53 protein-coding genes and 1 other annotated feature (2 of these 54 cut by a window edge) are annotated in these 57,671 nt (G+C 53.4%); of the genes, 39 read left to right on the forward strand and 14 right to left on the reverse strand.

What is annotated here, in order from left to right:
- The 8 genes from lepA to MJ923_RS03015 form a co-directional block, all read left to right on the forward strand.
- On the forward strand, positions 1-1,527 hold the 3' portion of the coding sequence (gene lepA, locus MJ923_RS02980) for a translation elongation factor 4 (protein WP_126166012.1). The gene continues 264 nt to the left of window position 1, outside the view; the window shows 1,527 of its 1,791 coding nt (coding positions 265-1,791); the start codon falls outside the window, past its left edge; the stop codon is at positions 1,525-1,527.
- 210 nt (positions 1,528-1,737) lie between these two features.
- Complete coding sequence (gene lepB, locus MJ923_RS02985; protein ID WP_240589842.1) at positions 1,738-2,655, forward strand: signal peptidase I; 918 nt, start codon at positions 1,738-1,740, stop codon at positions 2,653-2,655.
- A 2-nt stretch (positions 2,656-2,657) separates the two neighbouring features.
- Positions 2,658-3,335 carry a ribonuclease III gene (gene rnc / locus MJ923_RS02990; RefSeq protein WP_240589843.1) on the forward strand — a complete coding sequence of 226 codons (678 nt, stop codon included), beginning with the start codon at positions 2,658-2,660 and terminating at the stop codon, positions 3,333-3,335.
- Positions 3,335-4,333, forward strand: a complete 999-nt coding sequence (gene era, locus MJ923_RS02995) for a GTPase Era (protein WP_240589844.1) — start codon at positions 3,335-3,337, stop codon at positions 4,331-4,333. Before rnc ends, era begins: the two co-directional genes overlap by 1 nt.
- 13 nt (positions 4,334-4,346) lie before the next feature.
- Entirely contained in the window at positions 4,347-5,024 is a 678-nt protein-coding gene (gene recO / locus MJ923_RS03000) for a DNA repair protein RecO (protein WP_240589845.1), read from the forward strand.
- A gap of 144 nt (positions 5,025-5,168) precedes the next feature.
- Complete coding sequence (gene pdxJ / locus MJ923_RS03005; protein WP_240589846.1) at positions 5,169-5,906, forward strand: pyridoxine 5'-phosphate synthase; 738 nt, start codon at positions 5,169-5,171, stop codon at positions 5,904-5,906.
- A complete protein-coding gene (gene acpS / locus MJ923_RS03010; protein WP_126166018.1) occupies positions 5,906-6,283 on the forward strand; it encodes a holo-ACP synthase in 378 nt (125 codons plus the stop codon). Before pdxJ ends, acpS begins: the two co-directional genes overlap by 1 nt.
- A gap of 167 nt (positions 6,284-6,450) precedes the next feature.
- Entirely contained in the window at positions 6,451-6,978 is a 528-nt protein-coding gene (locus MJ923_RS03015; protein WP_240589847.1) for an Mpo1 family 2-hydroxy fatty acid dioxygenase, read from the forward strand.
- Positions 6,979-7,043: 65 nt separating this feature from the next.
- Here the strand turns inward: MJ923_RS03015 and MJ923_RS03020 are convergent, their stop codons facing one another.
- Both MJ923_RS03020 and MJ923_RS03025 read right to left on the reverse strand, forming a co-directional pair.
- Positions 7,044-8,333, reverse strand: coding sequence for an HlyC/CorC family transporter (locus tag MJ923_RS03020; RefSeq protein ID WP_126166020.1), 1,290 nt, complete (start codon positions 8,331-8,333; stop codon positions 7,044-7,046).
- Positions 8,334-8,428: 95 nt separating this feature from the next.
- The gene (locus MJ923_RS03025; protein WP_240589848.1) at positions 8,429-9,217 is read right to left on the reverse strand and encodes a cytochrome C assembly family protein; all 789 of its coding nucleotides are present in this window, start codon (positions 9,215-9,217) and stop codon (positions 8,429-8,431) included.
- A 254-nt stretch (positions 9,218-9,471) separates the two neighbouring features.
- Between MJ923_RS03025 and ffh the strand changes: the two genes are divergently transcribed.
- From ffh to MJ923_RS03075, 10 genes are all read left to right on the forward strand, one after another.
- A complete protein-coding gene (gene ffh, locus MJ923_RS03030; RefSeq protein ID WP_240589849.1) occupies positions 9,472-10,845 on the forward strand; it encodes a signal recognition particle protein in 1,374 nt (457 codons plus the stop codon).
- 156 nt (positions 10,846-11,001) lie between these two features.
- The gene (gene rpsP / locus MJ923_RS03035; protein WP_011759006.1) at positions 11,002-11,253 is read left to right on the forward strand and encodes a 30S ribosomal protein S16; all 252 of its coding nucleotides are present in this window, start codon (positions 11,002-11,004) and stop codon (positions 11,251-11,253) included.
- Positions 11,254-11,273: 20 nt separating this feature from the next.
- A complete protein-coding gene (rimM, locus tag MJ923_RS03040; RefSeq protein ID WP_126166023.1) occupies positions 11,274-11,804 on the forward strand; it encodes a ribosome maturation factor RimM in 531 nt (176 codons plus the stop codon).
- A 15-nt stretch (positions 11,805-11,819) separates the two neighbouring features.
- Positions 11,820-12,566 (forward strand): tRNA (guanosine(37)-N1)-methyltransferase TrmD, encoded by a 747-nt coding sequence (gene trmD / locus MJ923_RS03045; protein ID WP_240589850.1) that lies wholly within the window; start codon positions 11,820-11,822, stop codon positions 12,564-12,566.
- Between the two features lie 33 nt (positions 12,567-12,599).
- Positions 12,600-12,953, forward strand: a complete 354-nt coding sequence (rplS, locus tag MJ923_RS03050; protein WP_126166025.1) for a 50S ribosomal protein L19 — start codon at positions 12,600-12,602, stop codon at positions 12,951-12,953.
- Positions 12,954-13,249: 296 nt separating this feature from the next.
- The gene (locus MJ923_RS03055) at positions 13,250-14,341 is read left to right on the forward strand and encodes a 3-deoxy-7-phosphoheptulonate synthase (protein WP_240589851.1); all 1,092 of its coding nucleotides are present in this window, start codon (positions 13,250-13,252) and stop codon (positions 14,339-14,341) included.
- Positions 14,342-14,354: 13 nt separating this feature from the next.
- Positions 14,355-15,494, forward strand: coding sequence for a bifunctional chorismate mutase/prephenate dehydrogenase (gene tyrA / locus MJ923_RS03060; RefSeq protein WP_240589852.1), 1,140 nt, complete (start codon positions 14,355-14,357; stop codon positions 15,492-15,494).
- 179 nt (positions 15,495-15,673) lie between these two features.
- Positions 15,674-17,338 carry a hydroxylamine reductase gene (hcp, locus tag MJ923_RS03065; RefSeq protein ID WP_240589853.1) on the forward strand — a complete coding sequence of 555 codons (1,665 nt, stop codon included), beginning with the start codon at positions 15,674-15,676 and terminating at the stop codon, positions 17,336-17,338.
- 51 nt (positions 17,339-17,389) lie between these two features.
- Entirely contained in the window at positions 17,390-18,478 is a 1,089-nt protein-coding gene (locus MJ923_RS03070) for an FAD-binding oxidoreductase (RefSeq protein ID WP_240589854.1), read from the forward strand.
- A gap of 147 nt (positions 18,479-18,625) precedes the next feature.
- A complete protein-coding gene (locus MJ923_RS03075) occupies positions 18,626-19,000 on the forward strand; it encodes a hypothetical protein (RefSeq protein ID WP_240589855.1) in 375 nt (124 codons plus the stop codon).
- Positions 19,001-19,070: 70 nt separating this feature from the next.
- Here MJ923_RS03075 and MJ923_RS03080 read toward each other — a convergent pair whose 3' ends face one another.
- Together MJ923_RS03080 and hpf are read right to left on the reverse strand one after the other, a co-directional pair.
- Positions 19,071-21,047 (reverse strand): chorismate mutase, encoded by a 1,977-nt coding sequence (locus tag MJ923_RS03080; protein ID WP_240589856.1) that lies wholly within the window; start codon positions 21,045-21,047, stop codon positions 19,071-19,073.
- A 32-nt stretch (positions 21,048-21,079) separates the two neighbouring features.
- Positions 21,080-21,205 (reverse strand) — a sequence feature (Phe leader region).
- Positions 21,206-21,316: 111 nt separating this feature from the next.
- On the reverse strand, positions 21,317-21,670 hold the full coding sequence (gene hpf / locus MJ923_RS03085) for a ribosome hibernation-promoting factor, HPF/YfiA family (RefSeq protein ID WP_240589857.1): 354 nt from the start codon (positions 21,668-21,670) through the stop codon (positions 21,317-21,319).
- Positions 21,671-21,960: 290 nt separating this feature from the next.
- On the opposite strand from hpf, the gene MJ923_RS03090 reads away from it, so the two are divergent.
- Positions 21,961-22,629, forward strand: coding sequence for a cytochrome b/b6 domain-containing protein (locus MJ923_RS03090; protein ID WP_240589858.1), 669 nt, complete (start codon positions 21,961-21,963; stop codon positions 22,627-22,629).
- A 61-nt stretch (positions 22,630-22,690) separates the two neighbouring features.
- Here MJ923_RS03090 and MJ923_RS03095 read toward each other — a convergent pair whose 3' ends face one another.
- A complete protein-coding gene (locus tag MJ923_RS03095) occupies positions 22,691-23,134 on the reverse strand; it encodes a c-type cytochrome (protein ID WP_240589859.1) in 444 nt (147 codons plus the stop codon).
- A 187-nt stretch (positions 23,135-23,321) separates the two neighbouring features.
- Between MJ923_RS03095 and MJ923_RS03100 the strand changes: the two genes are divergently transcribed.
- Positions 23,322-23,618: a Trp family transcriptional regulator gene (locus MJ923_RS03100; RefSeq protein WP_240589860.1), complete on the forward strand. Its 297-nt coding sequence runs from the start codon at positions 23,322-23,324 to the stop codon at positions 23,616-23,618.
- A gap of 34 nt (positions 23,619-23,652) precedes the next feature.
- Here the strand turns inward: MJ923_RS03100 and MJ923_RS03105 are convergent, their stop codons facing one another.
- Together MJ923_RS03105 and slyD are read right to left on the reverse strand one after the other, a co-directional pair.
- On the reverse strand, positions 23,653-24,021 hold the full coding sequence (locus tag MJ923_RS03105) for a hypothetical protein (RefSeq protein ID WP_240589861.1): 369 nt from the start codon (positions 24,019-24,021) through the stop codon (positions 23,653-23,655).
- Between the two features lie 122 nt (positions 24,022-24,143).
- A complete protein-coding gene (gene slyD / locus MJ923_RS03110) occupies positions 24,144-24,758 on the reverse strand; it encodes a peptidylprolyl isomerase (protein WP_240589862.1) in 615 nt (204 codons plus the stop codon).
- A gap of 590 nt (positions 24,759-25,348) precedes the next feature.
- Here slyD and thrA point away from each other — a divergent pair.
- From thrA to MJ923_RS03140, 6 genes are all read left to right on the forward strand, one after another.
- Entirely contained in the window at positions 25,349-27,814 is a 2,466-nt protein-coding gene (gene thrA, locus MJ923_RS03115) for a bifunctional aspartate kinase/homoserine dehydrogenase I (RefSeq protein WP_240589863.1), read from the forward strand.
- On the forward strand, positions 27,811-28,755 hold the full coding sequence (thrB, locus tag MJ923_RS03120) for a homoserine kinase (protein ID WP_240589864.1): 945 nt from the start codon (positions 27,811-27,813) through the stop codon (positions 28,753-28,755). Before thrA ends, thrB begins: the two co-directional genes overlap by 4 nt.
- 9 nt (positions 28,756-28,764) lie before the next feature.
- Complete coding sequence (thrC, locus tag MJ923_RS03125; protein WP_240589865.1) at positions 28,765-30,051, forward strand: threonine synthase; 1,287 nt, start codon at positions 28,765-28,767, stop codon at positions 30,049-30,051.
- 142 nt (positions 30,052-30,193) lie between these two features.
- On the forward strand, positions 30,194-32,242 hold the full coding sequence (locus MJ923_RS03130) for a hybrid sensor histidine kinase/response regulator (RefSeq protein WP_240589866.1): 2,049 nt from the start codon (positions 30,194-30,196) through the stop codon (positions 32,240-32,242).
- Positions 32,242-33,336, forward strand: a complete 1,095-nt coding sequence (locus MJ923_RS03135; protein ID WP_240589867.1) for a response regulator transcription factor — start codon at positions 32,242-32,244, stop codon at positions 33,334-33,336. The genes MJ923_RS03130 and MJ923_RS03135 overlap by 1 nt, the downstream gene beginning before the upstream one ends.
- A gap of 117 nt (positions 33,337-33,453) precedes the next feature.
- Positions 33,454-33,993: a hemerythrin domain-containing protein gene (locus MJ923_RS03140; RefSeq protein WP_240589868.1), complete on the forward strand. Its 540-nt coding sequence runs from the start codon at positions 33,454-33,456 to the stop codon at positions 33,991-33,993.
- 88 nt (positions 33,994-34,081) lie between these two features.
- Here the strand turns inward: MJ923_RS03140 and MJ923_RS03145 are convergent, their stop codons facing one another.
- The 5 genes from MJ923_RS03145 to MJ923_RS03165 all read right to left on the reverse strand — a co-directional run bounded on the left by MJ923_RS03145 (position 34,082) and on the right by MJ923_RS03165 (position 40,979).
- Positions 34,082-34,267: a DUF3545 family protein gene (locus tag MJ923_RS03145; RefSeq protein WP_126166042.1), complete on the reverse strand. Its 186-nt coding sequence runs from the start codon at positions 34,265-34,267 to the stop codon at positions 34,082-34,084.
- Between the two features lie 202 nt (positions 34,268-34,469).
- The gene (pgi, locus tag MJ923_RS03150) at positions 34,470-36,107 is read right to left on the reverse strand and encodes a glucose-6-phosphate isomerase (RefSeq protein ID WP_240589869.1); all 1,638 of its coding nucleotides are present in this window, start codon (positions 36,105-36,107) and stop codon (positions 34,470-34,472) included.
- Positions 36,108-36,126: 19 nt separating this feature from the next.
- Entirely contained in the window at positions 36,127-37,080 is a 954-nt protein-coding gene (gene tal, locus MJ923_RS03155) for a transaldolase (protein ID WP_240589870.1), read from the reverse strand.
- A gap of 210 nt (positions 37,081-37,290) precedes the next feature.
- A complete protein-coding gene (locus tag MJ923_RS03160; RefSeq protein WP_240589871.1) occupies positions 37,291-38,394 on the reverse strand; it encodes an OmpA family protein in 1,104 nt (367 codons plus the stop codon).
- A gap of 218 nt (positions 38,395-38,612) precedes the next feature.
- Complete coding sequence (locus MJ923_RS03165) at positions 38,613-40,979, reverse strand: phosphoketolase family protein (protein ID WP_240589872.1); 2,367 nt, start codon at positions 40,977-40,979, stop codon at positions 38,613-38,615.
- Between the two features lie 430 nt (positions 40,980-41,409).
- Between MJ923_RS03165 and MJ923_RS03170 the strand changes: the two genes are divergently transcribed.
- Together MJ923_RS03170 and yaaA are read left to right on the forward strand one after the other, a co-directional pair.
- On the forward strand, positions 41,410-42,852 hold the full coding sequence (locus MJ923_RS03170; RefSeq protein ID WP_240589873.1) for an alanine/glycine:cation symporter family protein: 1,443 nt from the start codon (positions 41,410-41,412) through the stop codon (positions 42,850-42,852).
- Between the two features lie 98 nt (positions 42,853-42,950).
- Positions 42,951-43,724, forward strand: a complete 774-nt coding sequence (gene yaaA, locus MJ923_RS03175) for a peroxide stress protein YaaA (protein ID WP_126166048.1) — start codon at positions 42,951-42,953, stop codon at positions 43,722-43,724.
- Between the two features lie 97 nt (positions 43,725-43,821).
- On the opposite strand, the gene MJ923_RS03180 is transcribed toward yaaA, so the two are convergent.
- On the reverse strand, positions 43,822-45,225 hold the full coding sequence (locus MJ923_RS03180) for a M28 family metallopeptidase (RefSeq protein ID WP_240589874.1): 1,404 nt from the start codon (positions 45,223-45,225) through the stop codon (positions 43,822-43,824).
- 135 nt (positions 45,226-45,360) lie between these two features.
- Between MJ923_RS03180 and MJ923_RS03185 the strand changes: the two genes are divergently transcribed.
- Positions 45,361-45,657: an ArsR/SmtB family transcription factor gene (locus MJ923_RS03185; protein WP_126166050.1), complete on the forward strand. Its 297-nt coding sequence runs from the start codon at positions 45,361-45,363 to the stop codon at positions 45,655-45,657.
- Between the two features lie 54 nt (positions 45,658-45,711).
- Here the strand turns inward: MJ923_RS03185 and rpsT are convergent, their stop codons facing one another.
- Positions 45,712-45,978, reverse strand: coding sequence for a 30S ribosomal protein S20 (gene rpsT, locus MJ923_RS03190; RefSeq protein WP_126166051.1), 267 nt, complete (start codon positions 45,976-45,978; stop codon positions 45,712-45,714).
- Positions 45,979-46,231: 253 nt separating this feature from the next.
- Between rpsT and murJ the strand changes: the two genes are divergently transcribed.
- The 10 genes from murJ to MJ923_RS03240 form a co-directional block, all read left to right on the forward strand.
- Positions 46,232-47,797 (forward strand): murein biosynthesis integral membrane protein MurJ, encoded by a 1,566-nt coding sequence (murJ, locus tag MJ923_RS03195; RefSeq protein WP_240589875.1) that lies wholly within the window; start codon positions 46,232-46,234, stop codon positions 47,795-47,797.
- A gap of 58 nt (positions 47,798-47,855) precedes the next feature.
- Positions 47,856-48,791, forward strand: a complete 936-nt coding sequence (gene ribF / locus MJ923_RS03200; protein ID WP_240589876.1) for a bifunctional riboflavin kinase/FAD synthetase — start codon at positions 47,856-47,858, stop codon at positions 48,789-48,791.
- Positions 48,792-48,833: 42 nt separating this feature from the next.
- The gene (gene ileS / locus MJ923_RS03205; protein WP_240589877.1) at positions 48,834-51,656 is read left to right on the forward strand and encodes an isoleucine--tRNA ligase; all 2,823 of its coding nucleotides are present in this window, start codon (positions 48,834-48,836) and stop codon (positions 51,654-51,656) included.
- A gap of 8 nt (positions 51,657-51,664) precedes the next feature.
- Complete coding sequence (gene lspA, locus MJ923_RS03210) at positions 51,665-52,171, forward strand: signal peptidase II (RefSeq protein WP_011759041.1); 507 nt, start codon at positions 51,665-51,667, stop codon at positions 52,169-52,171.
- 3 nt (positions 52,172-52,174) lie between these two features.
- Positions 52,175-52,594: an FKBP-type peptidyl-prolyl cis-trans isomerase gene (gene fkpB, locus MJ923_RS03215; RefSeq protein ID WP_011759042.1), complete on the forward strand. Its 420-nt coding sequence runs from the start codon at positions 52,175-52,177 to the stop codon at positions 52,592-52,594.
- Positions 52,595-52,605: 11 nt separating this feature from the next.
- Positions 52,606-53,535: a 4-hydroxy-3-methylbut-2-enyl diphosphate reductase gene (gene ispH / locus MJ923_RS03220; RefSeq protein WP_126169390.1), complete on the forward strand. Its 930-nt coding sequence runs from the start codon at positions 52,606-52,608 to the stop codon at positions 53,533-53,535.
- A 229-nt stretch (positions 53,536-53,764) separates the two neighbouring features.
- Positions 53,765-54,319: a type IV pilus modification protein PilV gene (gene pilV, locus MJ923_RS03225; protein ID WP_126166056.1), complete on the forward strand. Its 555-nt coding sequence runs from the start codon at positions 53,765-53,767 to the stop codon at positions 54,317-54,319.
- A 10-nt stretch (positions 54,320-54,329) separates the two neighbouring features.
- Positions 54,330-55,304, forward strand: coding sequence for a PilW family protein (locus MJ923_RS03230; RefSeq protein ID WP_240589878.1), 975 nt, complete (start codon positions 54,330-54,332; stop codon positions 55,302-55,304).
- Positions 55,305-55,308: 4 nt separating this feature from the next.
- A complete protein-coding gene (locus tag MJ923_RS03235) occupies positions 55,309-55,740 on the forward strand; it encodes a pilus assembly PilX family protein (RefSeq protein ID WP_240589879.1) in 432 nt (143 codons plus the stop codon).
- A 2-nt stretch (positions 55,741-55,742) separates the two neighbouring features.
- Positions 55,743-57,671, forward strand: partial view of a pilus assembly protein gene (locus MJ923_RS03240; RefSeq protein ID WP_240589880.1) — the 5' portion only. Its footprint extends 1,629 nt past the window's final position; 1,929 of the gene's 3,558 nt are visible here — the first part of the coding sequence; the start codon lies at positions 55,743-55,745; the stop codon falls past the right edge of the window.

A 57,671-nucleotide genomic window follows, 5' to 3' on the forward strand; every position in this document is an offset into this window, starting at 1 on the left:
TCCCGTTCTCTGGCTGCCTGTGAAGGCGCACTGCTGGTGGTGGATGCCGGTCAGGGCGTAGAAGCACAGACCCTGGCCAACTGTTACACCGCGCTGGAAATGGATCTGGAAGTGGTGCCGGTACTGAACAAAATCGACCTGCCGCAGGCCGAGCCTGAGCGTGTTGCCGCTGAGATTGAAGACATCGTTGGTATCGAAGCCCAGGATGCGGTGCGCTGCTCCGCCAAAACCGGTGTAGGTATCGAAGATGTGCTTGAAACCATAGTGGCGCAGATCCCGCCGCCGGAAGGCGAGCAGGAAGGGCCGCTGCAGGCTCTTATTATCGACTCCTGGTTCGACAGCTACCTCGGCGTAGTGTCGCTGGTGCGTATCAAGAATGGCGTGCTCAAGAAGGGCGACAAGTTCAAGGTAATGAGCACCGGCCAGACTTACAACGCCGATCGCGTTGGTATCTTCACCCCGAAGATGAAAGACCAGGCTGAGCTGAAAACCGGTCAGGTAGGCTATGTTATCGCCGGCATCAAGGAAATTCACGGCGCCCCCGTGGGTGACACCCTGACCCTGGCCAAGCACGGCGCTGACAAGCCGCTGCCGGGCTTTAAGAAAGCGAAGCCTCAGGTGTATGCCGGTGTGTTTACCATCTCTACTGACGACTATGAAAGCTTCCGTGACGCGCTGAACAAACTCAGCCTCAACGATGCCTCATTGCAGTTTGAGCCAGAGACTTCTTCTGCGCTGGGCTTTGGTTTCCGTATCGGTTACCTGGGTCTGCTGCACATGGAAATCATCCAGGAGCGTCTGGAGCGTGAATACGATCTGGACCTCATCACCACGGCCCCAACCGTGGAATACGAAGTGGTACTGACCAACGGCGAAACCGTGTACGTGGATAATCCGTCAGATCTGCCGGCCATTAACCACATCGAAGAGATGCGTGAGCCTATCGTTCAGGCCAACATTCTGGTGCCCAAAGAATATCTGGGTAACGTTATCACCCTGTGTGTGGAGAAGCGCGGTGTTCAGAAGAACATGGTGTACCACGGCAATCAGGTGGCACTGACTTACGATATTCCTGCCGCCGAAGTGGTGATGGACTTCTTCGACCGTCTGAAGTCAACCAGCCGCGGTTATGCTTCGCTGGAATATAACTTCATTCGCTTCGAGCCTGCTGACATGGTGCGTCTGGACGTGCTGATCAATGGCGATCGTGTTGACGCGCTGGCGATGATCATCCACCGCTCCAACATCCGCCACAAGGGTATTGCCCTGGTGGAGAAGATGAAAGAGCTGATCCCAAGGCAGATGTTCGATATCGCGATTCAGGCCGCTGTGGGTAACCAGGTGGTAGCCCGTTCTACCGTGAAGGCGCTGCGTAAAGACGTAACCGCCAAGTGTTACGGCGGTGACGTGTCACGTAAGAAGAAACTGCTGCAGAAGCAGAAAGAAGGTAAGAAGCGGATGAAGCAGCTGGGCAACGTGGAAGTGCCGCAGGAAGCCTTCCTCGCAGTGCTCAAGCTTAACGATTGATCACATTCTTTTGCTTGCACCCCTAAGCCCTGCTTAGTAAAACATCGATAAGGCGCCGCAGTTTGCGGCGCTTTGGTTAGCAAATCCCGGCACAGGAATTGAAAGTTCAGTGGGTATGCTCACCAAAGCGACTGGCTCTTCATCACAGGCGATAACGCCCTGTTGGAGAGTTAAGCCAATCACTTTTAACGCCAAGGAGTAACCCCGTTAATGGCTGCGTATTTTTCTCAAATTCTGGTGATAATCACCCTGGTTTCAGGCTTGATTTGGTTGTTCGACGTCCTGTTCCAGGCCCCCAAGCGCAAGGCTGCGCTGGCACTCGCTCAGTCGTCTAATGCCTCGCTCACCGAGGAGGCCACTGAGGCCATCACCAAAGAGCCTTACATTGTTGAGACGGCCCATTCGGTTTTCCCTGTGATTGCCTTTGTGCTGGTGCTGCGCTCTTTCCTGTATGAGCCATTTCAGATCCCGTCTGGCTCCATGATGCCAACCTTGCTGGTGGGCGATTTTATTCTGGTGGAGAAGTTCAGCTACGGCATTCGCGAGCCAATGTGGCGTAACAAGGTGATTGAAACCGGCAGCCCTGAGCGCGGCGATATCATAGTGTTCAAGTACCCAGAAGACCCGGTTAAGGACTATATTAAGCGTGTGGTGGGCCTGCCGGGAGACCGCGTGTTTTATCAAAATAAAGAGCTCTACATTCAGCGTGCCTGCATTGAAGGTGAGGTGTGCGACAGCGTGCCTGCCAAGGTCACCCGCGTCGCCGATGGCGACAGTGAGTTTATGCAGGATGGGGTGCGCCTCAAGCAGTTCAAAGAAACCCTGGGCAAAGTTGAGCACAATATTCTGATTAACCCGGCCCGCCCCGATATGCGTGGCATGTTTTACCGCAAAGGCAACCTGCCTGCTGGTGAGTTTGTGGTGCCAGAAGGCCAGTACTTCGTGATGGGTGATAACCGCGACAACAGTACCGACAGCCGTTTCTGGGGCTTTGTGCCTGAAGAAAATCTGGTGGGTAAGGCCGTAGCCATTTGGATAAGCTTCGAGTTCGAACGTCATCCGTCTGATACCCTGCCGACCTGGGTGCCCTCCGGCGTGCGCTTTAACCGCGTAGGTGGTATCCAGTGAGTATGGAGCCCATCAAAAATTTGCCCAGACTGTGCCGTACCCTGGGCTACGAGTTTGCCGATGTCAAACTGCTGGAGCAGGCGCTGACCCACAGAAGCGCCTCGAATCAGCATAATGAGCGGCTGGAGTTTTTGGGTGATTCCATTCTCTCCATCGTGATTTCGGATGCGCTCTTCCATCAGTTTCCCAAGGCCACCGAAGGCGATCTGAGCCGTATGCGAGCCACGCTTGTGCGCGGCGACACCCTGGCGATTATTGCCAAGGAATTCAAACTGGGTGATTACCTGAATCTCGGCCCGGGTGAGCTCAAGAGCGGCGGATTTCGCCGCGAGTCCATTCTCGCCGATGCGGTAGAGGCCATCATTGGTGCCATCTATCTGGATGCCGACCTTGAAACCTGCCGTGCTTTGCTGCTGAAGTGGTATCAGCAGCGCCTCGCCGAGATTAAACCCGGCGTTGGCCAAAAGGATGCCAAGACCCTGCTGCAGGAATATCTGCAGGGCGTTAAGAAGCCTTTGCCCGAATACCAGGTTACCCTGGTGGAAGGCGAGGCACACGACCAAACCTTTACCGTTGAATGTCGTGTTATCGATATTGCCGAGCCCGTGGTGGGCGTAGGCAGTTCTCGCCGCAAAGCCGAACAGATGGCTGCGGCTCAAGTGTTGGAATTATTGAAATAATGAGCAAGAAACCCGAGTCAGGTGTGCCCGAGTCTGAACCCAGTTTGGACGATCTGCTGGCACGCATGAACAGCCAGAATCAGCCCGAAGAGCATTACGATGTTACCTACTGCGGTATGGTCGCCATCGTGGGGCGCCCCAATGTGGGCAAATCGACCTTGCTCAATAAGTTATTGAATCAAAAGATCAGTATCACTTCCCGTAAGCCGCAGACCACCCGTCACCGCATTATGGGTATCCATACTGAAGGGCCGAACCAGATTGTGTTTATCGACACACCCGGCCTGCACATCGAAGAAAAGCGCGCCATCAACCGCCTGATGAACCGTGCGGCAGCCAGCTCGCTGGCCGATGTGTCCATGGTGATTTTCGTGGTGGACGGCATGACCTGGACCGCCGACGATGAAATGGTGCTGAATAAGCTGCGCCGTGGCGGCGAACACCGCAAGACAGTGCTGGCCATCAACAAGGTGGATGGCATTAAGGAGAAAGGCGAGCTTTTCCCTTATCTGATTGAAGTATCAAAGAAATACGAGTTTGACGAGATTTTGCCCATCAGCGCCAAGCAGGGTACCAACGTTGAGCGTTTGCTGGAACTCGCCCGTGAGTCGCTGCCTGAGTCAGTATTCTTCTTCCCTGAAGATTATGTGACAGATCGCAGCCAGCGTTTTATGGCCTCTGAGATCGTCCGTGAAAAGCTGATGCGCTTCCTCGGCGACGAACTGCCTTACGATGCCACTGTGGAAATCGAGCAGTTCAAGATGATGGAAAACGGCGTTTATCAAATCAACGCCCTGGTGTTGGTTGAACGTGACGGCCAGAAGCGCATGGTGATTGGCAAGAAAGGCGAGCGCATTCGCACCATAGCCACCGAGGCCCGCAAAGATATGGAACGCCTGTTCGATAACAAGGTGTTCCTCGAAGTGTGGGTGAAGGTGAAATCCGGCTGGGCCGACGACGAACGGGCGCTGCGCAGCCTGGGTTACGGCGAAGATTAATCCCGGGGCCGCGATGGAAAGGGGTTACCTGCTGCATTCGCGCCCATATCGGGAAAACAGCGCCATAGTAAACCTGTTGGTGGATGGCGCAGGCCGGGTCGATGCGGTGGCGAGGCTCGGCAGCGGCAAGCGCTCCAGTCGGGCGCTGCTGCAACCCTTTCAGCCACTGCTGTTTTCACTCTCGGGTAAGGGCGAGCTTAAAACCCTGAGCCAGCCCGAAGCCTACGCACCAGCCATTCCACTGCAGGGCGATGCCCTCTACGCTGCCATGTACCTCAACGAGCTGTTGATGCGCTGTCTAAGCCACAGCCACGGCGCAGAAGGGCTGTTTTTCGACTATCACCAGACTCTGATGGCCATGGCGAGAAACTTCAGTCAGCCGCAGCTGCGCTATTTTGAGCTGAAGCTACTCACGGAGCTTGGGGCCTGTCCGTCGCTTATCCTCGATGCCAGCGGCGACGCCATTGAAGCGGGACTCGGTTATCGCCCCGGCAACGAAGGCGGTCTGGTGACCTCATTGCAGGCCAACGCCATTCCCGGCCGGACACTGCTGGCGCTCGCCAATCAAACCCTGGAAAGTGAGGACTTTGCCGCCGCCAAGCAGCTTCTTCGCAGCCTGCTTGCGCCCTTTGTTGGTGAAAAACCCCTGGTCAGTCGCCAGCTTTTTGCCAGCCGTGCCCGCCCGGAATAATCCTTCTGGCTCCACGGCACACCTTTATCCGCATAACTCTCATTGAGGCTGATGGCAAATTGCGCCCTTGGCTATATCAAGTGCGGGGGCGTATTTAGTACAATGCCAGCCAAAACCGCTAACACAAAAGTGAAGGAGTACCCGATGAGCCGCATTCTTCTGGGCGTGAACATCGACCATATCGCCACCCTGCGTCAGGCCCGTGGCACCAATTATCCGGATCCTGTGCACGCCGCTGCCGTGGCCGAGCATGCCGGTGCCGATGGCATCACAATTCACCTGCGTGAAGACAGACGCCACATCATCGACCGCGATGTTTACCTGCTGGCCAAAACCCTCAAAACCCGGATGAACTTTGAGTGCGCCGTGACCGAAGAGATGCTCAATATCGCCTGTGAGGTAAAACCCACTTATGTGTGTTTGGTGCCTGAAAAACGCGAAGAGCTGACCACCGAAGGCGGTTTGGATGTGGCAGGGCAGAAGGATAAAATCCGCGCCGCAGTTGAGCGTCTGGCAGCCCAGGGTATTCTGGTGTCGCTGTTTATCGATGCCGACAAGACCCAAATTGATGCCGCCCATGAAGTGGGTGCGCCTTATATCGAAATTCACACTGGCCGCTACGCCGATGCCCACACCGAGGCAGACGCCGAAGCCGAGCTTGAGCGTATCGCCTCTATGGCCAAATACGCCCACGGCCTTGGTATTACCGTGAATGCCGGCCACGGCTTGCACTACCACAACGTGAAGCCTATCGCTGCCATCCCCGAGTTGTATGAGCTCAATATCGGCCATGCGATTGTGGCCCGAGCTGCCATTGACGGTCTTGAGAAAGCTGTTCGTGATATGAAGCAACTGATGCTCGAAGGTCGCCGGGGCGAGTAATGTCAGTGCTGGGGCTGGGAACGGATATTGTTGAGATTGAGCGCATTCGCAGTCAGCTTGAGCGCGGCGGCGATCGCCTTGCGCGGCGGGTACTGACCGAGTCTGAGCTGGCTATCTTTGTTGCCAGCGGTCAGCGGGAGCTGTATCTGGCCAAACGCTTTGCCGCTAAAGAAGCAGTGGCCAAAGCCCTGGGAACGGGTATCGGCCGCGGCGTATCGTTTCAACATATCGAGACCTACAGCGACGACTTTGGCGCGCCATGTGTGCGCCTCACCGACGGGGCGCTGGAGCGGATGCAGCAGCTTGGTGGCAGTCAAATACGCCTGTCCATCGCCGATGAGCGGCATTATGCGGTGGCAACCGCCATACTCTGTTGAGTGCATGAGATTAAGGGAGCCTGGCTCCCTTTTTTGTGGCTGGTGAAAGGTGGCTTGTCAATGACTGCTTTCTTTGCTCTACTGGTACACTCGTACCATTTGGTGCGGGCAAAGTCGGCCCATCAGGCAGTAAAACCACAATAAGAACCCATGCCAAGGAGAGTATTATGAAGACCGCTGTCGAGCAGCTTGCACGCTACAAGAGTGTGCATTTGAACCCGACCAACATCAAAACCCACTTTGTTGGCATTCCGCTTATCGTCTGGTCGGCCTTTGTCTGGCTTGGGCTGATCCGCTTTGAGCTTGGCAGCTTTGGTGAGGCCAGCGCCGCTATGGTCTTTACCCTGATAGTGCTTGCTTACTACCTTAAGCTGCATCTGCGCCTCGCAGTCGGTATGCTGATTTTTATCCTGCCGGTGCTTTATACCTCAGATAAGATGGCGGCAATACCTCACGCGGGCTGGATTGCGGCGGCGGTGTTTGTGATTGGCTGGGTGTTTCAGCTTATTGGTCATCAATACGAGAAAGCCAAACCGGCCTTTATTGATGATTTAACCCAGCTGCTGATAGGCCCTTTCTTTTTGATGGCCGAGCTTTACTTTGCCATGGGGCTTGAAAAAGCGCTTGATAAGGAAATCACCCCAAAAGCCATTGAAGCGCGCAGGGCGTTGGAAGCGGCCAGAAAAGGCGGCTAAATTTGCGGGCCTGATTGGAAAACCAGTCTGGAAAGTGGTTGGATAAGAAATAAGAAAAAAGACGCTCAAGGCGTCTTTTTTGCTGCTATCGGTGCTTGGTAGAGGTCCGGCATCACCCGCACCGTTTTGACCATATTCTCCGCCACCTCAATCACTTCGATCGGGTAGCCTTCAAGGCGCATACTGGTGTTGGGTGAGGGGATTTCTTCCAGGTATTCGAGAATAAGCCCATTGAGGGTTTTAGGGCCATCGGTGGGCAAGTCCCACTTCATCTCTTTATTCAATTCACGGATGTTGATACCGGCATCAATCAGCAAACTGCCGTCTTCCTGCTGGAAAATCTCGTCACTGGCGGTGGGTACCATGGAAGTGGTGAAGTCGCCGACAATCTCTTCAAGAATGTCTTCCAGGGTAACCAGACCCTGAATATCACCGTATTCATCCACCACCAGACCAATGCGCTCTTTATTTTGCTGGAAGTTGGCCAGCTGTACGTTCAGTGGGGTGCCTTCTGGAATAAAGTACAGCTCTTTTACCGCCCGCAGCAGGGTGGACTTGCTGAACTGCTCTTTGGATTGCAGTCTCAGGGCGTCACGCAGGTGGATAAAGCCGACCGCATCGTCGATGGTATCGCGATAAACCAGCACCCTGGTGTGCGGGCTGGTAACCACCTGGCGGTTAATCACTTTGAAATCGTCATTGACGTTAATGGCGTAGATTTCGGCGCGGGGGATCATGATGTCTTCCACCGTCACCTTCTCCAAATCCAGAATCGACAGCAGCATGTCCTGGTGGCGCTGGGGTATAAGGGCGCCGGCCTCGTGCACTACTGTGCGCAGCTCTTCCTGACTCAGGGCATCGTTGGTTGCCACATTGCGAATACCAATCAGCCTCAGAATGCCGGAAGTAATGATGTTCATCACTTTCACGAGCGGCTGCAGTATCACCAAAAGCCACTTCAGCAGCAAACTTGACGGGTATGCGATACGTTCAGGATGCAACGCGGCGACGGTTTTGGGCGTCACTTCGGCAAACACCAATACCACTACGGTCAGCACGCCGGTGGCAATTGCCACACCCACATCGCCCCAAATACGGATGCCGATAATGGTGGCAATGGCCGATGCCAGAATGTTTACCAGATTATTGCCAATCAGGATAAGACCAATCAAACGGTCTGGACGGTCTAGCAGCTTGGAGGCCCTTTTGGCTGCCTTGTGGCCGCTGCTTGCCAGATGGCGCAAGCGGTAGCGGTTTAAGGACATCATCGCGGTTTCTGAGCCTGAGAAGTAGGCAGAGATCAGTATTAACACTAACAGGGACAGCAGAAGTGTTCCGGTCGATATCGATTCCAAGCAGGGGCTCCATTAATGCCGGGCGAAGTTAGTAAATACTGGCATTTTCAAGGGGTGTCAAGAGAAGCGGGGGCCTGAAGCCCCCGCCTTCAGTATCAGTGCAGGATGAGTTCCTTGACGATACGGGCACCAAAGTAGGCGAGTGAGAGCAGGGTTGCCCCTGTCAGAGTGTAGGCGATGGCGGTGCGAATGCGGCAACCTACCGAGTACTGCTGCCACAGCATAATGATGTACACAAACCAGGCGATTATCGACAGAATAGCCTTGTGGCCCTTGCCCTCGGCAAACATGTCATCGAGGAAGATAAAGCCGGTGGCAAGCCCCAGACTGAGCAAAATCACCCCAATAATCACCAGATGATACAGCTGCTTTTCCACTGTCATCAGCGGCGGCATCGCCGGGCTCAACATAAACTGCTTCTGCTTGAGCTTTTTCTGGATCATCGCCAGCTGAATTGCATAGAGCGCGGCGATCATCAGCGCGCTGTAGGCCATCAGCGAAAGCACCACGTGCGCCAGTACCTCGGGGTTGTGCTCAAAATGGGTGATGTACTTGGGCGGTACCAGCCACAGCAGCGCCACCGACAACACCGAGCAGGCATACACCACCGGCACCACTACTATTACTTTGAGACGGAAAATCAGCACACTGAAGGTGAAGGCAATAATCCAGTTCACCAAGGAGATCACATTGGTGAGGCTGAAGTTCTGACCATCATCGGTAAAGATGGCTTGTTGCAGCGCGGCGGCGTGAAGAACCACCGCAATCGAGGCCACAGCGGCAACCGCGCGGCGGTTGGGGCCGTCTGCATGGAACAGGCGACTGGTGACCAGTACCAGGGCGATACAGTAAAAAAACATGGCTGACGCAGAAAAAAGAACCATGGGGTATCAACCTACTTATTCATTACTCTTGGGCTTCGCGTAGCGAAAGCGGGATTGGCGATTCGGGAATTAGAATAACACGAGCCTTGCACAAATGGGCAGTGATGTGAGTTGCAAATTTTAGCCAATTCTGATTGTTAGCTGCGCTTTATTGCCATCGCAGCTTAGCAGCGCGTTTTGGCAGGTAGCATAAACCGCTGGCATCGCTATAATACAGGCCAACTTTGACAATTCTTAAAGGTTAGCACTGGACGATGTTTGAGAACCTGACCGACAGACTGTCGCGTACGCTGAAGAATATCAGTGGTCGCGGTCGCTTAACGGAAGACAACATTAAAGACACCCTGCGCGAAGTGCGCATGGCGCTTTTGGAGGCCGACGTGGCCTTGCCGGTTGTCCGTGAATTCGTAAATGCCGTTAAAGAGCGTGCGGTAGGGCAGGAGGTTGCCAAGAGCCTGACCCCTGGCCAGGTGTTCGTCAAAATCGTTCAAAGCGAACTGGAAAAAGCCATGGGCGAGGCCAATGAGGCCTTGAATCTGGCAGCCCAGCCGCCTGCCGTAATCATGATGGCAGGTCTGCAGGGTGCCGGTAAAACCACCTCGGTGGCCAAGCTGTCCAAGTTCCTGCGTACCCGCCAGAAGAAATCTGTGCTGGTGGTCAGTGCCGACGTTTACCGTCCGGCCGCTATCAAGCAGCTTGAGACCCTGGCAAATGAAGTGGAAGTGGAATTCTTCCCCTCCGATGTGAGCCAAAAGCCCATCGACATTGCCAATGCTGCCATTGCCCACGCCAAGCTTAAGTTTATCGATGTAGTCATTCTCGATACCGCCGGCCGTCTGCACGTAGACGATGCCATGATGGACGAGATCAAAGAGCTGCACGCAGCGGTGAAGCCCATTGAGACCCTGTTTGTGGTTGACGCCATGACAGGTCAGGACGCGGCCAACACCGCCAAGGCCTTTAACGAAGCCCTGCCGCTCACCGGTGTGGTACTGACCAAGGTCGACGGTGATGCCCGTGGTGGTGCTGCCCTGTCTATCCGCCACATTACCGGCAAGCCTATTAAGTTCCTCGGTGTTGGCGAGAAGACCGATGCCCTTGAGCCATTCCACCCAGACCGTGTTGCCTCGCGCATCCTCGGCATGGGCGACGTGCTCTCCTTGATTGAACAGGTTGAGCGCGGCGTTGATAAAGAAAAGGCCATGAAGCTTGCCTCCAAGGTGAAGTCAGGCGGCAATTTCGACCTCGAAGATTTCCGCGAGCAGCTGCAGCAGATGAAGAACATGGGCGGCATGATGGGCCTGCTGGAGAAAATGCCTGGAGTTGGCCAGCTGCCGCCCGAGGCGATGGCACAAATTCAGGACGGCAAGATGACCCGTCAGATGGAAGCCATCATCAACTCAATGACGCCGGGCGAGCGCCGTAACCCGGATATCATCAAGGGCTCGCGCAAGCGTCGTATCGCAGCGGGTTCTGGCACACAAATTCAAGACGTTAATCGTTTGCTCAAGCAGTTCACCCAGATGCAGAAGATGATGAAAAAGATGTCTTCCAAGGGTGGCATGCAGAAAATGATGCGCGCCATGGGCGGTATGATGCCCGGCGGTATGAAGTTACCCGGGCGCTAATCCCGGTAAGGTGCAGCCGGAAAAATGGCCAAATCCGGTTGCATTCGCCTGAAACTCAGGTAAAATTCTTCGGCTTTCTTGCTGGGACTCTTCCGCGAACACGGGGTTCCAGTTTTTATTTTTGCTTCGTGCAAATCATTAGAGGACAAAAAACGCATGGTTACCATTCGTTTAGCTCGCGGTGGCGCTAAAAAGCGTCCATTCTACAACATCGTAGTTACTGACTCTCGTAACGCCCGTGACGGCCGTTTCATCGAGCGCGTTGGTTTCTTCAACCCTCTGGCCAAAGGCCAGGAAGAAACTCTGCGTCTGGATCTGGACCGTGTTGATCACTGGGTAGGCAACGGTGCTTCTACTACCGATCGCGTAGCCAAGCTGATCAAAGACGCCCGTAAAGCTGCTGCTTAATGGCGTAAAGGTATAGATTGATGAGCAGTAACCAACAGCCGGTAGTAGTGGGCAAAATCGGCTCCTGCTATGGCGTTAAAGGTTGGCTGAAGATCACGGCCTATACCGATTCCGTTGAAGGTATTTTTGACTACTCTCCCTGGTTTCTTAATGAGCAGGGAAAGTGGCGCGAAGTGAAGGTGTCCCAGTGGCGTTTTCATGGGAAGTCAGTTGTGGCTGCCCTTGAAGGCGTGAATGACAGGGATCAGGCCCAGATGCTCACTAACTGTGAGATTGGGATCCTGGCGGACCAAATGCCCGAGTTGCCCTCAGACGAGTTCTATTGGCGCGATCTCATTGGCTGTGACGTTATCAACACCAAGGGCTACAACATGGGCGTGGTTGATCAGATCCTGGAAACAGGTTCCAACGACGTACTCATGGTGAAGGCCAACGCCAAAGATGCTTTCGGCAAAACGGAACGTATGATTCCGTTTCTTCCCGACCAGTTCGTCCTTGAGGTCAAACTGGCGGAAAAACAGATTATTGTGGATTGGGATCCTGACTTCTAAATCGAGGTACCAAACATGTGGTTAGGGGTAGTAACCCTGTTTCCCGAAATGTTTCGTGCCATCACTGATTTTGGGGTCACGGGTCGGGCCATCAAGAATGGCCTGCTGGAGTTGCACACGTGGAATCCCCGTGATTTCACCCATGACCGGCACAGAACCGTGGACGACCGACCTTATGGCGGCGGACCGGGAATGCTGATGATGGTGCAACCACTGAAAGATGCCATCCTGGCTGCCCGAGAGGCGGCTGGTGACGGTGCCAAGGTGATTTATCTGTCGCCTCAGGGGCGCAAGCTGACACAGCGTGGCGCAACTGAACTGGCAGGTTCGCAGAAGTTGATTTTGGTGTGCGGACGATACGAAGGTATCGACGAGCGCATCATTCAGACTGAAGTGGACGAGGAATGGTCAATCGGTGATTACGTGCTTTCGGGCGGTGAATTACCGGCAATGACCCTGATCGATGCAGTGTCCCGTCTGGTGCCCGGCGTGCTGGGTAAACAGGCTTCGGCGGAGCAGGACTCCTTCTCCGACGGCTTGCTCGATTGTCCTCATTACACCCGGCCCGAATCTTTGGATGGGCTGGATGTGCCGGCAGTGTTGCTCGGTGGCAACCACGAAGATATTAGACGCTGGCGTCTTAAACAAAGTCTCGGAAGAACTTTTTTAAGAAGACCAGAATTATTTGAAAATCTAGCTCTGACTGACGAACAAACCCGCCTTTTGGCCCAGTTTGTCGACGAAATGGATAATCCACAGTAGTCGTAGCTCAGTTAAATCTAGTATGGAGTTTACATGAACAACATCATCAAGATGCTCAACGATGAGCAAATGAAAAACGACGTTCCTGATTTCGGCCCAGGTGATACCGTAGTGGTTCAGGTTCGTGTTAAAGAAGGTGACAAAGAGCGTCTGCAGGCCTTCGAAGGCGTTGTAATCGCCAAGCGTAACCGTGGTCTGCACTCTGCCTTTACCGTTCGTAAGATTTCTAACGGCGAAGGTGTTGAGCGTGCTTTCCAAACTCACAGCCCTCTGATTTCCAGCATCGAAGTTAAGCGTCGTGGCCGCGTTCGTCGCGCCAAGCTGTACTATCTGCGTGAGCGTTCAGGTAAGTCTGCACGTATCCGTGAGAAGCTGGCGACCAAGTAATCGCCCAAAAAAGACGCAAGTGTTCGCACAGAAAACCGCCCTCGTGGCGGTTTTTTGTTTTTGTCGCCATCGTAAAGTTGCCTCTGCCACGGCTTAACTCCCGCCTTCTGACGGCATCCCCACGAATTTTGAATGAATTTTTATCAACTGCGCTTGCAGGCCGCCGACTAAACAGGCACACTGTGCTCTTAAGTGTAATGGTGTAGCATTACAAAAATACAGTTTTGAATGTATAGATGTCAGCTGAGGTTGTCGATGGGGCAATGTCAGCGCCGTTAAACATAAAAGGTGAACCCATGCAGCAAGATACCATCAACAATGTGCACATCAGCGCCGAGAAGGTGCTTATCACGCCACAAGAGCTAAAACGCGAACTGCCATTGTCGGAGCATGGGTACCAGTATATTTTGCGCTCCCGCCGCACCGTGGCCGACATAGTGCACAAACGCGACCCTCGCTTGTTGGTGGTGGCGGGTCCTTGCTCTATCCATGATATTGCCGCTGCCAAGGAGTATGCCCTTAAGCTTAAAAAGCTCCATGATGAGCTCAAAGACGAGTTCTTCATTCTGATGCGGGTCTACTTCGAAAAGCCCCGCACCACAGTAGGTTGGAAGGGCATGATTAACGACCCGGATATGAATGAGTCATTCGATGTGGAGAAGGGCTTGCGCCTTGCCCGCGAGCTGATGATTTTCCTCGCCGAGCTTGAACTGCCGGTGGCCACCGAGGCGCTCGACCCCATTAGCCCCCAGTACATTTCAGAGCTTATCACCTGGTCAGCCATTGGTGCCCGCACCACTGAGTCACAGACCCACAGGGAAATGGCCTCGGGCCTGTCGATGCCGGTTGGCTTTAAAAACGGCACCGACGGTAAGCTGGATGTGGCCATCAATGCCATGAAGTCGGCCGCCAGTGGTCACCGCTTTATGGGCATTAACCAGCAGGGCCAGGTCGCGCTTTTGCAAACCAATGGTAACCCCGATGGCCATATCATTCTGCGCGGTGGCAGCAAGCCCAACTACGATGCCGTCAGCGTAGCCGAATGTGAAACTCAGGTGCGCTGGGCCGGGCTGGATCCCAAACTGGTGATTGACTGCAGCCATGGCAATTCCTCCAAAGATCATAACCGTCAGGACCCTGTGTGCCGTGACGTGTTCGAACAGGTGGCCGCCGGCAGTGACGCCATCATAGGGGTGATGCTGGAAAGTCACCTCAATGCCGGTAACCAGCCTTGTGACAAACCCTTGTCTGAGCTTAAATACGGCGTATCTGTTACCGATGCCTGCATCGATTGGCAGAGTACCGAAACCTTGCTTCGTGATGGCGCCAAGACCCTTTCCGGGGTGATCCCGGGCCGTTTTGCCATCCCAAGGGCTGCAAATGGCTGACAGGATATTTGATATGAGCGAAAAGACCACCGCCGAACTCGAGAACTTACGGGGCCTTATTGATGGTGTCGACAGCCAGCTGCTGTCGCTGCTGAGAAAACGTCTCGATCTGGTGGCCCAGGTTGGTACCGTCAAACATGCCGCCGGGCTGCCGATTTATGCCCCGGCCCGGGAGGCTGCCATGCTCGGCAAGCGCCGAGCCGAAGCCGAGGCCATGGGGGTGAGCCCGCAGCTGATTGAAGACATCTTGAGACGGCTGATGCGTGAATCCTATATGAGCGAGAAGGATGTGGGCTTCAAGCAGGTGAACCCTGAGCTTGGTCATATCGTCATCATAGGTGGTCAGGGCCAGCTGGGACGCTTGTTCGCCCAGATGTTTGCGCTCTCTGGCTATGAGGTGCGCCTCTTGGACAAAGACGATTGGGACCACGCCGATGAGCTGTTCGCCGGGGCCGGTTTGGTGCTGGTGACTGTGCCTATTGCCGCAACCTGTTCACTCATTCGTGAGCGCCTGGGTAATCTGTCCAAGCACTGCATTTTGGCGGACCTCACCTCCATCAAGGGGGCGCCATTACAGGCCATGCTGGAAACCCATAAGGGGCCAGTTGTTGGGCTTCACCCCATGTTCGGCCCGGATGTGGGCAGCCTTGCCAAGCAGGTGGTTGTCGTGTGCCATGGCCGTGAGCCAAACCAGTACCAGTGGCTGATGGAGCAGATTGGCATTTGGGGGGCACGCCTGGTGGAGGCCGACGCCGGTCGCCACGACAAGGCAATGCAACTGGTGCAGGCGATGCGTCACTTCTCATCGTTCGTGTACGGTTTAAACCTTTGCCGTGAGCAGGCGGATATCGACACCCTGCTTGAGTTCAGTTCGCCCATTTACCGGCTGGAGCTTGCGATGGTGGGGCGTCTTTTTGCCCAGAGCGGCGAGCTGTATGCCGACATTATCTTCGCCCAGCAAGAAAGCCTGACGGCCATTGCTGACTTCCTCGATAACTACCGCGATGCGCTGGAGCTTTTGAAAGCAGGCAACAGAGCAGGCTTTATCAAGCGCTTCAACGAAGTTTCAAACTGGTTTGGCAATTACTCCCAGCAGTTCCTCACCGAAAGCCGCGCAATGCTGCAATCAGTGAATGATATGCGGTCGGTGTAACTCACTGTTCTTTATCCTAAAAAAGCGCCTAAATGGCGCTTTTTCTGTTTTAAATCAGCAACTACTTAAGATGATCTGCTTCAAGGATTCGAGATTTGCTGCTTTGTAAATGCAGCAATATCCGTATGCTTCGCTTCTAACATGCATAAATAAAGCATGAAAATATAAGGAGCAAAGTCGTGTTTTGTATTCAGTGTGAACAGACCATTCGTACCCCGGCCGGCAACGGTTGCAGCTATGCCCAGGGCATGTGCGGTAAGCTGGCGTCCACCTCGGATCTGCAGGATCTGTTGATTTATATGCTTAAAGGTGTCTCCGCCTGGGCGATTAAGGCCAATGATCTGGGCCTGCCTCCCTCCGAGGCCGATACCTTTGTGCCCAAGGCCTTCTTTGCGACCCTGACCAATGTGAACTTCGATGACGAGCGCATTATAGAGTACGCCAGAAAGGCAGAAGCGCTTCGTAATGAGCTTAAAGCCCAATGCACTGAGGCCGCCGAAAAAACCGGTGTACGCCTCGATTCTCTGCCTGACAGCGCTTCATTGTTGCTTGGCACCTCAAAGCCTGAGCTGCTGGAGCAGGCAAAAGTGGCTCTGCCGAATCTGGGGAAAGATGAGATCCACGAAGATGTGATGGCATTAAGGCTGCTGTGCCTTTACGGCCTCAAAGGGGCGGCCGCCTATATGGAACATGCCCGGGTGCTTGAGCAGCAATCCGCCGAGATTGCAGCCGAGTTTCACCGCATTATGGCTTTCCTTGGCACCGACAGCGCCGACGCCGACGCCCTGCTTAAGGCCGCCATGGACATAGGCCAGCTTAACTTTAAGGTGATGGCCATGCTGGATGAGGGCGAGACTGCTGCCTTTGGTAATCCAGAGCCAACGCAGGTCAACACCAAGCCGGTGAAGGGTAAGGCCATTCTGGTATCGGGCCATGATATGAAAGATCTTGAGCTTATCCTTCAACAAACCGAAGACAAGGGCATTAATGTCTACACCCATGGTGAAATGCTGCCGGCGCTGGCCTATCCCGAGCTTAAGAAATACCCACACCTGGTAGGTAACTACGGCAGTGCCTGGCAAAACCAGCAGAAGGAGTTTGCCAACTTCCCCGGCGCTGTGGTGATGACCTCCAACTGCATTATCGACCCCAACGTGGGCCAGTATGCCGACCGTATCTTTACCCGCAGCATAGTAGGCTGGCCAGGCGTAGTGCACCTTGAGGGCGATGACTTCTCGGCCGTTATCGATAAGGCTCTGTCGCTGGAAGGTTTCCTCTATGATGAGATCCCCCACCTAATCACCATAGGTTTTGCCCGCAACGCCCTGATGGCGGCGGCCCCGGCAGTGGTTGAGAACGTGAAAAATGGCAGCATCCGCCATTTCTTCCTGGTGGGCGGCTGCGACGGTGATAAGGCCGAGCGCAGCTACTTCACCGACTTTGCCAAGGCAACCCCGAAAGACAGCCTGATCCTGACTCTGGGGTGCGGCAAATACAAATTCAACAAGTTGGACTTTGGCGATATCAACGGTATCCCTAGGCTGCTGGACATAGGTCAGTGTAACGATGCCTACTCCGCGATCCAGTTGGCCATCGCCCTGACGGAAGTGTTCGAGTGTGATATCAACGAGCTGCCTCTGAGTCTGGTGCTGTCCTGGTTTGAGCAAAAGGCGATTGTAATTTTGCTGACGCTGCTGTCGCTGGGCGTAAAAAATATCCGCACCGGCCCGACGCCGCCAGCCTTCCTGACACCCAACCTGCTTAAGGTGCTTGAGGACAACTTCGGTCTTAAAAATACCACCACGGTGGAGGCCGATCTGCATGCCATTTTGAATGTGGCGTAAGTGGATGTGAGACGGCGCCATGCGCCGTCTTTCTTATTGGGGTAATCATTTATGACTCATAACCGGGAGGCGGCCTTACTGGCGGCCAAACCCTGGCAGGATTTGCCACAGACTACGGCTTCTCGCCTTTGCTGCATAGAGCGGATTGAAGAAACCCACGATGTGGTGACATTCAGATTCGAAGCGCCGGGGGAGCCTGTGCGTTTTAGCTATAAACCGGGGCAGTTTATCAGCCTGCAGCTGGAGATTGGCGGCGAAACACAAAGCCGGGCATATACCATATCCTCCTCTCCATCCAGGCCGTACAGTATCAGCATCACAGTAAAGCGGGTGACAGGGGGAAAGGTCTCCAATTACCTGATTGATAGCCTAAAACCAGGGCATATTGTGGATGTTCAGGGGCCTGCCGGCGGCTTTAATCTGGTGGATATTCCCGCCGACAGGTTTCTGTTTCTGAGTGCTGGCTGCGGCATCACTCCCATGTTCAGCATGAGCCGCTGGCTCAATGACACCCGCGTGGGCGCTGATATCGCCTTTATCCACAGTGCCAAGCGGGTGGATGACCTGATTTTCGAGGAGCAGCTTGCGGCTATGGTGAGCCGCCACAGCGGCTTTCGTCTGGGGTACTTTATCGAGCAGGGAGCTTGCCCTGACTGGCGACATGCACCAGTGTTACCCGGCCGGCTGTCGCTGACGGGGCTTGACGCTCTCTCACCCGACTGGCGCGAGCGCACCCTGTATGTGTGCGGGCCAGAGGCCTATATGGAGACCGTCGAAGCTATGGTGAGGACAGCAGGGTTTGATATGTCACGCTTTCATAAAGAGAGCTTCGCCGCCCCCGCCCACAACGGGGCCAAAATTGAAGCGGAGAAGGACATCGGCGCAGGCTTTATGCTGAAAGTTGGCGATAAGCTGCATCCCCTCGGTGAGCAAGGTCTGCTGCTCGAGGGCATTGAGGCCCTGAAATTGCCCATAATTGCCGCCTGTCGCAGCGGAGTTTGCGGCGCCTGTAAGTGTCAGGTGCTGGAAGGTGAGGTGGAGCGCCTGTCTGACATGACTCTGACAGAAGAGGACAAGGCCAATGGCATGGTGCTGGCCTGTTCTACCCGGGCGCTGACAGATATTAGCATTAAGCTTTAAGTCAGCTGAGTCTGGTAGACTGGGGCAGTTTTTTCGGGCCTTGGTTGCGCTTTTGCCAATGGGAAAGTAAGGTTAAATCAGGGCCGTGACCAATATGTTGCAAGCGGTTCAATTTACCGACTCTCGTCAGCCTTACCGGAGCACGCCATGGCCCAGTTGAGTTTGCCCCACGCCACCGCCCAGGATACCAGCCTTATTCATTTGCAGTATGGGCTGATGAGTGCCTTTCCCCTGTTGCTGCCGGTGCTGGCAGCGCTGGTGTTGAATCTGTCGCTGCGCAAAAGCGATTGTTGCAGCATCTGTATTACCCACCTTAAGTGGCAGCGTAACTCCATGTTGGGGTTGGCAGTTGGCGCCGCTGCCTGGTATTGGTTGCCGGCAGGGTGGATGGCGGCCACGGCTTTGGTGGCTGTGCTTGCCTGGTTTGTGCTGCGGATTGTAAAGGGCTGGGTCAGCCTGATTGATGGTGTTGCGATTCAGTCGGCGATGCGCCGTGAGCAAGCGGCCAACTCTATCGAGTAACGGATAATCGCAGTAAGCAAAAGGGGCCAATCGGCCCCTTTTTCACATGTTCAGTTCCCCGGATTATGACTCAGATAAAGAACTGTCGCAGGGTATCGCTGTAATGGCTTTCTGCGATAGCGGCATCGAGCGGAACTTCCAGCAACAAGCCATCGGCACCGAGGTTTCTTACCGCCTTGGCCTGACGGGGGCAGGCGTCGTGACTGACCGCATAGCTTGGATTCACCAGTACCGGCAGATGGCTGCGGGCTTTCAGTTCAACCAAACCTGCCAAATCCAGCGTGGCCAAGCTGCTGCTCTTAAAGTTGCTGACCCCTGACTCACACAGCATCAGCTGCTGATTACCGGCGCCCAGGATCACATCGGCCGCAGCTAGCAGTTCATCGATATCAGCCATGGTATTGCGCTCAAGTACCAGCGGCAGATGCAACTTACCTACGCGCTCCAGCAGCGGCCTGTTGAACATTTGCTTGCCCTTAATCAGGATAAGCTCCACCCGGGAGATGGCATGCTCAAGCTCCTCTTCTCTGTCCACGGCTGCCGCCGTCACAAGACCGAACTTCTCGGCTGCCTTGGCACAGGCATCCAGCGCTTTGGCGGGATCCGGCCGCTCCGACAACTTATCCAGCACAAGCCCGGCAAAGCCAGCGGCCTTAAGTTGCTTGAGGAAAGGCTCGAAGCCCTCGAGGGTCTCCGGCAGCGCAAGCTGAGCCAGTGCACCTGTATTACCATTGCCAATGAGTAGTGGGCCTGCCTGCACTTCGCTGACAGATTCTTTGTAGCCAAGGCTGTGGCGGGCCGGAGCATCTGTGGTCTGAGACTGGACCCTGGCGGACGCTGGTGCATCGGCACGGAAATGCTCAGGCTCTATCAATAGCTGGGCATTGGAAAGCTGGGTGGGCGCCACAGTTTCGCAGGGGTAACAACCCAATACTTTGATAAAGCGGGTAATGCGTTCAAGCTCTTTCAGTGCCAGTTGCATAGGCGCGCTGGCGAGATTGGCGTCGATATCGAGATAAAACATCTCTTCCCAGGGGGTGCCGGGAATGGGTCGGCTTTCCAGCTTGCTCATATTGAGGTTATTTGCCTTGAGTACCAGCAGAGCTTCCACCAGGGCGCCGGGCTTTTGGCCGGTGGCCATGATCAGGGTGCACTTGGCGGGCAGTTGCTCGGGCACGGCTACCGCTTTACGGGCGACCACGATAAAGCGGCTCTGGTTGACCTTTTGGTTGGCAAGCCCCTTCTCGATGGCTTCCAGCTGGTACAGGGCGCCACCTTCGGCGCTGCCGATGGCGGCAACATCCTTGCTGTCTGCCGCCTGCACCTTTTCCATGGCTTCAGCGCTGGAGGCGCAATATTCAAGCCGTACCCCGGGATGGCGGGCCAGATAGCGACTGCACTGACTGATGGGCTGAGGATGGGCGTACAGCGTCTTGATGTCGCTCGCCTTGGTGCCGGGCTTGGCCAACAGGCAATGGCCCACTTCAATGGTGGTTTCACCGACGATGGCCAGACTGGTGTGCTGCAGCACATCATAGACTTCGTTAATTGAGCCTGAGGATGTGTTCTCAATCGGCAGGAAGCCATAATCGGCATGGCCAGACTCAACAGCGTGCACTATTTCATCGAAGCTCTGGCAGCCCAAATCCACCATGTCGACCTGACGGCGTTGACAGTAGCGATTGGCGGCAAGGTAAGAGTAGGAGCCGCGGGCGCCCAGATAAGCGATGCAATATTGCTGCTTTTGGGTCTCGGGATTGGCTCGGCCATGGAGATAGGCCTGTTGGTTCAGCACCGAGTCTTCGATGATGCTCTGGTACAGCTGCATCACAAAGTGGGGATCAAGCCCCTGTTCACGGCCTTTTTGCACCAGGCGAGCCAGCAGCTCGCGCTCGCGCTGGGTGTCGCGCACCGGACGTACATCCACCTCTTTACTGCGGGCAACTTCGAGGCTGAGGTTCCGGCGCTTGGCCAGTAATTGCAGCACTGTGTTGTCGATGTCGGTGATCTGCTCCCGGGTTTCGCTCAGGGGCTGTGGTTTCTCCATGCTGACCTCTGTTTGTGTTAACTGCATCGCCTAACAAAAAAGCCCCCCGGTTTGGCGGGAGGCTTTTGAATTTTCACTTTCGTTTTTACACAGAAAATCCGCCTCCTCAAGGGAAGTGAATAAAAAAGAAAGTAAAAACTGCAAATACGGGTGTTTTCATGGCCTTTAAAACTAATGGGCGAGCCTTGGGGTGTCAATCAAAAAATCTGCAACCTGTGCAGAAAAGTAAAGCGCACCCGGAGGTGCGCTGTGGTTGAGACTAGATGCGGTCAAGCTGCGTATTCCTCCTCGTAATCATCATCCAAGTCGGCTTCGGGGGCCGCAGGGGCGGCTTCATTGCGCTTGGCTTCGGGTTTGTGGATCAGGCGATTGAGCTGCTTCTCCAGCTTTTGTCCCATGGCCGTAATGGCTGCATACAGGTTTTCGTGTTTCGCCTGGGCAAATAAATCTCCTTGAGGTACGCCAACAGAGGCTTCGATTTTAAACAGGGCTTTCTCCTGGCTGATAATCACGTGAGGGTTAATCAGCTGGACATCGTGGCGTTCAAGCTTTTCAAAGCGGCTTTCTACGCGTTCACGGATGGGAGTGGTTACTTCGAACTGTTTGCTGGTGATTTTCAACATATTGTCGAACCTCTTTTTTGTTTCCGTGGTTTCAGACTACCAATCTGCCCTGCGAAAGTCGTGAGTAAAATCACGTTTTATCAAGGCCGGAATCTCGTTCGCTTTATATTTGAACGCTTGAATCAAAAAGCCGAAAAAAGCCTCTGATTTGCTTGAATGTGCCCCAAAAGAGGCGCATATTCGAATGGATAACTCACCCCTGCTTACACTCATTTCCTTCTCTTTCCCCCTCGATTTGATTACCATCCCGATACTTTTTCAGGCTATTTCCTGTGTATGCGGAGGACGTAATGACGCACGCCAAGGTGTGGGATTTGCCAGTCAGGCTTTTTCATTGGTTGATGGTGACCTTGCTCGGTTTGCTTTGGTGGAGTGCCGAAGTGGGCGAGATGCAATGGCATCAGGTATTTGCTTATAGTTTGATGGCGCTGCTGCTGTTTCGGATTGTTTGGGGCTTTATCGGCAGTGATACAGCTCGCTTCTCGCATTTTTTGCATCATCCTCTGACGGTACTGCAATATGTCAAAACTACCCTCAGTCGCGGCGTAAAGGGGCACCATGGCCATAACCCCCTGGGGGGCTATATGGTGTTGGTGCTGCTGGTTTGCTTGGCAGTGCAGCTGGTATCTGGGCTGTTTGCTACCGATGAGGTCTTTACCGAAGGGCCTTTGGTGAGCATGGTCAGCAGCGATACCGCCTCCTGGCTTACCTGGTTGCACAAGCGCAATTTCGATTTGCTGCTTATTCTGGCTGGCGTGCATGTGCTGGCGGTGCTGTGGCATCTGCTAAAGGGCGATAAGTTGCTTGGCGCCATGGTGACCGGTCGCAGACGCCGTGACGATATTGACGTGAACTCAGATATCAGCTTTGCGCCGCTGTGGAAAGCCGCCATCCTATTGCTGCTGGTGGCCTTGCCGGTGGCTTATTTGCTGCTGTGGCCGGCAATTCAGAGTTTGTGAGTTCTGTTTTTCGCAATAAAAAAGCCTGCATTCGCAGGCTTTTTTGTGTGACAACGTCAGATCAGTCTTTCTTGTAGTTGTCGTGGCAGCCTTTACAGCTCTTGCCTGTGTTCATAAAGGCTGCTTTGATGGCGTCCTTGTCACCGCCTTGGGCGACTTCAGCCAGCTTGGCAGCGTTTTTCTGGAATTCGGTCATGCGGCTGTCGAAGTCGGCCTTGTTTTCCCAAATTTTGGGCAGGGCTTCGGTGTTGCCTTTGTCAGAACCATCGATGAAACCTTCGGCAGGCAGCTTTGACAGCGCAGCCACGTTGGCAGCGCGCTGTGCAAAAATCTCTGCGTTGAATTCCTTTTTGCCTTTGAGCATGGCGCCCATGTCACCGAATTGGTAAGCAATCAGACCGAAAGCTGACTCGCGGTAGTGGATGGCGTCGTCGGTGTTCTCAAAGTTGTTGGCGGTGGCGCTGAAGGCCAGCAGTGCGCTCAGGCAAAGCAGTGTTTTTTTCATTGTTATTCTTCCTTGTGCAGAATGATTCAAGGGATGAAAGCGCACCATTCTACCCACAACCAAGGCAAACTAAACAGCGCAATTTGTTAGATTTTGTGTGATGCCGGAGTGAGCGCAGTGGAATTGTCTGTGGCGGGGGGGCTTGATACACTCTGGGCTGGTCACTACGCCGAAGCAAGAGGACATTATGCGGGCATCCTGGAACCTGGTATTGGAGAAAATCCTGACTCACCCTGACAAGGGTGAGCTGATGACCTTGTTTCAACTCTTGCTGACTGAAGAAGAGCGCGGCGCGATTGCCGGTCGCTTAAAGGTGTTTCAGTTGCTGCTGGCAGGTGAGCTCAGTCAGCGCCAGATTGCCGCCGAATACCAGATAAGTATTGCCACCATCACCCGCTGCTCCAATTACCTTAAGCACATGAGCGACGACGAGCGCGCCGCCATTGCCAAGCTTATCGTGACCGATCCTGCCGATATCCGCTGACGCCGATAGTCATACAGCCGTCAGCAGCGCCAGCTCAGGGTGTTGGTATCTGGTGGTGACGGTAGTTGGCGCGGCTTGCCAACACGTAAAGACCGTAAGCCATCAAAGCCAGTGACGGCATTATGTGCCATCCGTTGCCACTCATTCCCAGTAACAGCACGCTTAGCGCCAAACAGGCGAAAGGAAAAAGCTCGTACACGAACTTGGGCAGACGACCTTTTTTGCGTTTGCGGGCAGGATCGGTGCGGCGGTTTTCCGAGCGCATGATATAGATGCGCGCGCCCATAAAAAACAGCAGCAATCCGGCGGCCAGGCTCAAAGGTGACTGATGCCAAATCAGGGTGATGGCCGCAGCCAACATACAGGCGTGGGGGAGGGGTTCGTAAAGGGCTCGACTCAACATGGGACACTCCTTGTTGCGGGTTAAGTTGGCAATCCCTGCCAACAATGAGTTTACGCCATAAAAAAAAACCGGCCAAAAAATGACCGGTGTTTTCGATGGATTTCCAACTAATGGTTGGCGCCTTAGCCCCGGCAGCCGCAACCACCGTTGCCATCACAGCCTGGCTTGGCTTCTTTTTCGTGGTCGTGTTCACAGTGGCCATGACCATGGTCGTGATCATGACCGCCGCAGCAACCGCCTTCTTCGTGGTGATGGTGACCACCACAGCCGCCGTGGGCGTGGATATGGCCGTGGGCAACTTCTTCAGCGCTGGCTTCACGTACATCAACCACTTCAACGTAGAAGGTCAGTGATTGGCCGGCCAGAGGGTGGTTACCGTCAACGATCACGCTGTTATCCAGCACTTCGGTTACCTGAACCGGACGCTGACCCATTTCGGTTTCAGCGATAAAGCGCATGCCGGGCACTATGTCTTCGATGCCGCCGAAGGCTTCCAGTGGCACTTCCTGACGCAGACCATCATGGTATGGACCGTAGGCCTGTTCGCAATCTACGGTCACTTCCAGGTTTTCACCGGCAGCTTTACCTTCCAGAGCGGACTCCAGACCAGGGATCAGATTCTCGGCACCGTGCAGGTACACCATGGGATCGGCCTCAAAGGAACTTTCAATCAGCTGGCCTTGCTGATCGCTCAAGCGATAGTGGATGGTTACCGCGCTGTGCTTAGTGATCTTCATACTGCCTCCATATACGCAATGTGGCGGCATAATACCCCGCTTTTCGGGGGCTGGCGATGATTTACATCAGTGATTGTTAACTTAAACGGCTTTTTTTACGTTTCTGCATTGTGGGGAATTTAACTGCAAATCGGGCAGTGCTTTTGGGGACTGTGGGTTATCGGCTTCGAACCATGCTGTAACCTAAATATAATCAATATATTACCTAATTTCGCGTGGCGTTCGTTAACCTTTACGTCAAGTGGGTTTGACGGCAACCTTTTGTGATAAAAACTGAAGTATTTTCATCTTTAGAAAGCAATGATTGCAGTATCTGAAATATTGTTGCCAATCTGTAAAAAATACTTGATTTCGGGGCTTGACAAGGATGGCTAAAACAAGCAATTCTGTGTCCACACCTTAATCAGGACGTGAACTATTCACATGTATCAGCAGCTCGTAGTGACCACCATTATTACTACCACCACCATTACCATAATGGGGGCGGGCTGATTACACCCTGAAGAAAAATTCAAAACAAAGGCCCGCTCCCCCAAAAGGAGCGGGTTTTTTGTTTCCGGGGGCAAGCGAGGCAGATTGGAGTAGCAAAGATGAAAGTCATGAAGTTTGGGGGTACCTCGCTGGCCAACTGGCAGCGTTTCGAAATGGCGGCCAATATCGTCGCCGATGCGGCCAAAGCGTCTCAGGTGGCGGCCGTGTTGTCGGCACCCGCGACAGTAACCAACGGTCTGCTGGAAATGGTGGATGTTGCCGTGGCCGGCGGCGATTTTGAGGCCGTGCTGGCAAGGGTGAAGGGCGTGTTTGAAAGCCTGTTTGCCGATGCCTGTCGCCATCGTCCCAAGATCTGTAGCAAGGCGCTGGCCGACGCGCTCGCATCTCAGGTAGCCGTCTGGCAAACCCGCTTGCAAGGGGTGGCGCTGCTTGGGGAGTGCCCTGATGGAGTTCGCGCCGAAATCGTGGTTTCCGGTGAGCGGCTGTCCACTGAGTTGATGGTTGCCCTGATGAATGCCGATGGCCCCGGCGCCGATAAACTGGACCCCAGAGCCCTGTTTCTGGCCCATGGCACACCGCTGGAATCTGTGGTGGATATCGCCGTCAGCAAGCCAAGATTCAAGGCGCTGGCGCTGCAAAGTAAACGTGTGTGGGTAATGCCGGGCTTTACTGCCGCCGACGAGCAGGGCCGCACCGTGACTCTCGGGCGCAATGGCTCTGACTATTCCGCCGCTGTGCTGGCTGCTTGCCTCGATGCCCAAAGCTGTGAAATCTGGACCGACGTGGACGGGGTGTACAACACCGACCCCAGAGTGGTGGCCGATGCCAAGCTGTTGTCACAGCTCTCTTATCAGGAGGCCATGGAGCTATCTTACTTTGGCGCCAAGGTGCTGCACCCCAAAACCATAGCGCCCATCGCCCAGTTCCATATCCCTTGCTACATCAAAAACAGCTTTAATCCGTCGGCGCCGGGTACCCTGGTATCCAACGCCGCCGATGAAACAGGGCTGCAGGTAAAAGCCATCTCCAGCCTCGATAACCAAACCATGTTTGATGTGTCTGGCCCCGGCATGAAAGGCATGGTGGGCATGGCAAGCCGCACCCTGGGCGCCATTGCCCGCGCTGGTGTGTCTGTGTCGCTTATCACCCAAAGCTCCTGTGAATACTCCATCAGCTTCTGCGTTTCCGGGAAAGATGCTGCCAAGGTGAAATCGGCGCTTGAGCTCGAGTTTGAACTTGAGCTCAAGAGTGAACTGCTGGAGCCGCTGGAGGCCCGTGATGGCCTGGCGATTGTGTCGCTTATCGGCGATGGCATGCGCACCCACAAGGGCGTGGCGGCCAAATTCTTCTCAGCACTGGCTCAATCGGGCGTGAACATTGTTGCTATCGCCCAGGGCTCCTCTGAGCGTTCTATCTCGGCGGTGGTCGAGCAGCGCAAGGTACAGAATGCCATCGGCGCCTGTCATCAGCGCTTCTTCGATGTGCAGCAATATCTGGACGTGTTCCTGGTAGGCGCCGGTAATGTGGGCGCCGGACTGCTGGCGCAGGTGAAAAATCAGGCCGAAGCGCTTAAAGAGCTGCACATCAGCATCCGCGTTTGTGGTATCGCCAATTCGCGCAAGATGCTGCTCGATGCGCCCGGCATTGACCTTGGCAATTGGCAGGGGCTGCTCGCTGACAGTGAAACCGATTGCGATCTCGGCGCCATGCTCTCGTGGGCCAAAGAAAAGCAGCTACTGAATCCGGTGCTGGTGGACTGCACCTCGTCATCAGCCGTGGCCGACCGATATCTTGAGGTGATGGAAGCGGGCATGCACGTGGTGACGCCCAACAAGAAAGCCAATACCCGTGATTTGGATTACTACCGGGCGCTGCGCGAAGCGGCCCTGAGAAACAGACGTCAGTTTCTGTATGAGACCAACGTCGGCGCCGGTTTGCCGGTTATCGATAATCTGAAAAAGCTGCTCTGCGCCGGTGATAAGCTGCACAGATTCAATGGCATACTCTCAGGTTCGCTGTCGTTTATCTTTGGTAAGCTGGATGAGGGCATGAGCCTGTCGGAAGCGACCGGTATCGCCCGTGACAAATGCTTTACCGAGCCGGACCCAAGAGACGATCTCTCAGGTATGGATGTGGCCCGCAAGGTGCTTATTCTCGCCCGTGAGGTGGGAGTGGAGCTTGAGCTTGAGGATGTGGTGGTGGATTCGGTGCTGCCTGCGTCTTTCGATGCCAGCGGCGATGTAAATACCTTTATGGCCAATCTGCCCAAGGCGGACGGCGAGATTGCCGCCATGGTGGAAAATGCCCGCAGCGAGGGCAAGGTGCTGCGCTACGTGGGGCAAATTGATGAGTCGGGCTGTAGGGTGAGCATTCAGGCGGTTGGGCCTGAGGACCCACTTTTCAGCGTGAAAGGCGGCGAGAATGCGCTCGCCTTCTATAGCCGTTACTATCAACCTATTCCGTTTGTACTGCGGGGATATGGTGCGGGTACTGATGTGACTGCGGCCGGCGCCTTTGCCGATCTGCTGCGTACCCTGAACTGGACCCGTGAGGTGAGTTTATGAGTTTGACCGTGTATGCCCCGGCCTCCATGGGCAATGTGGGCGTAGGATTCGATTTGCTTGGTGCAGCGCTGGCGCCCATCGACGGCAGTTTGCTCGGCGACAGAGTAATGATAGCCAGGGCCGATACCGGCCTGGCCCTGAACACCACAGGTGTTTGGGCCCATAAGCTGCCTGCCAATCCAGAAGAGAACATAGTGTGGCAGTGCGCCGAGTTCTTTTTGCAGCGGCTGGGGAAAGAAGAGCAAGGCATCGCCCTGACGCTGGAGAAAAACCTGCCGGTTGGCAGTGGTCTTGGCTCAAGCGCCAGTTCGGTGGTGGCGGCGCTTTATGCCCTGAATGAGTACTTCGATAAGCCGTTCGATGAACAGGCGCTGCTGGCGCTGATGGGCGAATTTGAGGGCAAAATCAGCGGCTCGGTGCATTACGACAATGTGGCGCCATGTTATCTCGGCGGTATGCAGCTGATGCTGGATTTGCCCGGGCGGATCTGCGAGTCCATCCCCAGCTTCGAGAACTGGTATTGGGTGGTGGCTTATCCGGGGATTTCCCTGTCTACCGCCAAGATGCGGGCTCTGATGCCGGACAGCTACGACAAGTCAGTGGTGATCGATTTTGGTCGTCACCTGTCGGCCTTTGTGCATGCTTCGTATCGTCAGGACGAAGCGCTGGCGCTGGCGGTGCTAAAGGATGTGCTGGCCGAGCCTTATCGTGCACCCGCTATCCCAGGGTATGTTGAGGCGCGTGAGGCGCTGGCACAGCTAGGTATGCTGACCAGCGGCATTTCCGGCAGCGGTCCAACACTCTTTTCTGTCACTTCCAGCCTCGAGGCCGCCGAAGCGGCCAAGGCCTGGTTGGAAGCCAATTATCTTTCTGAGGGCGGATTTGCCCATGTGTGCCGTCTGGATATGCAGGGCACCCGAGTCGTAGCGAGCGAAGGTTAAGGATACGCAATGGAACTTTACAATCTTAAACATCCCGATGAGCGGGTGAGTTTTTCCCAGGCGGTAAAGCTGGGGCTTGGCAAAGACCGCGGGCTGTTTTTCCCAACCCACATTCCTGAGCTGGACGACGTTGAAACTCTGCTGGCCTTGCCCTTTGCTGAGCGCAGCAAAAAGGTGCTGGGTGCCTGGCTCGCCGATGAACTGGGGCAAGAGGTGGTAGATGGGCTGGTCGACAAGGCCTTTACCTTCCCGGCGCCGCTGGTGAAGGTGGATGACAGCCGTTACAGCCTGGAGCTGTTCCACGGCCCGACGCTGGCGTTTAAAGACTTTGGCGCCCGCTTTATGGCCCAGTGTCTGAATGTGCTTGCCGGTGCTGAGCGTCTGACCATTCTTACTGCCACCTCCGGCGATACCGGCGCTGCCGTGGCCGATGCTTTTTATGGTCTGGATAAGGTGCAGGTGTGTGTGCTTTACCCCAAGGGCAAAATCAGCCTGCTGCAGGAAAAGATGTTCACCACCTTGGGTAACAACATCCATACGGTGGCGGTTGAATCCGATTTCGATGCCTGTCAGGCGTTGGTGAAACAGGCATTTGATGATGCCGATGTGCGCGAAGGGTTGCACCTTAACTCGGCTAACTCTATCAATATCAGTCGTTTGCTGGCGCAAATCTGCTATTACTTCGAGGCCGTTGCCCAGTATCGCAAGCAGCACAATGATGCCCCTGTGATTGCCGTGCCCAGTGGCAACTTCGGTAACCTTACGGCGGGCTTCTTTGCCAAGGCCATGGGGCTGCCGGTGAAGCGTTTTGTTGCCGCGACCAACAGCAACGACACTGTGCCGCGTTATCTGGCAAGTGCAAGCTGGCAGGTCAATCCCACTGTGGCCACCATGTCCAACGCCATGGATGTGGCCGACCCCAGCAACTGGCCTCGTGTGGAAGCCATTGCCAAGGCCATGGGGTGGTCGCTCAGTGAGGTTGTCGGCGAGGCGCTGACTGAAGCCGAAACCAGTGCATCACTCAAGGCACTGCATGCGCAGGGCTATTTGTCTGAGCCCCATGCGGCCATCGCCGCCGATGCGCTTAATCGTCAGCTTGTTGAAGGTGAGCGCGGTATCTTCCTTGCCACTGCCCATCCGGCCAAATTCAAGGATGTGGTTGACCGCGAACTGGCACTGAAGTTGCCGCTGCCAGCCGAGCTTGCGGCGGTGGAGCACAAACCGGTGCTGTCTGCCGAACTTAAGGCGGATTTTGCCGCGCTCAAGGGCCATTTGTTTAGCGTGCTGCGTCAGTAATCGTGCTCAACATGTTTAATCAAAGGGAGGCTGCGGCCTCCTTTTTTCATGGATATTTTTATCGGATACAGAACCTTGTTCTGCAAAGCGGCAGAAGTTGACTAAGCTTTAAATCAAAGAAGGTTAACAGGAAACGACTGGAATGGACTCTGGTGCCAACAATATGCTGCTCGATGCCCGACAAGCCATTTTTGATCCTGCCCTGCTGGCTGAACTTGGGCGGCTCCAGGCCCGCTTCATTCGCGGGGAAGACGTTATTCTGCCCCTTTGTCGAATTCTCGCTGAACACAGCGGCTCCCAGGCCGTATTGATGGTCGAGAAATCCACTGTTAACGCCGAGGAAATGCCGCCATCTGCGTCCTGCTGGTGCCGTGACTCAGTGCGCTATCTCACCTTGTGGAAAGATATCCGAGACTGGCCCTTTGCCGAGCAGGAAGGGCTGGTGCATTGCTGGCACAAGTTCGTGGTATGGCCGGTAAAGCACACCGACTTGCTGGTGTTCTTCCATTCCCCCAACGATGACTGGTTCGGCTTCATGCTGAGCTTCGGCGAGCTTATTGCCGATATCCTGATGGGTATCCTTACCCGCCAGTCGTTGCAATGGCACAACCGCTTACAGGAGCTTGCCGGCGGGGAATTAGAGCAGGAAATGTTCCGCGCTATTGTCAGCAACAGTGACGATTTCATTCTGGTGGTAAAGCAGTACCACGAAGGCAGCAGCGAAATCGTTTACGCCAATGCTGCGGTTATTTGCATCAGTCTCTACCCGCGCAGCCAGTTGCAGGGGATGTCGTTAGCTCAGTTGTTCCCCAAAGGTCCCCAGGCCAACGGCAATGAAGTGGATCTCTGTGCCTCATTAACGGCAGGACAGGACTTTGATGATGAGATTTATTGTCGAAAAGCCAACGGTGAACTCGCCTTTTTGCATATGCACGTGGTGGCATTGGAGCAGGACAATAAAGGTGGCTTGTTTGCGTTGATTGGCCGCGATTACACCGAGTATCGCGCCATGGAGCACACGGTCGCCCGCACCCAGAAAATGCAGGCAATTGGCCAGCTGGTGGGCGGTATTGCCCATGATTTCAATAACATTCTTGGGGTGCTCAAAGGCAATGTCGAACTGATGCAACTCAAAAACCGGGATGAGCGGCTTGAAAGCTACCTGAATACGGCGCTGAAGTCCTGCCAAAGGGGCACTGAGCTTACCCGCCGGTTGCTGCAGTTTTCCCGACAGGAGCAATTTAATGCCCAGCATTGTCAGGTGAACGAAGTTATCGAAAGTCTTAAAGATCTATTTGCCAAATCGCTCACCAGCCAGATCCGGCTGCAATTTGAGCCTGCCCCGCAAACCATGGATGTGATGGTAGACCGGGGCGATTTGGAAGATGCGCTGCTTAATCTGGTGATCAATGCCAAGGATGCGATGAATGGCGAGGGCACCCTGACCATTTCCACCGGCGAGCAGGATTTGGCTGGGTTTCTGCCGGGTCTTGGTGGCAAGGTAATGGTGGAGGCTGGCCGCTACGTATGGATATCAGTTAGCGATTCGGGCCACGGTATCCCGCTGCATTTACTGGAGAAAATATTCGAGCCCTTCTTTACCACCAAGGATAAAAGCAAAGGCACTGGTCTTGGTCTAGCCATGATTTACGGCTTTGTAAAGCGCTCCAGTGGCTATATGAATGTCATCGCTACCGGCCCCTGCGGCACCGAGTTTCGGCTCTGGTTTCCTGCGGTGAAGGCTAAAAAGGCGGCGCTGGCTCCTAAGCTTACCCGCGATTCCAGCGTGCCCCAGGTTGCCGGGCCACTCAAGGCGTTGCTGGTTGATGACGAGCCGGAGCTGTTGAATGTGCTCAGTGATTATTGTCAGTTGATGGGCATGGAGGTTGAAACCTTCAGCGATGGGGTCTGCATCCGCGAGAAATATCTCCACAATCCCTGTGACGCCGGGCTACTGGTAACAGATGTGTTGATGCCCGGTGGCATCAACGGTTACGAGCTTGCCAGCGAACTCAGTGCGCTGCACCCGATGCCGGTGCTGCTGGTATCGGGCTTTATTGAAGATATAGGCGTGGAAAAACACGAAGAAATGCCATTCAAGGTACTACACAAACCCTTCGAGCTTTCAGCCTTTGCCAATGCGCTGGCTGAAGTCGGGGTGAAATTTGCGGGAAAAGGAGAAGTAAACTGATGGAACGACTCAATGTGTGGATAGTGGATGACGACACCGATTATTGCCATCTGATGCGTGAAGTGTTGCAGGATGACTATGAGGTGCAGTTGTTTTTCAATGCCGATAGTTACAAAAAGGCGTTGAGTGGCAAAAAGCCCGATATCGTTTTGATGGATATCAGCCTGCCGGACACCTCGGGTATTGCCCTTTGCGGTGAATTGCAGCAGGCAGGCATCGACAGCGCAGTTATCTTTGTTTCGGGGATGAATACCCTTGAAGAGCGCCTGAAAGCTTACGAGGCCGGTGGGGTCGACTTTATTGCCAAGCCCTTTGAGCTTAAAGAGCTGATGGCCAAAACCCACGCTGTGGCGACCTATCAAATCAAGAAGCGTTCGCTTGCCGAGGCGGAAAGCTTTTCCCGCAATATGGCATTCCAGTCGATGAACGAGTCGTCCCAGTATGGTGCCGTACTGCAGTTTTTCCGTCAGTGTTTCTTATGTCAGGACTATCGCTCGCTGGCGGATGCTTTTTTCGATTTGATGAATCTGCTGGAACTGAAAACCTGCCTTGAGATCCGGGTGGAAGAGCCACTGTATTTTGTGCCTGAGCACACCGCCATCAGCCCCATTGAGGCCAATATTTTTGAGCTGCTCGACCATCAGGGACGATTGTACGACTTTGGCTCCCGCACCGTGTGCAACGACAAGCATGTGTCTTTTTTGATTAAAAACATGCCCTTGAATGATGAGGTGCTTTACGGCCGAATTCGCGATGTGATTGCGGTGGTAGTAGAGGGGCTGGAGGCGCGGATCCTGGACATCTCCCGCCAGCAAACCCTGAAAAAAGCAATTGCCAATATCCAGCAGTTGGTTGGCGGGCTGTCGAACAGTATTCAGGAGAGCGACGAGCGCTTTTGCCATGCGCTGACCAATATTACCTCTGAAATCCGCGCCAGCTTCCATGTGCTGGATATGACCGAAGAGCAGGAGAACTTTTTCACCGGGCTGGTGGAGCGAAATCTGCGGGAAGCCAACTCGGCCAGTAATGCGTTTCTGCGGCTGCAGGGGTCACTCAAGTCGGTGGTGGATGCGCTCGAACGCAGTAGTGCGTAGGCTAAAAGCTTGATCGTAATCACATTGGGGTTTTGGGTGCCTTTGCTATAGTGGTTAAGGTTCAGGCAGTTGACTACTATGTATTAGAGAAACAGACATTGGCACGGGGGACGACCTATGCTCAACCGACTGATGAGAGATCACAAGCATATCGCTATTTTGCTTAAGATCCTCAATAAGAAACGCGCTATGTTGGAAAACGGGGACAGCGTTAATTTCAACCTGGTGCGTGACATCGTGGAGTATATGCAAAGCTACGCCGAGCATAGCCATCACCCCCTTGAAGACGTGATTTACGACTATTGCCTGCAAAAGTACCCGTCGGTACCCAGGCTCGACCGTTTAAGTAAAGAACACCAGGCTCTGGTGGAGTCTTCGGCAGCCCTGATGGGTACCTTGAATCTCATTTTATGTGATGTGGTGGTGGCCAAAGAGAAGCTGATTGAGGATCTGTCTGGCTATGTTCGAAGCCAGGAAGAGCACATGCTGTTTGAAGAACGGGAAATGTTTCCGTTATTGTCGCGGCAACTGACCGACGAAGACTGGCATCAAATCAACGAGCGCTGCCTTATTAAGCTGGTGGAAGACCCGCTGTTCAGCGACAACGATAACCAGCTGTTTGATGAGCTGAAAAATTACCTGCAACAGTCCGACTAAGTCCGACTAAAAGTAGAGATGTAGCCCTGCTGGATCAGCAACAGACAATAAAAAAGAGCGCCTCAGGCGCTCTTTTTTTGAATGCGATTTATGCCAGGAGGCTGTCGACATCGTAATCAAAGTTGGAGTCGATATCCTGCAATTCCTTCAGCAGGCGATGCTTATCCTTCAGCGCTTCGATTTCCCTCCATTTACGTTTCTTGTTGGAGCCCTTGGAGCGACCTGGTCTTTCTACGACTTCATCTAGCGCACTACCATAATCTAAACGATCCATGGCAACCTCCTGTTGTTGTATGTTTTCTCAGCAACTAAATACCACACATCGCAAATAGGGTGCAAGAAGAATGTTTCAGGTGTGTTAAGGAGGTATGACGTTTGAGTGAATTCGTACGATTGGAGACTAATTAATTGATATCGCTTGATAAATAAAAAGCCGGCTATGCCGGCTTTTTAGGTTCTGTATACAGAAGAAGGACTTAGATATGTCCTTGGCGGAACAGGTTGATCAGTGCGTTACTGGAGGAATCCAGCTCAGTAGCGTCCTTGCCGGCGCCGAGTCTGGCCAGCACGTCATTGCCCAGCGTCTTGCCAAGTTCCACGCCCCATTGGTCGAAGGAGTTGATGTCCCAAATAACGCCTTGCACGAAGGTTCTATGCTCATAAAGCGCAATCAGGGCACCCAAAGTTGCCGGTGTCAGTTTATCCATCAGCAGGGTGTTGCTGGGCTTGTTGCCGTCCATCACCTTGTGACGGGCAATAAGGGTTTTCTCTTCTTCAGCAAGCTTGCTGGAGGCGAGTTCCGCCAAGGCTTCTTCGAAGGTCCGGCCCTGCATCAGTGCCTGGGTCTGGCCAAAGCAGTTGGACGCCAGCTGTGCGTGGTGTTCACCCAGCGGATTATGACTTTGCAGCGGCATAATAAAATCGGCCGGGATCAGAGCTGTGCCCTGGTGCAGCAACTGATGATAAGCGTGCTGGCCGTTGGTGCCTTCGCCGCCCCAGATCACGGGGCCGGTGCTGAAGTCGACGGTGTCGCCTTCAAGCATGACGGACTTGCCGTTACTTTCCATATCGAGCTGCTGGAAGTATGCCGGCAGGCCGCGCAGGTAGTGATCGTAGGTCAGTACTACGTGGGATTGGGCATTGAAGAAGTTGCCATACCAAACAGACAGCATCCCCATGATAACCGGCATATTTTCAGCCAGTGGCGCAGAGGTGAAATGTTCATCCATCTCGCGGGCACCGGCCAGCAGGGCGCGGTAATTGTCCATGCCAACCATCAGCGCAATCGGTAAACCAATGGCAGACCAGAGAGAGTAACGGCCGCCAACCCAGTCCCACATCGGGAAGATATTGGCTTCATCGATACCAAATTCGGTTGCCTTGGCCACGTTGGAGGTGACTGCGGCAAAGTGCTTGGCTACATCAGCCTGAGTTGCACCGCTTTGCAGGAACCAGTCGCGGGCGCTCAGGGTGTTGGTCAGGGTTTCCTGGGTACCAAATGATTTGGACGACATCAGGAACAGGGTGGTTTCCGGGTCAACCAGCTTGAGCTTTTCAACCAGCGAGGTGGCATCGACGTTGGCCACAAAATGGCAGTTCAGTTTACCGCTCCAGTATGGACGCAACGCCTGAGTGGCGATTTTCGGACCAAGGAAGGAGCCACCGATACCTATGCTGACGATATCAGTGATGGCTTTGCCGGTGTAACCGCGCCACTCGCCAGAGGTAATAGAAGCAACGAAGGATTCGATTTTATCCAGGGTTGCATGAACTTCAGGCACCACATTAACGCCATCCACTTCCACCACCGCACCCTTTGGGGCACGCAGCGCGGTGTGCAGTACGGCGCGCTTTTCTGTGGTGTTGATAATGTCACCGGCGAACATGGCCTTAATTCGCGCTGGCAGTTGAGCCTGCTGCGCCAGACCAAACAGGGCACTGAGCACGGCTTCATTCACACGGTTTTTGGAGTAATCCAAAAACAGGCCACAGGCTTTCAGTGACATTTTGTTGAAACGTGCGCTGTCAGTCGCAAAAAGTTCACGCATATGGGGCAGATTGTTGGAATATTCCTTCAGTTTCTGCCACTCAGGAGTGTTGGTAACTCGACTCATTCGTTGCTTCCCCGCGTTATCAGGCCAGTTTGGCCTTGAGCATTTCTTCCAGTTTGCCTTGATCGACTGCGAAATTACGGATCCCTTCAGCCAGTTTTTCAACGGCCATGGCATCCTGGTTCATCTCCCAACGGAACTCGGCTTCGCTCATCACAGGACCCGGGGCAACGGTTTCGGTGGCTGGGGTCAGCTTACGTACCACGGGGGTGTTGCTGGCGGCCATCTCTTCGAGCAGTGATGGACCTATGGTCAAACGATCACAGCCCGCCAACTCAATGATTTCGCCGGTATTGCGGAAGCTTGCGCCCATCACCACAGTCTTGTAGCCGTGACGCTTGTAGTAGTTGTAGATGTCAGTAACTGACACCACGCCCGGGTCTTCGCTGGCGCTGTAATCTTTGCCGGTAGACTTCTTGTACCAGTCGAGAATGCGGCCTACGAAAGGTGAAATCAGGAATACCCCGGCTTCAGCACAGGCGCGGGCCTGGGCAAAGCTAAACAGCAGCGTTAGGTTACAGTTGATGCCCTCCGCTTCCAGCTCTTTGGCGGCGCAGATGCCTTCCCAGGTGGAAGCCAGTTTGATCAGAATGCGGCTCTTGTCGATACCGGCTTCCTGATACAGGCGGATAAGCTTATGGGCCTTGGCGATGGAACCGGCTTTATCGAAAGACAGGCGCGCATCCACTTCGGTGGAGATGCGGCCAGGCACCAGTTTAAGGATTTCCAGGCCGATGTTTACGGCCAGTTTGTCGGCGGCGTCTTCAATCTGGGTTTCCAAGTTGTCGCTTTGGGTCTTGGCCCAGGCGATGGCGTTGTCGATAAGACCTGCATATTCTGGAATTTGCGCCGCTTTCAAAATCAGCGATGGGTTGGTGGTGGCATCTTCAGGCTGAGATCGCTTGATTGCCTCGATATCGCCGGTATCGGCCACAATGGTGGTAAAGGATTTGAGTTGCTCTAAGGTATTGGCCATGGATCTTGTCCTTTTCGAAAAGCCGCCGGAGCGCCGGAGTTCTAGACACAATATTAGAAGCGATTTTGCACTTTTTTCCAACCGCACTATGAAAAAAAATTACAAAAACGACTTAAAGTTCCCAAAAGCGACGGCCCCGGGTTGGAATCGTTGCTGCGGTAATGAAAAAAGCCACTGCAGGGCAGTGGCTTTTTAAGGTTTACTCAAGGATTACTTGAGTACAGGTACCTTCTCAGAACCAGTTACTACAGCTTCTACGCGGCGGTTGGCAGCGTGAGCTTCGGCAGTGTTGCCTTCCATAACTGGACGGGTGATACCGTAACCCTTGGCAGTTACGCGGTCAGCGCTGATGCCATACTTTTCAACCAGCAGTTTGGCAGCGGCGTTGGCGCGCTTCTCAGACAGCTTCATGTTGTAGCCTGGGTTACCTACGTTAGAGGCGTGGCCACCGATCTCTACGGTAGAACCTGGGTGTTGGTTCATGTAGCCAGCCAGCTTCTCAACTGAATCGTAAGAAGAAGAGTGGATTACAGAAGAGTTGTTGGCAAAGCGCAGTGAGCCCAGAGTGTGGGTAGTCACGTCGTCGGTGTACATGGTGCAGCCATAGCTGTCTACTTTGTGAGTAGAAGGCGTGGCAGGGCACTTGTCCAGATCGTCGTTTACGCCATCGTTGTCAGAGTCAACTGGTACAACAACAGGAGCGACAACCACAGGTGCAGCCTTGCTGCCGAAACGGTAGCTCAGCTCCAGACCCCAGTAGTTGCTTTCCATTTCCAGGGTGTTCCACTTTTCTTCATCGAGGTTTTCATAACGACGATACTTGGCAGAAAGCTTCAGGTTGTCTGTGAAGTTATAGCCGATACCAGCACCAACAAACGGTGCAATACCGCTGTCGCTGTAGTATTCAGAGCCCCAGCGCTTGTTGTTGGAGATCAGGTAGTTCATGGCACCAGCTTCAGCAGAGAGGCTCCACTTGTTAGCGAAAGGCCAGAAAGCAACCAGACCCAGGGTGGTACCCTTGGCGCCCACGTCGTTCAGGGCGTCGGAATAGTCGGTCCACTCGGCGCGGCCCAGGTCACGGTAACCCAGCTCTACACCGAAGTAGTCATTGAACAGATAACCTGCGAATACGTCCCAAGCATAGGGGCTGTCTTCGCCACAGGTTTTCATGGTTTTTTGGTCGCAGTTAGGCTCGTAGTTGTTAACGCCTACGCCGCCACCCACGTACCAAGGGCTCATGCCTTCATCAGATGCCATTACACCGAATGGCAATACAGATGCGAGCAGTGCAACTTTCAATGAGTTTTTCATCATATTTCTCCAAGTCCATTGTTTAATGATGTCCACCATAATGCTCAAAAAGCATAGCTTGCACTTAGCGTGGTGATCCCTTTCTTTTCTAGCAAGCCGCACATATTATCTATTCTAAATATCTGAATTTCTACAGTACATCATTCTTTTAGTGGAAAAAAACGAAAGGCACCCCATTTGAGTGCCTTCCAGATCACAGTTTTATAATCTTTTTAACTGTATTAGCGAGTCCATACCCAATTTTCAATATGAATCGGGTCTACCCCATTGGCTTTAATATAGTTTTTGTGGTCAACCAAACGTTGCAGCATATCGGTAGTGATGGCCACGTGTTGGGTCTCATCAATAATACCTTGCTGGAACAATTTGTAAGCCATGTCGATCACCAGGTGGTAGCGGGAGGTACCGTTACGCACGCCCATGTCAAATGGGGTGGTGGTTGAACCTTCCTCTTCGTAGCCTTTGATGCGGAATCTGTGGCTGCCCTTGTAATCGAATACCAGCTTCTTGATGGTGTTTGGATAGCCGTGATAGTTGAACACCACGCCTTTATCTTTGGTAAAGACTTCATCCATCATCCAGGGTTTCTGCTGGAACTTGCGGCTGCCCAGACCATTGGAGTTAAGCTCGGACACACTCACAAAGCGCACACGTACCCGTGGCAGCAATTCGCGAATCAGAACCAAAGAGGCCATACATTCCTGGGTGGCGTAGTCACCGCAACCTGCCAGTACCACATCCGGATCTTCATCAGAGGCAAAGTCCCAAATCATCAGACCATCTTTGGCCTGGCGGCGGGCTTCATCCAGAGTCAGCCACTGAGGCAGCTCTTTCTTACCGGCTACAATAATGTTCAGCTTATCGCGGTCAGCGTAGGCTCGTTCGGTGTACACCAGGGTGCTGTTGGCATCGGCTGGCAGGTACGCTGAGATAATCTCAGGATGTTTTTCCAGCATGGCGCCGAGGAAGCTTGGGTTCTGGTGCGAGTAACCGTTGTGATCCTGACGCTCCAGCAATGAAGACAGTACCACGTTGCAAGATGGCAGCGGCTTACGGAAATGCACGCCCTGGCTTGCGTAAACGTACTTACAGTATTGGTCAGCCATGGAGGATACAACCTGAGAGAAGGCCTCGTAGGTTGGGAACATACCGTGGCGGCCGGTCACAGTGTAACCGTGCATCATGCCAAACAGCAGGTTTTCTGACAGCAGTTCCAGTACGCGACCGTCACGGGCCATGTCCTGATCCCAGCTCTCAATAGGCCACTGCCAGGCGCGGTCGGTTTCTTCAAATACCGCTTGTAGCTGGTTGGAGTATGTTTCATCCGGGCTGAAGATACGCAGGTTGCGCTGGTCGCGGTTCAGCTTGAATGCTTCACGCATCCACTCACCCATCTTGTTCATGGAGTAGCCGCGATGACCGCGTGGTACTTCAGGACCATAGGCAAGCTTGGTCAATTCTGGGTTAGACAGGGCACGAACCACTTCACCGCCGTAGGAAAGACGCTGACGACCGATGGTCAGTTCTTTTGGTGGAATAAGGCTGGCGATTTCAGCATCGAATTCCAGTACGCCCTGGTCGTTGATTTTATACAGGTCAGCAAAACCGTAGCTTGCCAGCCAGTTGTCCAGTGCCTCCAGGTGTTTCTTGTCGGTGGCGCACTTGTTCACAATAACCTGGTGCGACTCACAGTTGCCTTCGAGCTTCTTACCGTTGTCTTCTGACACACCGGTCCAGCCTTTGGCGGTACGCATCAGGATCACAGGCCAGCGTGGCTTGCACACATCTTCACCGCTGCGGGCGCGGGTTTGGATGTCGTTAATCATGCTGTAGGCAAGGTCCATGGCGTTGGTCATCTGCACATAGACATCTTCGTCCTGTTGGTCATCCACAATAATTGGGTGGTAACCCAGACCACGGAACTCAAGGTCCAGCTCTTCGTGACTCATGCGGCCCATACGGGTAGGACCGGAGATCTTGTAACCGTTAATGTGCACGATAGGCAGTACGGCACCACAGGTTGCCGGGTTAATCAGACGGTTGGCATACCAAGAGGCTGCAAGAGGACCGGTTTCTGCTTCACCGTCACCCACAAGCACAGTGGCAATTAGATCAGGGTTATCCAATACAGCGCCAAAACCGACAGATAGGGAGTAACCCAGTTCACCACCTTCAAGGATCTGACCAGGGGCTTCGGGGTTAGCATGTGAAGGATAACCATATGCAGCTGAAAATTTCTTACAGATATCTTCGATGCCGGTTTCGTTATAAGGGATGGTTTCTGGATAGAAGTGGCTCAGTGAGCCTTCGATGAAGAGGTTAGCCTGAACAGCTGGGAAACCATGGCCTGGGCCGACGAGATAAAGGAAAGGACGCTTGTGTTTTACGATGAGACGGTTGACGTTGGCATAGACGAAGTTGATGCCGGGACATGTGCCCCAGTGGCCGAGGAGTCTGGGTTTGATGTCTCCGTGGGCCAGTGGCCTTTTGTGCAACACATTCTGCTTGAGATAAATCTGCGACGTGGCCAGGAAGTTGGTTGCACGCACAAATTTCTTCAGTGCGCTAATCTCGTGCGGTTGAGTCATAATAAGCCTCTCGATGCTTAAAATGGTTAATTGGAAGTGTTTCTTGGGTGCTACTATATTTGTAATTTTTTTACAAAAATGTGCCCAACCTCCAATTTTCCAAAGTTAGATTCACTGACTTTCTCCCTTTAAATAGTCGTGATTCGATTGTTAATCGAGTTTTAACAGTATCTTATCTCTGTTTTTGTTGCGTGATGCGCATGTCGTATAAATGCGCAACTGTGAGCTTGATCACGCGGTTTTTTTGAAATACTGTGCTAATTTGCCGCGTCCGTTGGGCGCCTCATAGCTGTAACCGTGCTGAAATTTAGGCACGGAAAGGATAAAATGATATAAAAATTACAGCTAATCATGATCTTGCTTAGATCAGTCGCAACAGCAGCCCAAGAACGGATCTCCGGGCTGTTGCAGAAGGAAAGAAGTACTCATTATGTTAGAAACTATAGTCAATTTTCTGAATGCTCTGCTGTGGGGAAAACTGCTGGTCTACGGACTGGTGGGTGCAGGGCTCTACTTTACGGTTCGCCTCGCCTTTATTCAGCTGACCCATTTCAAGCACGGTATTAAAGTCATGACCATCAGCCGCCAGGGTGGCGACGATGGTTTGTCATCATTTCAGGTATTTTGTACCAGCATGGCGGCCCGGGTAGGTGCAGGTAATATGGCCGGTGTGGCGGTGGCCATCGGTATGGCCGGCCCCGGCGCTGTGTTCTGGATGTGGGCCATTGCGGTGCTCGGTATGGCCACGGCCATGATTGAATCGACCCTGGCGCAAATCTATAAAGTAAAAGATGAAGACGGTCAGTTCCGCGGCGGTCCTGCTTACTATATGGAAAAGGGCTTGGGCCAGCGCTGGATGGGCGTGCTGTTCTCACTGTTCCTTATTCTTGCCTTTGGTTTGGTATTCAATGCCGTACAGGCCAACACCATCACAGGTGCCATGGAGCGGGTATTCGGCTTTGACCCTATGTATGTGGGTATTGCCATTGTGATAGCCAGTGGCTTTGTGATTATGGGTGGCCTGCGCAAGGTGGCCAAGGTATCTGAAATCGTGGTGCCTTTTATGGCGCTGGCGTATCTGCTGATTGCTTCGGTGGTGGTGTTTTTCAACCTTGAGAAGCTGCCGGATGTGTTCATGTTGATCATCAAGAGTGCCTTTGGCTGGCAGGAAGCGGTTGCCGGTGGTGTGGCTTACAGCGTGGCTCAGGCCATGCAGGCCGGTATCGCCCGCGGCCTTTTCTCCAACGAAGCCGGCATGGGCAGCGCCGCCAACGTGGCCGCCAGTGCATCACCTAACCCAAATCACCCTGCGTCTCAGGGGTTCGTGCAGATGATGGGCGTGTTTGTAGACACCCTGGTGATCTGTACCGCCACCGCCGCCATTATTTTGCTGGCCGGTGATATGGGCGGCGAAAGCGATGGCATTAAATTGACCATCGATGCCCTAACCAGTCACGTAGGTGACTGGGGCGGCGCCTTTATCGCGTTTGCGATTTTGCTGTTCTGCTTTACCTCAATCATTGCCAACTATTCTTACGCCGAAACCAATGTGATGTTTCTGTCCGGCAACCGTAAGAATGCTCTGCCTGTTTTCCGCCTGGCGGTACTTGGCATGGTGATGTTTGGTGCCATGGCCAAGATTGGTCTGGTGTGGGATTTAGCGGACGTGTCCATGGGCTTGATGGCGATTGTGAATATCGTCGCGCTGATACTGCTTTCCGGTTTGGCTATTCGGGTGATCAACGATTACCGCGATCAGTTGAAAAACGGTGATATGCCGGTATTTGACCGCAGTAAGTTCCCTGAGCTTGATGGCCAGGTTGAAACTGACATCTGGCCACGTGAGGCCCGTGTTGAGACTAGCGAAAGCTGAGTCGATTAGCTTAATCTGAAAAAACCACGCTGCTCCAGCGTGGTTTTTTTATGTCGCTTGGGTATCATAACCGCAGACAAGAGGAGACTGAGATACCTATGCTGGTTGTTATTTCCCCCGCCAAAACATTGGATTATGAAAACCCCGCCCCAACGGGGGAGTTCACTCTGCCGGAGTTGGCTGAGCACAGCCGTGAGCTTATCGACGTCTGCCGCGCCCTCACGCCAGCGGATATCGCCTCCCTGATGTCGGTCAGTGACAAAATTGCCGGACTGAACGCCGCGCGTTTTGCCAGCTGGTCCCCAGAATTTACGCTGGAAAATGCCAAGCAGGCATTGTTTGCCTTTCGTGGCGATGTGTATACCGGCCTGGATGCCGACACCCTGAGCGCGGACGAGCTTGGTTATGCTCAGTCCCACCTGCGGATGTTATCAGGCCTTTACGGGCTGCTTAAGCCGCTGGATTTAATGCAGGCCTACCGGCTCGAGATGGGCACAGGCCTGGCCAATGGTCGTGGCAAGAACCTGTACGAGTTCTGGGGCTCCATTATTACCGACAAACTCAACGAAGCGCTGGCGGCCCAGGGTGACGATATTTTGGTGAATCTCGCGTCCAATGAGTACTTTAAAGCGGTGTCTGCCAAAAATATCAAGGGCACAGTGGTCAGCCCGGTATTTAAAGATGCCAAGAATGGCCAGTACAAGATCATCAGTTTCTACGCCAAGAAGGCGAGGGGACTAATGACCCGCTTTATTCTGGCAACCCGGCCAACCAGCATTGAAGCGCTGCAGGACTTCAATTATGACGGTTACTACTACAGCCCCGAGCAGTCAAAACCCCTGCAACCTGTGTTTTTGCGGGAAGAGCGCTAACACAGCCGAAAGTGGGAATAGCGTTAAGCAATGGGGATTAGAGTTAAGTAATAAAAAACGCGGCCATCGGCCGCGTTTTTTTATGGGATAACAGGAGTTATTCCTTCGCAGGTAAGGGGCGCAGCGCCACATCGCTGTTTGCCATCATCCAGGCGAACTGGGCATAGACAGCCACGTTTTGTGCCAACGCCTCTGGGTCAATCTTGTCCAGGGTATCGTTGGGGGTGTGGTGATAGTCGAAATAATCGCTGCCATCCTGTCTGAGTGACGCCACCGGTACCCCGAGGGCAGGCAACATAGACACATCCGGGCCACCTGAAGCCTTGTTGTTGCCGGCCACGACTCCCAGCTTTTGGGAGACAGCCATGGCCGCCACCATGCTTTGATGAGCGCTATCGGCCACCCGCCAATCAATCTGATAGATACGTCCTGCGCCAAAATCAGACTCGGCCGCAATGTAATGCTTGGCAAGCTCAGCCTCATGGGCCTTGGCATAGGCCTTACCGCCCACCAGGCCCACTTCTTCGGCGGCATAGAGCACCACCCGAATGGTGCGCGCAGGTTTTTGTGGCAGGTCGAGAATATGCTTGGCGGCGGCTGTCACAATGGCAACACCTGCACCGTCATCAATGGCGCCTGTGCCTTCATCCCAGGAGTCGAGGTGCGCGCCAATCAACACAATTTCATCGGCTTTGCTGCTGCCGCTGACTTCGGCAATCACGTTGTAGGAGGTGGCTTCGCCGCGACGCTCTGAACCCAACTCAAGCGATACCACGACGCTTGGGTCGCGCTTCAGCATAGCGTTAATTAAATCTGCATCGGGATTGGAGATGGCTGCGGCGGGAATGGGCTCAACTCCATCATTGTAACGCATCATCCCGGTATGGGCCATGCGGTCGTGATCTGTGCCTATGGAGCGGATAATAATGGCCTGAGCGCCTTTTTCAGAGGCTGCCACAGCGCCGCGGCTGCGGCCACCGGCGGTCTTGCCATAACCTGCGCCGTCGCGGTGGCGCTCGGTTTTGGCATCAATAAAGGCAATTTTGCCTTTCAAAGAGTCGGCTGGCGCCTCATTCAGCGCATCAAGCGAGTCAAAACGGACGACAGGGGCACTGATGCCGCCCTCTGGCGTGGCGATACTGCCACCCAGGGCGGTTACAACCATGGGCTGTGGGAAAGGGCTTGTGATGCTGGCGCGGGCGATACCGCGGTGCCAAACTGGCACAGTCACCGGCTCTTTATAGACCTTATCAAAGCCCAGGCTGGTGAGTTTGGCCATGGCCCAGTTAACGGCCACTTTATCCTGAGCGCTGCCGGCCAGTCTGGGGCCCACTTCAACTGTCAGAGATTCCACAATATCAAAGCCAAGTGATGAAGCCTGAGCTTTTTGGGCAAGCGTTTCAGCAACTTCATGATTTTTATCGGTTGTCGCTTGTGCTGAAGTACTCGTTGTGGCGGCCAGCAACAGTGCGCTGGCGAAAACGATGGGTAGGGTTTTCATGTGTTTCCTCGATTTTTATTACGTACATCCCATTTTTGAAAACAATCTAACAAAAAGTGTGGGCTGTGTCCCGACGCAGTCTGTAAGGCAACGCTATATTAGGCCCGGGGTTTGTATTAGGAGAATATGCTCGTAATGAATATAGAATTGATGCAGGAGCGAGCTGATCATGCGGTGGTGCTGCTAAAGGCACTGGCCAATGAACGTCGATTGTTTATCCTGTGCCATCTGCTGAACGAAGGCGAGATGTGTGTAGGTGAGATGAACAAGAAACTGGGGCTGAGTCAGTCTGCGTTATCGCAGCACCTGGCCTGGCTTCGCAAAGACAATCTGGTTTCGACCCGCAAGGAAGCTCAGACGGTGTTCTACTCATTGAAGAGTGATGAGGTGAAAGAGATCATCAAGTTACTCAACAACATATATTGCCATTGAGCAGATATAAAAAAACCGGCCTGGGCCGGTTTTTTTACGTCTTACTGGCAGCGATTAAGCAGCCAGAGCCTTGATACGGGCGTTCAGACGAGCCTTATGACGGGCAGCCTTGTTCTTGTGGATCAGGCCTTTGGTCGCCATACGGTCAACGATAGGCTGGGCTACGGCGAAGGCTTCGGTAGCAGCTTTGTGATCGCCAGCCTTGATGGCAGCGATAACTTTCTTCACGTAGGTACGCAGCATTGAGCGACGGCTGGCGTTGTGCTGACGACGCTTTTCAGATTGAAGCGCGCGCTTCTTTGCAGTCTTGCTGTTAGCCAAGGTGCAACTCCTAAAAACTTGGGATTGATACTTTCAAAGGTCGAGGAATATGCCCGTATTTTGCCACCTTGTCAATGGCAATGGTTGAATATCGGCCATAAAAGCAAATTAATCCAACCCGACTTGGCTATCTTCAACCCAACTCGTGTAAAATGTGGCGCAATTCTACCAGCAAATACTGTCGTGTGACAGAGCCGGAAGCGTTTTTTTCCAAGATATCACCCGCATTTTCCGGTCCTTCCCAGGGGGCGTTTTGAGCAAGAAACTTCTGAAGTCAGGGATGATAGTCAGTGCCATGACCTTGATCTCCCGTGTGTTGGGTTTAGTTCGCGACATGGTAGTGGCCAATCTGATGGGGGCCGGAGCCAGTGCTGACGTATTTTTCTTTGCCAATAAAATTCCCAATTTTTTGCGCAGATTATTCGCCGAAGGCGCTTTTGCTCAGGCATTTGTACCTGTTCTGACCGAATATCAGGAAAAACACAGTAGCGAAGAAACCCGTGAACTGCTCTCAAAAGTGGCCGGTACGCTTGGCGGCCTGGTGACCATAGTGACCCTGTTTGGGGTGATTGGCTCACCAATACTGGCCGCGCTGTTTGGTGGCGGTTGGTTTCTTGACTGGCTGGAAGGCGGTGAAAACGGCGCCAAGTTTGAACTTGCTGCGCTGATGCTGAAGATAACCTTTCCTTATTTATGGTTTATCACCTTTACCGCGCTGGCAGGCTCCATCCTCAATACCCGCGGCCGCTTTGCGGTGTCGGCCTTTACCCCGGTATTTTTGAATATCGCCATTATTGCCTTTGCCCTGTGGTTGTCGCCGCAGTTTGAGCAGCCGGAAATCGGTTTGGCCTGGGGGGTGTTTGCCGGCGGTCTTATTCAATTTCTGTTTCAAATTCCCTTTTTGTACCGCGAGCGTGCTTTGGTTAAGCCCTCCTGGGGCTGGCATCACCCGGGGGTGACCAAAATCCGCACCCTGATGATCCCGGCACTGTTCGGGGTGTCGGTGTCGCAGATTAACCTGCTGTTTGACACCTTTATTGCCAGCTTCCTGATGACAGGCTCCATCAGTTGGCTCTATTACTCCGACCGTTTGCTTGAGTTCCCCCTGGGACTTTTCGGTATTGCCATTGCCACAGTGGTGTTGCCTGCGTTGTCGAAAAAGCATGTGAACGATGAAGGCGAAGGCTTTGCCAAAACCATGGACTGGGGGGTGAGGGCGATTTTGCTTCTGGGTATGCCCGCCATGCTGGGGCTGATTGTGCTGGCCAAACCCATGCTGATGGTGCTCTTTATGCGTGGCGCCTTTGATATCAGCGATGTGGAAATGGCGTCTTACAGTTTGATGGCTTATGGCGCTGGCCTGCTTAACTTCATGCTTATCAAAGTGTTGGCTCCTGGATATTACTCTCGCCAGGATACCAAAACCCCTGTGCGTTACGGTATTGTCGCCATGGTCAGCAATATGGTGTTTAACATTATCTTTGCTGTGCCCTTTGGCTATGTGGGGCTGGCGATTGCCACTTCCTTGTCGGCGCTGCTCAATGCCGCGCTGCTTTATCGGGGGCTGCATAAGGCCGGTGTATATAAAGTGGCGAAGTCGACGCTGGTGTTTTTTGCCAAGGTGGCCGTGTCTACCCTCGCTATGGGGGCGCTTCTGTGGTATCTGTTGCCCACACAGGCGGTGTGGCTCGAGTGGCATATTGGCGAGCGTGCCGGTGCCCTTGCCGGTTATATCGGTCTGGGGGCTTTAGTTTATGGGTTGTCGCTTATTCTGCTGGGGATTAAGCCCTGGCAGATGAAACGCGCCCGCAAGGGCTGATTCTCTGCGTCAGCTGAGATATAATCCGCCAATTTACGTACGCCAGTTGTCAGGTCACATGGAATTAATCCGCGGAATTCACAATATCTTGCCCGCACATCGGGGATGTGTGCTTACCATCGGCAACTTTGACGGTGTCCATCGTGGGCACGCCAAAGTGATTGCCAGTTTGGTTGAGCGGGCCAAGCATTTTGGTCTGCCCGCGACTCTGATGACCTTTGAGCCCCAGCCGCAGGAGCTGTTTCGTGGTGATGATGCACCCGCGCGCCTGAGTTTGCTGCGGGATAAGATAGTGCTGCTGGACGAGCTGGGAATTGACCGCCTGCTGTGCGTCAATTTCAACCGCAAGTTCGCCGCGATGGATCCCGAGCATTTTATTGAAGACCTGTTGGTGCGAAAGCTCGGGGTCAGGTATCTGGTGGTTGGTGACGATTTTTGCTTCGGCAAGAGCCGCGCCGGTAACTTTGAGATGCTGAAAAAAGCCGGCGAGCGTTTCGGCTTTGCCGTGGTCAATACCCATTCTTTTATGGTGGGCGACCTGAGGGTGAGCTCCACCGCGGTGCGTGAGCAGCTCGCCAAGGGCAATCTGGAGCAGGCAAGACGGCTGCTTGGGCACCCTTTTACCCTTTGTGGACGGGTTGCCCACGGGCAAAAGATTGGCCGGACGATTGGCTTTCCCACCGCCAATATTGCGCTCAAGCGTAAGGTGGTACCGGTGCGCGGCGTCTTCGCCGTCAAGCTGTGGTGGGATGGCAGTGATATATATGAAGGGGTTGCCAACGTGGGGTTCAGGCCCACAGTGAACGGACAGGTATGCCAGCTTGAGGTGCATCTGTTTGATTTTGAAGGTGATCTATATGGCAAACGGGTAGAAGTGGAACTGGTGGCGAAAATTCGCGACGAGCAGCCCTTTGAATCCCTTGATGCCCTGAAAAAACAAATTTGGAACGATGCCGACAGAGCCCGGGCTCTGCTTGGTGACGATGCAGGTTAAGCAAAACGCTAAAACTATTTGGCAATTAACGGTATAGGATCGATGAGCGACTATAAATCTACTTTGAATTTGCCGGAAACTGAGTTTCCGATGCGTGGGAATCTGGCTAATCGCGAGCCCGCAATGCTTGAGCGCTGGAACAAGGACAAGCTGTATCAGCAGATCCGTGACAGCCGCATTGGCCGCAAGCCATTTATCCTGCACGATGGCCCTCCCTACGCCAACGGCAGCATTCACATTGGTCACTCTGTAAACAAGATCCTCAAAGACATCATTATCAAGTCCAAAACCATGGCGGGCTTCGATGCCCCTTATGTGCCGGGTTGGGACTGCCATGGTCTGCCTATTGAGCTCAAAGTAGAGCAAAAAGTAGGTAAGCCTGGTCAGAAGATCTCTGCCGCCGAATTTCGTGAAGAGTGCCGCAAGTACGCTGCAGCTCAGGTTGATGGTCAGCGCGAAGACTTTATCCGTCTGGGCGTGCTGGGTGACTGGGACAAGCCATACCTGACCATGGACTTTGCCACCGAAGCCAACATTGTGCGTTCTCTGGCTAAAGTTATCTCCAATGGTCACCTGCAAAAAGGTGTGAAGCCGGTGCACTGGTGTACTGACTGTGGCTCAGCACTGGCCGAAGCCGAAGTGGAGTACGAAGATAAGACGTCTCCTGCCATCGATGTGGGTTTCAATGTGGTTGACAAGTCTGCGCTGCTGGCCAAATTTGGCGTAGCTCAGTACGACCATGATATCGCCATGGTCATCTGGACCACCACCCCCTGGACCCTGCCTGCCAACCGCGCATTGGCCGTATCCGGCGACCTTGAATATGTGCTGGTGTCCTTCACCAAAGAAGATGCTACCCGCGCCATAGTGGTGGCTAATGTGCTGCACGAAGACTGCGTGAAGCGTTTTGGCGCCGAGTCATTCGAAGTGCTGGGCCGCGTAAAAGGCAGCGAGCTTGAGCTGATGCGTTTTGCTCACCCCTTCCTCGACTTTGACGTGCCGGTGATTTTGGGTGACCACGTGACCACCGATGCCGGTACCGGCGTGGTGCACACCGCCCCTGGCCACGGTCAGGACGACTTTGTGGTAGGGCAGAAGTATGGTCTGGAAGTGGCCAACCCCGTGGGTGATAACGGCGTGTATAAGGCCGATACCCCTTTCTTTGCCGGTCAGCATGTCTTTAAAGCCAACGACAATGTAGTGGCGCTTTTGAAAGAAAAAGGCGCACTGCTGAACCATGTGGCTTACCGTCACAGCTATCCACATTGCTGGCGCCACAAAACCCCAATCATTTTCCGCGCAACCCCGCAATGGTTTATCTCTATGGATAACCAGGGCCTGCGGAGCACTGCACTGGGCGAAATCAAAAACACCCAGTGGATCCCTGACTGGGGCCAGAGCCGCATCGAAACCATGGTAGCCAACCGTCCTGACTGGTGTATCTCCCGTCAGCGTACCTGGGGTGTGCCTATCACCTTGTTTGTTAACAAGGAAACCGAAGAGTTGCACCCAGATTCAGTCTCCTTGATGGAGCGCGTGGCGCACCGCATCGAGCAGCAGGGCATTCAGGCCTGGTGGGATCTGGACGCGGCCGAACTGCTAGGCGATGAAGCCGACCAGTATCGCAAAGTGACCGATACGCTGGACGTTTGGTATGACTCAGGTTCGACTTTCGAAACCGTGGTGGCTGCCCGTCCTGAGTTCCAGGGCCATGGCGTGGATCTGTACCTGGAAGGCTCGGATCAGCACCGCGGCTGGTTTATGTCGTCGCTGATGCTGTCTAGCGCCATGCATGCCAAGGCGCCTTACAAGCAGGTGCTGACCCACGGCTTTACCGTGGATGGCAAGGGCCGCAAGATGTCCAAGTCCATCGGCAACGTGATTGCGCCTCAGGAAGTAACCAACAAGCTCGGCGCAGACATCCTGCGTCTGTGGGTCGCTGCCACCGATTACAGCGGTGAGATGAGCGTATCCGATGAAATCTTGAATCGCGCCGCCGACTCTTATCGCCGTATCCGTAACACAGGTCGTTTCCTGCTGGCGAACCTCAATGGTTTTGAGCCTGAAACCGACATGGTAGCCGTAGAAGACATGGTTGCGCTGGATCGCTGGATGGTGCGCCGCGCCGCCAAGGTGCAGAGCGAAATCATTGCCGCCTATGAGCAGTACAATTTCCACATGGTGACCCATAAGCTGATGCAATTCTGCTCGGTAGAACTTGGCAGCTTCTATCTGGACATCATCAAAGACCGTCAGTACACCGCCAAGCGTGAAAGCCATGCCCGTCGCAGCTGTCAGTCTGCGCTGTTCCACATCGCTGAAGCTATGGTGCGCTGGATTACGCCTGTACTGAGCTTCACCGCCGATGAAATTTGGCAGCTGTTGCCTGGCAAGCGTGAAGCCTATGTGTTCACCCAGGAATGGTACGAAGGCCTGAAGCCGGTAACCCTGGAAAGCGACCTGGCCGACAGCCACTGGGAACTGCTGCTTTCTGTGCGTAACGAAGTGAACAAAGAGCTTGAGCAGGCACGCCGTGACAAGGTGCTGGGCGGCTCGCTGGAAGCAACCGTGACCCTGTATGCCGATGCCGAACTTGCTGCCAAGGTGGCCGTGCTCGGCGATGAGCTGCGCTTTGTGCTGTTGACTTCGGATGCCAAGGTGCTGCCAATCGATGCTGCGCCTGAGGCGGCTGTCGCCACTGAGCTTGCGGGTCTTAAGGTGCTGGTTGCCAAGACTGATGCGGCCAAGTGCGAGCGTTGCTGGCATCACCGTGAGGATGTGGGTTCAGTTGAAGCGCACCCAAGCCTGTGTGGCCGCTGTGTGACCAACATAGAGGGTGACGGCGAAGCCCGCGCCTTCGCATAAGGATGGCCATGCAATTGAACTGGAAAGAAAGTGGCTTGCGCTGGTATTGGGTTGTCGTGGTGGTGTTTCTTGCCGACCAGCTGTCCAAGCAGTGGGTACTGGCCAACTTTGACCTGTACGAGTCGGTCAAGCTGCTGCCGTTTTTTAACTTCACCTATGTGCGCAACTATGGCGCCGCCTTCAGCTTCCTGCATGATGCAGGGGGCTGGCAGCGCTGGCTGTTTACGGCGGTGGCAGTGGGCTTCAGCGTGCTGTTAACCATTTGGCTGCGTAAGCAGCCAGCCAACATGGTGCGGCTGAATCTGGCCTACACCCTGGTGATTGGCGGTGCGCTTGGTAATCTGATTGACCGTCTGCAACATGGCTTTGTGGTGGATTTCCTCGATTTCTATTGGAACACTGCCCATTACCCGGCGTTCAACATAGCTGATGCCGCCATCTTTATTGGTGCCGTGCTTATTATTATCGACAGCTTTAAAGCGTCCAGCTCGGATGACAAGGCCATCAAGGAGTAACACATGAGCCAAAAGTCGTTGCTGTGCCATATGAATATTCTCTTGTCTGACGGCTCCACCGCCGACAGCACCAAGGCGTCGGGTAAGCCCGCACGCCTCAATATTGGTGATGGCAGCCTGAGCCCGGCGTTTGAAGCTGAGCTTGGCGCACTGAAGGTCGGTGATTCGCACAAGTTCACCCTGCAGCCACAGGATGCCTTTGGTGATGTGAATCCAGATGCGATTCATCACCTTGATCGCAGCCGCTTCCCTGCCGATATGCAGCTGGAAGCCGGGGTGATTGTCAGTTTTGCAGGTCCAGGTGGCAGCGAAATTCCCGGCATTGTCCGTGATGTGGCTGGCGATTCTGTGACGGTCGATCTGAACCATCCTCTGGCCGGTCAGGCCGTGACCTTCGAGCTGGAAGTGCTGGAGGAACTCTGATGACTGGACAGATGAACATTCTGCTCGCCAATCCACGCGGCTTTTGTGCCGGCGTAGATCGCGCTATCAGCATCGTTGAGCGTGCACTTGAGCTGTTTTCGCCACCTATATATGTGCGTCACGAAGTGGTGCACAACCGTTATGTGGTGCAAAACCTCAAAGATCGTGGTGCTATCTTTGTTGAAGAGTTGGATCAGGTGCCGGACAACAGCATAGTGATCTTCTCTGCCCACGGGGTGTCGCAGGCGGTGCGGGCCGAGGCCAAAAAGCGTGGTCTGAAGGTATTCGATGCCACTTGCCCATTGGTGACCAAGGTGCACCTGCAGGTAACCCGGGCCAGCCGCAAAGGGGTTGAATGCATCCTGATTGGCCATGAAGGCCATCCGGAAGTTGAAGGTACCATGGGCCAGTACGATAACCCTGAGGGTGGCGTTTATCTGATTGAGTCGGTGGAAGACGTCGAAGCGCTTCAGGTGAAAGACCCGGATAACCTGTGCTTCGTCACCCAAACTACATTGTCGGTTGACGATACGCTGGACATCATCGCGGCGCTGCAGGCGAAGTTTCCGTCCATTGAGGGTCCACGCAAGGACGATATTTGTTACGCCACTCAAAATCGCCAGGATGCGGTGCGCAGTCTGGCGACTCAGGCCAAGCTCTTTATCGTGGTGGGGTCGAAAAATAGCTCCAACTCTAACCGCCTGCGTGAGCTTGCCGAAAAGTCGGGTACCCAAGCCTATCTTGTCGATAGTGCGGCTGACGTGAAGGCCGAGTGGTTTGCCGGTGTGGATAAAGTGGCCGTTACTGCCGGAGCATCAGCGCCGGAAGTGTTGGTAAAGCAGGTTATCGATGCAATTACCCATCTGGCCCCCAGCGTGGTGACAGAGGTCGAAGGTCGCAAAGAAGACGTTGTTTTTGCGGTACCAGTCGAACTTAGGTGATTGTTTGAAAAGAAAATGTTAAAAAAGAGGCGGAAGCCTCTTTTTTTATTGGCGTAAAGTTCTAGGTATAATGGTTCATCTTTTTAGATGCTATTGTTACTGGCAGCAAACAATCGACTCAACTATGATTAACCTGTAGAATCAAATATAGACTTAAGATTAAGATTTTAAAGGGTAATTTTTTGCTTTGGTCGTCAAAAAAATGTCGAATTCGGGAGATTTGACACCGATGAAAAAGTACAGGAATGGATTTTCCTTGATTGAAGTGATGGTCGCACTGGTCATACTGGTGATTGGCCTTATTGGCATATTCAATCTTCACACAGTCGCCAAACAGAGTAGCTTTGAATCTTTCCAGCAGACTCAGGCGGCGTATTTTGCCTCTGACATCATCAGCCGGATGAAGCTGAATAAGCCCGAGCTGGCTAATTATGCCGGTACCTACAATGGCAGCCTGGCTGACCCTGGTACGTCTTGTGACGTTGCCGTAGGGGCCAATACTATTTGTACCAATACCGAAACCCGAGATTGGGATAAGTATCAGTGGGAGCAGCTTTTCAGTGGCTCATCTGAGGCCACCGGTGGCCGCGATATTGGTGGTTTGGATAAGCCAATCGCCTGTATCCGCGTTCAAAACACCGGCGATGTCACCGTCGTGATGACATGGCGTGGGATCCGTGAGGTGAGCGATGGTGGTGATTCCGCCGCCGATAGCTTTGTGAAAGACTGTGGCACTAAAAATAACCGTCGCCGCGTGTTTGTCATTAATACCGTGATTATCTAGGAAACCAGTGATGTTGACTAAGTTAAGGATACAAAGAGGATTTTCACTGGTTGAATTGATGGTCGCTATGGTTATAGGGCTGTTTTTAGCCTTGGGTCTTGCGGCAATGTTTAATATGTCAGCGACCAATGTAACAACGACCAGCCAGTATGGGCAGCTTCAAGAGAACGGCAGAATTGCTCTAGCGCTGATGGAAAGAGACCTTAGTCAGTTGGGGTTTATGGCTGATATTACGGGAACAGATTTTATCGTGGGTGGTAATACTACTGTTGAGCCTGTTATCCCCGCAGCGAGTGACTGTATTGGCGCGGGAGCCAATAACGGTTCATTGCCAAATAATACACCAGCCCATTTTAGGAAATTGTGGGGATACGAGAATGTTGTCGGTGGAGCGTCTCTTGCTTGTTTGAGCGGTGTAGCGGAAGAAACTGACGTTATTCAGCTTAAAAGATTGGTAGGCCCAAACACTTTGGCACCGACTAACAGTAGCCGCATTTACGTTGCTACTACGTCAAATGAAGCTGTTTTTTTTCAGGGGAGTGGAACCCCTCCAACATTGCTGAATGGACGTTATTGGGAGTACCAACACCATGTTTACTATATCGCTAAGAATGCCAGCGAGGTTCCGGAACTCAGGCGTAAAACCCTCACAGCCAACGGTATGACAAACGAAGAACAGTTGGTTGAAGGGATTGAAAATATGCGGATTCTCTATGGGTTTGATAATGACGGAGACGACACCGCAGACAGTTATATGCCAGCTCAGAATGTGAGTAGTTTGATGTGGGACAATGAGTTGTTTCAAAGGTTGGTTTCGCTGAGAGTCTTTTTGTTGGTGCGTTCGGTTGAAGCTGATCGCACTTATACCAATGACGTGGTTTACACCTTAGGTGACAAAACCATCGGTCCTAAGGGCGACGGTTTTCGACGCAGAGTTGTGTCAACCACCATTGTGCTGGAAAATCCAGTGTTAATAAGGAATTAGACAAATGAAAAAAGAGCAGGGGATGGTGCTGTTTTTCTCATTAATCATTTTGGTCATTATGACGGTGATTGGCGTGGCCTTAGCGGTAAACTCCGGTCAATCACTGCGAATGGCTGGTGCTGGGGCTGAGCGAGTAGAAGCGCTCGCGGAAGCTCAAGGGGCACAGGATCGGGCAATCGATACGCAAAAAGGTGCGACACTGGCTAACCTTAATGCGCAAACTACGGTAAACGACCCTTCCTTGAATGTTACGTCTACTTTGAGTCCCTTAGCCGCTGGTGATGTGAGTTGTCAGCGAAACACCAAAGCATCGTCCGCCAATCTAATCAGTTGCCGTCGAGTCGAAGTTCAGAGCTCCACCCGATTTGGCCGGAAAAATTTAGGCCAGCTCACAGTGGTCGCAGGTGTTGAGCAGGAAGTACTAACCGGGAGTTAATCATGATTTTCAAACGGACAATGTGTGCAGCTTTGTTTGCTGCTGTTGGTATCTCCAGCGGAACTTTTACGTACGCAGATGATACGGAGCTTTATGTATTCGAGTCTTCTGCCCGGACTGGAGTTCGGCCCAAAATTTTGATTATTTTTGATAACTCAGGAAGTATGTCTACCTTGGAGGAGGGGGCACCTGCTGACTACGACCCTGACAAAGTTTACGACCCTGTAGGTGATAGTCATTCTTACCAAGGCCGTATGCTTTACTACACGAAAGGTGGCATTGATAACACTAGTTTGCCTATTCCAGATAGTCCATCTGAGGCGCGTCGTTTCTTGGGGGATATCAACGGCTGCCATCAAAGTTGGGATGCCTTGAATACCTATGGCCGCTTCACTGGTTACTTGCGCGAATACGTTGTAAAAGGTAAAACCGGTGAGTGGCAGGAAATGCCCGAAAACAACGGTGCAAATATCGAGATTGTTGATTGCTGGGAAGATATAGAGGCAAAGGACAAGATCAACGCTCCAGGGACCAGCAGTGGGACTGGGGCTGTCGCTGATGGTTACCCCGTCGATGCCAAGAAAGTGTCTAACCAAGCAGTTGCCTACAACTACGTGCCCCCAATGGCAGAGAACACCGCCCTTGAAGCTGCAACAAAAACAAGTTTTGGAACGGGAGTACCGGTCACACTGTATACGGATAACTATCTGCGCTGGTATGAGTTGGTTCAACGAGGCGAAATTCCCAACGCACCCAAAACCAGGCTTGAGATTGCACAAAAAGCCATAACAGATTTTATCAGCACTAATACCTCCGTAGATTTCGGGTTGGCAATTTTCAACCTGAACTACAAGGATGAAGGGGATCGTGATGGTGGACGTATAGTCTCAGGGATTCGTCAGATGACACCGTCGGCAAAAGCCAGCTTGATGTCAACTATCAATCAGCTCCCAGCCGAAACCAATACCCCGCTCTGTGAAACCATGTACGAGGCGTATAACTATTTTTCAGGCAGTGCCATTGTCTATGGTCATGGCGACAGCGATTATGTATTTGGAAGGGGTGATAAGTATCAAGGTAATGTGCCTTCATACGACGATTCTATAGAGTCCGGTGGTAACTACATTTCTCCGATGAGAGTATGCCCTGATCGTGCCTATATCATTTACATAACTGATGGGGTTCCTACCGTAGATCAAAACGCAGATGGGAGAGTTGAAACGTTAACCGCCGATGCAAATCCTGATGGAGATTACAGCGCCTTCAATGATGAAAATGGACGTTTCAAAGACAGCTACTTACCTGCCTTAGCAAGTTATATGTTTAATAATGACTTGGTTAAAAAGCCTGATGATACAGGAGTTGACCAGTTTCAAAATGTCATGACTTTTACTATTGGCTTTAGTGATGGAGCAACGGCTGCAGCCGGGTTATTGGGTGAAACTGCGAAGAGGGGCGGAGGAAAATACTTTAACGCCAAAACTGGTGTTGAGTTGGGTGAGTCACTGAACAAGGCATTGACCTCTATTCTTGCGGTGGACTCCAGTTTTACTTCGCCAAGTATTGCCAGCAATAATTTTGATAGGACGCAGACGTTTGATTCTGCGTACTACGCGATGTTTTTGCCAAGCGCGGGTCCTCGATGGAGTGGAAACCTTAAAAAACTGAAAGTTACATCCGGTGGAGTGTTGGTTGATAGTACTGGAACTACGGCAATTGCTGAAGATGGCAATATTAAAGGTTCAGCTTGTACATACTGGTCGTCCTGCACCGGCGGAAAAGATGGTAACAAGGTATTAAAGGGTGGGGCAGCAGCTAAACTGGCAAGCCAATCAAGCCGAACCATATGGTTTAACGGACAGAGCGGATTAACCAAACTATCTAAGTCAGCTGCGGAAATAGTAGCAGGTGGAACAGCCCCCTTAGCGACT

The organism is Shewanella zhuhaiensis (genome assembly GCF_022484835.1).
GTDB lineage: Bacteria > Pseudomonadota > Gammaproteobacteria > Enterobacterales > Shewanellaceae > Shewanella > Shewanella khirikhana.

Excerpts from the sequence above, each read along its gene's own strand:
- lepB (WP_240589842.1), top strand. The coding sequence starts at position 1,738 with ATGGCTGCGTATTTTTCTCAAATTCTGGTGATAATCACCCTGGTTTCA.
- rnc (WP_240589843.1), top strand. The coding sequence starts at position 2,658 with ATGGAGCCCATCAAAAATTTGCCCAGACTGTGCCGTACCCTGGGCTAC.
- era (WP_240589844.1), top strand. The coding sequence starts at position 3,335 with ATGAGCAAGAAACCCGAGTCAGGTGTGCCCGAGTCTGAACCCAGTTTG.
- recO (WP_240589845.1), top strand. The coding sequence starts at position 4,347 with ATGGAAAGGGGTTACCTGCTGCATTCGCGCCCATATCGGGAAAACAGC.
- pdxJ (WP_240589846.1), top strand. The coding sequence starts at position 5,169 with ATGAGCCGCATTCTTCTGGGCGTGAACATCGACCATATCGCCACCCTG.
- acpS (WP_126166018.1), top strand. The coding sequence starts at position 5,906 with ATGTCAGTGCTGGGGCTGGGAACGGATATTGTTGAGATTGAGCGCATT.
- MJ923_RS03015 (WP_240589847.1), top strand. The coding sequence starts at position 6,451 with ATGAAGACCGCTGTCGAGCAGCTTGCACGCTACAAGAGTGTGCATTTG.
- MJ923_RS03025 (WP_240589848.1), bottom strand. The coding sequence starts at position 9,217 with ATGGTTCTTTTTTCTGCGTCAGCCATGTTTTTTTACTGTATCGCCCTG.
- ffh (WP_240589849.1), top strand. The coding sequence starts at position 9,472 with ATGTTTGAGAACCTGACCGACAGACTGTCGCGTACGCTGAAGAATATC.
- rpsP (WP_011759006.1), top strand. The coding sequence starts at position 11,002 with ATGGTTACCATTCGTTTAGCTCGCGGTGGCGCTAAAAAGCGTCCATTC.
- rimM (WP_126166023.1), top strand. The coding sequence starts at position 11,274 with ATGAGCAGTAACCAACAGCCGGTAGTAGTGGGCAAAATCGGCTCCTGC.
- trmD (WP_240589850.1), top strand. The coding sequence starts at position 11,820 with ATGTGGTTAGGGGTAGTAACCCTGTTTCCCGAAATGTTTCGTGCCATC.
- rplS (WP_126166025.1), top strand. The coding sequence starts at position 12,600 with ATGAACAACATCATCAAGATGCTCAACGATGAGCAAATGAAAAACGAC.
- MJ923_RS03055 (WP_240589851.1), top strand. The coding sequence starts at position 13,250 with ATGCAGCAAGATACCATCAACAATGTGCACATCAGCGCCGAGAAGGTG.
- tyrA (WP_240589852.1), top strand. The coding sequence starts at position 14,355 with ATGAGCGAAAAGACCACCGCCGAACTCGAGAACTTACGGGGCCTTATT.
- MJ923_RS03070 (WP_240589854.1), top strand. The coding sequence starts at position 17,390 with ATGACTCATAACCGGGAGGCGGCCTTACTGGCGGCCAAACCCTGGCAG.
- MJ923_RS03075 (WP_240589855.1), top strand. The coding sequence starts at position 18,626 with ATGGCCCAGTTGAGTTTGCCCCACGCCACCGCCCAGGATACCAGCCTT.
- MJ923_RS03080 (WP_240589856.1), bottom strand. The coding sequence starts at position 21,047 with ATGGAGAAACCACAGCCCCTGAGCGAAACCCGGGAGCAGATCACCGAC.
- hpf (WP_240589857.1), bottom strand. The coding sequence starts at position 21,670 with ATGTTGAAAATCACCAGCAAACAGTTCGAAGTAACCACTCCCATCCGT.
- MJ923_RS03090 (WP_240589858.1), top strand. The coding sequence starts at position 21,961 with ATGACGCACGCCAAGGTGTGGGATTTGCCAGTCAGGCTTTTTCATTGG.
- MJ923_RS03095 (WP_240589859.1), bottom strand. The coding sequence starts at position 23,134 with ATGAAAAAAACACTGCTTTGCCTGAGCGCACTGCTGGCCTTCAGCGCC.
- MJ923_RS03100 (WP_240589860.1), top strand. The coding sequence starts at position 23,322 with ATGCGGGCATCCTGGAACCTGGTATTGGAGAAAATCCTGACTCACCCT.
- MJ923_RS03105 (WP_240589861.1), bottom strand. The coding sequence starts at position 24,021 with ATGTTGAGTCGAGCCCTTTACGAACCCCTCCCCCACGCCTGTATGTTG.
- slyD (WP_240589862.1), bottom strand. The coding sequence starts at position 24,758 with ATGAAGATCACTAAGCACAGCGCGGTAACCATCCACTATCGCTTGAGC.
- thrA (WP_240589863.1), top strand. The coding sequence starts at position 25,349 with ATGAAAGTCATGAAGTTTGGGGGTACCTCGCTGGCCAACTGGCAGCGT.
- thrB (WP_240589864.1), top strand. The coding sequence starts at position 27,811 with ATGAGTTTGACCGTGTATGCCCCGGCCTCCATGGGCAATGTGGGCGTA.
- thrC (WP_240589865.1), top strand. The coding sequence starts at position 28,765 with ATGGAACTTTACAATCTTAAACATCCCGATGAGCGGGTGAGTTTTTCC.
- MJ923_RS03130 (WP_240589866.1), top strand. The coding sequence starts at position 30,194 with ATGGACTCTGGTGCCAACAATATGCTGCTCGATGCCCGACAAGCCATT.
- MJ923_RS03135 (WP_240589867.1), top strand. The coding sequence starts at position 32,242 with ATGGAACGACTCAATGTGTGGATAGTGGATGACGACACCGATTATTGC.
- MJ923_RS03140 (WP_240589868.1), top strand. The coding sequence starts at position 33,454 with ATGCTCAACCGACTGATGAGAGATCACAAGCATATCGCTATTTTGCTT.
- MJ923_RS03145 (WP_126166042.1), bottom strand. The coding sequence starts at position 34,267 with ATGGATCGTTTAGATTATGGTAGTGCGCTAGATGAAGTCGTAGAAAGA.
- pgi (WP_240589869.1), bottom strand. The coding sequence starts at position 36,107 with ATGAGTCGAGTTACCAACACTCCTGAGTGGCAGAAACTGAAGGAATAT.
- tal (WP_240589870.1), bottom strand. The coding sequence starts at position 37,080 with ATGGCCAATACCTTAGAGCAACTCAAATCCTTTACCACCATTGTGGCC.
- MJ923_RS03160 (WP_240589871.1), bottom strand. The coding sequence starts at position 38,394 with ATGATGAAAAACTCATTGAAAGTTGCACTGCTCGCATCTGTATTGCCA.
- MJ923_RS03165 (WP_240589872.1), bottom strand. The coding sequence starts at position 40,979 with ATGACTCAACCGCACGAGATTAGCGCACTGAAGAAATTTGTGCGTGCA.
- MJ923_RS03170 (WP_240589873.1), top strand. The coding sequence starts at position 41,410 with ATGTTAGAAACTATAGTCAATTTTCTGAATGCTCTGCTGTGGGGAAAA.
- yaaA (WP_126166048.1), top strand. The coding sequence starts at position 42,951 with ATGCTGGTTGTTATTTCCCCCGCCAAAACATTGGATTATGAAAACCCC.
- MJ923_RS03180 (WP_240589874.1), bottom strand. The coding sequence starts at position 45,225 with ATGAAAACCCTACCCATCGTTTTCGCCAGCGCACTGTTGCTGGCCGCC.
- MJ923_RS03185 (WP_126166050.1), top strand. The coding sequence starts at position 45,361 with ATGAATATAGAATTGATGCAGGAGCGAGCTGATCATGCGGTGGTGCTG.
- ribF (WP_240589876.1), top strand. The coding sequence starts at position 47,856 with ATGGAATTAATCCGCGGAATTCACAATATCTTGCCCGCACATCGGGGA.
- ileS (WP_240589877.1), top strand. The coding sequence starts at position 48,834 with ATGAGCGACTATAAATCTACTTTGAATTTGCCGGAAACTGAGTTTCCG.
- lspA (WP_011759041.1), top strand. The coding sequence starts at position 51,665 with ATGCAATTGAACTGGAAAGAAAGTGGCTTGCGCTGGTATTGGGTTGTC.
- fkpB (WP_011759042.1), top strand. The coding sequence starts at position 52,175 with ATGAGCCAAAAGTCGTTGCTGTGCCATATGAATATTCTCTTGTCTGAC.
- ispH (WP_126169390.1), top strand. The coding sequence starts at position 52,606 with ATGAACATTCTGCTCGCCAATCCACGCGGCTTTTGTGCCGGCGTAGAT.
- pilV (WP_126166056.1), top strand. The coding sequence starts at position 53,765 with ATGAAAAAGTACAGGAATGGATTTTCCTTGATTGAAGTGATGGTCGCA.
- MJ923_RS03230 (WP_240589878.1), top strand. The coding sequence starts at position 54,330 with ATGTTGACTAAGTTAAGGATACAAAGAGGATTTTCACTGGTTGAATTG.
- MJ923_RS03235 (WP_240589879.1), top strand. The coding sequence starts at position 55,309 with ATGAAAAAAGAGCAGGGGATGGTGCTGTTTTTCTCATTAATCATTTTG.